Annotated in this window: 57 protein-coding genes; 33 read left to right on the top strand and 24 right to left on the bottom strand. The window is 62.1% G+C overall.

The genetic code is table 11. The annotated features are described in order from the left end of the window. Positions 1-41 precede the first annotated feature (41 nt). Positions 42-1,292 carry a Zn-dependent hydrolase gene (locus tag QN224_RS26375; RefSeq protein ID WP_283979030.1) on the bottom strand — a complete coding sequence of 417 codons (1,251 nt, stop codon included), beginning with the start codon at positions 1,290-1,292 and terminating at the stop codon, positions 42-44. 370 nt (positions 1,293-1,662) lie between these two features. On the opposite strand from QN224_RS26375, the gene rutR reads away from it, so the two are divergent. Continuing rightward, positions 1,663-2,334, top strand: coding sequence for an HTH-type transcriptional regulator RutR (rutR, locus tag QN224_RS26370; RefSeq protein ID WP_283979029.1), 672 nt, complete (start codon positions 1,663-1,665; stop codon positions 2,332-2,334). Between the two features lie 117 nt (positions 2,335-2,451). Here rutR and QN224_RS26365 read toward each other — a convergent pair whose 3' ends face one another. The 3 genes from QN224_RS26365 to QN224_RS26355 all read right to left on the bottom strand — a co-directional run bounded on the left by QN224_RS26365 (position 2,452) and on the right by QN224_RS26355 (position 7,213). Beyond that, positions 2,452-4,128, bottom strand: a complete 1,677-nt coding sequence (locus tag QN224_RS26365; protein WP_283979028.1) for an adenylate/guanylate cyclase domain-containing protein — start codon at positions 4,126-4,128, stop codon at positions 2,452-2,454. Between the two features lie 379 nt (positions 4,129-4,507). Then, positions 4,508-5,821, bottom strand: coding sequence for an NAD-dependent dihydropyrimidine dehydrogenase subunit PreA (gene preA / locus QN224_RS26360; protein ID WP_283979027.1), 1,314 nt, complete (start codon positions 5,819-5,821; stop codon positions 4,508-4,510). 30 nt (positions 5,822-5,851) lie between these two features. Next, positions 5,852-7,213, bottom strand: a complete 1,362-nt coding sequence (locus tag QN224_RS26355; protein WP_283979026.1) for an NAD(P)-dependent oxidoreductase — start codon at positions 7,211-7,213, stop codon at positions 5,852-5,854. A 300-nt stretch (positions 7,214-7,513) separates the two neighbouring features. Here QN224_RS26355 and QN224_RS26350 point away from each other — a divergent pair, with 300 nt between their 5' ends. From QN224_RS26350 to QN224_RS26310, 9 genes are all read left to right on the top strand, one after another. Next, positions 7,514-8,467, top strand: a complete 954-nt coding sequence (locus QN224_RS26350) for a sugar-binding transcriptional regulator (RefSeq protein ID WP_283979025.1) — start codon at positions 7,514-7,516, stop codon at positions 8,465-8,467. A 239-nt stretch (positions 8,468-8,706) separates the two neighbouring features. Beyond that, complete coding sequence (locus QN224_RS26345) at positions 8,707-10,017, top strand: sugar ABC transporter substrate-binding protein (RefSeq protein ID WP_283979024.1); 1,311 nt, start codon at positions 8,707-8,709, stop codon at positions 10,015-10,017. Positions 10,018-10,214: 197 nt separating this feature from the next. After that, positions 10,215-11,087 carry a carbohydrate ABC transporter permease gene (locus QN224_RS26340; protein WP_173509434.1) on the top strand — a complete coding sequence of 291 codons (873 nt, stop codon included), beginning with the start codon at positions 10,215-10,217 and terminating at the stop codon, positions 11,085-11,087. Between the two features lie 2 nt (positions 11,088-11,089). Next, positions 11,090-11,920 (top strand): carbohydrate ABC transporter permease, encoded by an 831-nt coding sequence (locus tag QN224_RS26335; RefSeq protein WP_173509435.1) that lies wholly within the window; start codon positions 11,090-11,092, stop codon positions 11,918-11,920. 10 nt (positions 11,921-11,930) lie between these two features. Next, entirely contained in the window at positions 11,931-12,932 is a 1,002-nt protein-coding gene (locus tag QN224_RS26330) for an ABC transporter ATP-binding protein (RefSeq protein ID WP_283979023.1), read from the top strand. Further along, the gene (locus tag QN224_RS26325; protein ID WP_283979022.1) at positions 12,929-13,702 is read left to right on the top strand and encodes an L-iditol 2-dehydrogenase; all 774 of its coding nucleotides are present in this window, start codon (positions 12,929-12,931) and stop codon (positions 13,700-13,702) included. Before QN224_RS26330 ends, QN224_RS26325 begins: the two co-directional genes overlap by 4 nt. Before the next feature lie 39 nt (positions 13,703-13,741). Continuing rightward, the gene (locus QN224_RS26320; RefSeq protein ID WP_283979021.1) at positions 13,742-15,226 is read left to right on the top strand and encodes a mannitol dehydrogenase family protein; all 1,485 of its coding nucleotides are present in this window, start codon (positions 13,742-13,744) and stop codon (positions 15,224-15,226) included. 5 nt (positions 15,227-15,231) lie between these two features. Further along, positions 15,232-15,897, top strand: a complete 666-nt coding sequence (locus QN224_RS26315; RefSeq protein WP_283979020.1) for an HAD family hydrolase — start codon at positions 15,232-15,234, stop codon at positions 15,895-15,897. Positions 15,898-15,986: 89 nt separating this feature from the next. After that, entirely contained in the window at positions 15,987-17,570 is a 1,584-nt protein-coding gene (locus QN224_RS26310; protein ID WP_283979019.1) for an FGGY-family carbohydrate kinase, read from the top strand. Positions 17,571-17,815: 245 nt separating this feature from the next. Here the strand turns inward: QN224_RS26310 and QN224_RS26305 are convergent, their stop codons facing one another. Continuing rightward, positions 17,816-18,610, bottom strand: coding sequence for a response regulator (locus tag QN224_RS26305; RefSeq protein WP_173509441.1), 795 nt, complete (start codon positions 18,608-18,610; stop codon positions 17,816-17,818). Between the two features lie 137 nt (positions 18,611-18,747). Here QN224_RS26305 and QN224_RS26300 point away from each other — a divergent pair, with 137 nt between their 5' ends. The 3 genes from QN224_RS26300 to QN224_RS26290 all read left to right on the top strand — a co-directional run bounded on the left by QN224_RS26300 (position 18,748) and on the right by QN224_RS26290 (position 21,172). Then, a complete protein-coding gene (locus tag QN224_RS26300; protein WP_283979018.1) occupies positions 18,748-18,960 on the top strand; it encodes a NepR family anti-sigma factor in 213 nt (70 codons plus the stop codon). Positions 18,961-18,968: 8 nt separating this feature from the next. After that, complete coding sequence (locus QN224_RS26295; RefSeq protein WP_269281966.1) at positions 18,969-19,523, top strand: RNA polymerase sigma factor; 555 nt, start codon at positions 18,969-18,971, stop codon at positions 19,521-19,523. Positions 19,524-19,669: 146 nt separating this feature from the next. Next, a complete protein-coding gene (locus tag QN224_RS26290) occupies positions 19,670-21,172 on the top strand; it encodes a sensor histidine kinase (RefSeq protein WP_283979017.1) in 1,503 nt (500 codons plus the stop codon). A 133-nt stretch (positions 21,173-21,305) separates the two neighbouring features. Here QN224_RS26290 and QN224_RS26285 read toward each other — a convergent pair whose 3' ends face one another. The 7 genes from QN224_RS26285 to hemP all read right to left on the bottom strand — a co-directional run bounded on the left by QN224_RS26285 (position 21,306) and on the right by hemP (position 26,555). Continuing rightward, positions 21,306-21,737: a hypothetical protein gene (locus QN224_RS26285; RefSeq protein WP_283979016.1), complete on the bottom strand. Its 432-nt coding sequence runs from the start codon at positions 21,735-21,737 to the stop codon at positions 21,306-21,308. A gap of 79 nt (positions 21,738-21,816) precedes the next feature. Beyond that, the gene (locus QN224_RS26280) at positions 21,817-22,179 is read right to left on the bottom strand and encodes a hypothetical protein (RefSeq protein ID WP_283979015.1); all 363 of its coding nucleotides are present in this window, start codon (positions 22,177-22,179) and stop codon (positions 21,817-21,819) included. Positions 22,180-22,371: 192 nt separating this feature from the next. After that, positions 22,372-23,163 carry a heme ABC transporter ATP-binding protein gene (locus tag QN224_RS26275; RefSeq protein WP_283979014.1) on the bottom strand — a complete coding sequence of 264 codons (792 nt, stop codon included), beginning with the start codon at positions 23,161-23,163 and terminating at the stop codon, positions 22,372-22,374. 9 nt (positions 23,164-23,172) lie between these two features. Then, the gene (locus QN224_RS26270) at positions 23,173-24,297 is read right to left on the bottom strand and encodes an iron ABC transporter permease (protein WP_283979013.1); all 1,125 of its coding nucleotides are present in this window, start codon (positions 24,295-24,297) and stop codon (positions 23,173-23,175) included. Continuing rightward, entirely contained in the window at positions 24,284-25,234 is a 951-nt protein-coding gene (locus tag QN224_RS26265) for a hemin ABC transporter substrate-binding protein (RefSeq protein WP_283979012.1), read from the bottom strand. Before QN224_RS26265 ends, QN224_RS26270 begins: the two co-directional genes overlap by 14 nt. A gap of 9 nt (positions 25,235-25,243) precedes the next feature. Next, positions 25,244-26,302 carry a hemin-degrading factor gene (locus QN224_RS26260; RefSeq protein ID WP_283979011.1) on the bottom strand — a complete coding sequence of 353 codons (1,059 nt, stop codon included), beginning with the start codon at positions 26,300-26,302 and terminating at the stop codon, positions 25,244-25,246. Between the two features lie 10 nt (positions 26,303-26,312). After that, positions 26,313-26,555 carry a hemin uptake protein HemP gene (gene hemP, locus QN224_RS26255; protein WP_283979099.1) on the bottom strand — a complete coding sequence of 81 codons (243 nt, stop codon included), beginning with the start codon at positions 26,553-26,555 and terminating at the stop codon, positions 26,313-26,315. A gap of 124 nt (positions 26,556-26,679) precedes the next feature. Here hemP and QN224_RS26250 point away from each other — a divergent pair, with 124 nt between their 5' ends. The 5 genes from QN224_RS26250 (at position 26,680) to QN224_RS26230 (ending at position 29,422) form a co-directional block, all read left to right on the top strand. Continuing rightward, complete coding sequence (locus QN224_RS26250) at positions 26,680-27,117, top strand: hypothetical protein (protein ID WP_173510158.1); 438 nt, start codon at positions 26,680-26,682, stop codon at positions 27,115-27,117. A gap of 36 nt (positions 27,118-27,153) precedes the next feature. Beyond that, on the top strand, positions 27,154-28,077 hold the full coding sequence (locus QN224_RS26245; protein ID WP_283979010.1) for an energy transducer TonB: 924 nt from the start codon (positions 27,154-27,156) through the stop codon (positions 28,075-28,077). Positions 28,078-28,357: 280 nt separating this feature from the next. Then, positions 28,358-28,768 carry a DUF2325 domain-containing protein gene (locus tag QN224_RS26240; protein WP_283979009.1) on the top strand — a complete coding sequence of 137 codons (411 nt, stop codon included), beginning with the start codon at positions 28,358-28,360 and terminating at the stop codon, positions 28,766-28,768. 58 nt (positions 28,769-28,826) lie between these two features. Continuing rightward, positions 28,827-29,096, top strand: a complete 270-nt coding sequence (locus QN224_RS26235) for a hypothetical protein (RefSeq protein WP_173509454.1) — start codon at positions 28,827-28,829, stop codon at positions 29,094-29,096. A gap of 11 nt (positions 29,097-29,107) precedes the next feature. Then, positions 29,108-29,422 (top strand): antibiotic biosynthesis monooxygenase, encoded by a 315-nt coding sequence (locus QN224_RS26230; protein WP_283979008.1) that lies wholly within the window; start codon positions 29,108-29,110, stop codon positions 29,420-29,422. A gap of 114 nt (positions 29,423-29,536) precedes the next feature. Here the strand turns inward: QN224_RS26230 and QN224_RS26225 are convergent, their stop codons facing one another. Continuing rightward, complete coding sequence (locus QN224_RS26225; RefSeq protein WP_283979007.1) at positions 29,537-29,905, bottom strand: DUF423 domain-containing protein; 369 nt, start codon at positions 29,903-29,905, stop codon at positions 29,537-29,539. Between the two features lie 6 nt (positions 29,906-29,911). Next, entirely contained in the window at positions 29,912-30,304 is a 393-nt protein-coding gene (locus QN224_RS26220) for a globin (protein ID WP_283979006.1), read from the bottom strand. A 141-nt stretch (positions 30,305-30,445) separates the two neighbouring features. Between QN224_RS26220 and QN224_RS26215 the strand changes: the two genes are divergently transcribed. Together QN224_RS26215 and QN224_RS26210 are read left to right on the top strand one after the other, a co-directional pair. Next, positions 30,446-31,006, top strand: a complete 561-nt coding sequence (locus QN224_RS26215; protein ID WP_283979005.1) for a TetR/AcrR family transcriptional regulator — start codon at positions 30,446-30,448, stop codon at positions 31,004-31,006. 52 nt (positions 31,007-31,058) lie between these two features. Beyond that, positions 31,059-31,400, top strand: a complete 342-nt coding sequence (locus QN224_RS26210; RefSeq protein WP_269281981.1) for an SMR family transporter — start codon at positions 31,059-31,061, stop codon at positions 31,398-31,400. A gap of 53 nt (positions 31,401-31,453) precedes the next feature. On the opposite strand, the gene QN224_RS26205 is transcribed toward QN224_RS26210, so the two are convergent. Beyond that, the gene (locus QN224_RS26205) at positions 31,454-32,647 is read right to left on the bottom strand and encodes an alpha/beta hydrolase (protein ID WP_283979098.1); all 1,194 of its coding nucleotides are present in this window, start codon (positions 32,645-32,647) and stop codon (positions 31,454-31,456) included. A gap of 383 nt (positions 32,648-33,030) precedes the next feature. On the opposite strand from QN224_RS26205, the gene QN224_RS26200 reads away from it, so the two are divergent. The 6 genes from QN224_RS26200 to QN224_RS26175 are packed head-to-tail and all read left to right on the top strand — an operon-like array spanning position 33,031 to position 39,365. Next, positions 33,031-34,086, top strand: coding sequence for a dipeptidase (locus QN224_RS26200; RefSeq protein ID WP_283979004.1), 1,056 nt, complete (start codon positions 33,031-33,033; stop codon positions 34,084-34,086). Between the two features lie 47 nt (positions 34,087-34,133). Further along, positions 34,134-35,774: an ABC transporter substrate-binding protein gene (locus tag QN224_RS26195; RefSeq protein ID WP_283979003.1), complete on the top strand. Its 1,641-nt coding sequence runs from the start codon at positions 34,134-34,136 to the stop codon at positions 35,772-35,774. 24 nt (positions 35,775-35,798) lie between these two features. Further along, positions 35,799-36,860, top strand: coding sequence for an ABC transporter permease (locus QN224_RS26190; RefSeq protein ID WP_283979002.1), 1,062 nt, complete (start codon positions 35,799-35,801; stop codon positions 36,858-36,860). Continuing rightward, positions 36,857-37,789 carry an ABC transporter permease gene (locus QN224_RS26185; protein WP_269281985.1) on the top strand — a complete coding sequence of 311 codons (933 nt, stop codon included), beginning with the start codon at positions 36,857-36,859 and terminating at the stop codon, positions 37,787-37,789. Before QN224_RS26190 ends, QN224_RS26185 begins: the two co-directional genes overlap by 4 nt. Next, entirely contained in the window at positions 37,786-38,619 is an 834-nt protein-coding gene (locus QN224_RS26180) for an ABC transporter ATP-binding protein (RefSeq protein ID WP_283979001.1), read from the top strand. Before QN224_RS26185 ends, QN224_RS26180 begins: the two co-directional genes overlap by 4 nt. Next, a complete protein-coding gene (locus QN224_RS26175) occupies positions 38,616-39,365 on the top strand; it encodes an ABC transporter ATP-binding protein (protein ID WP_283979000.1) in 750 nt (249 codons plus the stop codon). The genes QN224_RS26180 and QN224_RS26175 overlap by 4 nt, the downstream gene beginning before the upstream one ends. 114 nt (positions 39,366-39,479) lie before the next feature. On the opposite strand, the gene QN224_RS26170 is transcribed toward QN224_RS26175, so the two are convergent. From QN224_RS26170 to QN224_RS26160, 3 genes are read right to left on the bottom strand one after another with little or no spacing between them, the layout of a single operon-like run. Continuing rightward, positions 39,480-40,247, bottom strand: a complete 768-nt coding sequence (locus QN224_RS26170) for a cephalosporin hydroxylase family protein (protein WP_283978999.1) — start codon at positions 40,245-40,247, stop codon at positions 39,480-39,482. Further along, a complete protein-coding gene (locus QN224_RS26165; RefSeq protein WP_283978998.1) occupies positions 40,240-41,307 on the bottom strand; it encodes a class I SAM-dependent methyltransferase in 1,068 nt (355 codons plus the stop codon). The genes QN224_RS26170 and QN224_RS26165 overlap by 8 nt, the downstream gene beginning before the upstream one ends. Positions 41,308-41,330: 23 nt before the next feature. Further along, a complete protein-coding gene (locus QN224_RS26160; protein WP_283978997.1) occupies positions 41,331-42,158 on the bottom strand; it encodes an NAD(P)-dependent oxidoreductase in 828 nt (275 codons plus the stop codon). 164 nt (positions 42,159-42,322) lie between these two features. On the opposite strand from QN224_RS26160, the gene rfbC reads away from it, so the two are divergent. Beyond that, positions 42,323-42,856 carry a dTDP-4-dehydrorhamnose 3,5-epimerase gene (rfbC, locus tag QN224_RS26155; RefSeq protein WP_283978996.1) on the top strand — a complete coding sequence of 178 codons (534 nt, stop codon included), beginning with the start codon at positions 42,323-42,325 and terminating at the stop codon, positions 42,854-42,856. 29 nt (positions 42,857-42,885) lie between these two features. Here the strand turns inward: rfbC and QN224_RS26150 are convergent, their stop codons facing one another. The 3 genes from QN224_RS26150 to rfbF are packed head-to-tail and all read right to left on the bottom strand — an operon-like array spanning position 42,886 to position 45,958. Then, positions 42,886-44,118 carry a class I SAM-dependent methyltransferase gene (locus tag QN224_RS26150; RefSeq protein ID WP_283979097.1) on the bottom strand — a complete coding sequence of 411 codons (1,233 nt, stop codon included), beginning with the start codon at positions 44,116-44,118 and terminating at the stop codon, positions 42,886-42,888. A gap of 2 nt (positions 44,119-44,120) precedes the next feature. Continuing rightward, entirely contained in the window at positions 44,121-45,194 is a 1,074-nt protein-coding gene (rfbG, locus tag QN224_RS26145; RefSeq protein ID WP_283978995.1) for a CDP-glucose 4,6-dehydratase, read from the bottom strand. Further along, positions 45,191-45,958 carry a glucose-1-phosphate cytidylyltransferase gene (gene rfbF / locus QN224_RS26140; protein WP_283978994.1) on the bottom strand — a complete coding sequence of 256 codons (768 nt, stop codon included), beginning with the start codon at positions 45,956-45,958 and terminating at the stop codon, positions 45,191-45,193. Before rfbF ends, rfbG begins: the two co-directional genes overlap by 4 nt. Before the next feature lie 273 nt (positions 45,959-46,231). Here rfbF and QN224_RS26135 point away from each other — a divergent pair, with 273 nt between their 5' ends. From QN224_RS26135 to QN224_RS26125, 3 genes are all read left to right on the top strand, one after another. After that, positions 46,232-47,671 (top strand): FAD-binding oxidoreductase, encoded by a 1,440-nt coding sequence (locus QN224_RS26135; RefSeq protein WP_283978993.1) that lies wholly within the window; start codon positions 46,232-46,234, stop codon positions 47,669-47,671. 145 nt (positions 47,672-47,816) lie between these two features. After that, the gene (locus tag QN224_RS26130; protein ID WP_283978992.1) at positions 47,817-49,247 is read left to right on the top strand and encodes an aspartate aminotransferase family protein; all 1,431 of its coding nucleotides are present in this window, start codon (positions 47,817-47,819) and stop codon (positions 49,245-49,247) included. Positions 49,248-49,299: 52 nt separating this feature from the next. After that, on the top strand, positions 49,300-49,680 hold the full coding sequence (locus QN224_RS26125) for a DUF488 domain-containing protein (protein WP_283978991.1): 381 nt from the start codon (positions 49,300-49,302) through the stop codon (positions 49,678-49,680). Positions 49,681-49,711: 31 nt separating this feature from the next. On the opposite strand, the gene QN224_RS26120 is transcribed toward QN224_RS26125, so the two are convergent. Continuing rightward, positions 49,712-50,596 carry a LysR family transcriptional regulator gene (locus QN224_RS26120; RefSeq protein ID WP_283978990.1) on the bottom strand — a complete coding sequence of 295 codons (885 nt, stop codon included), beginning with the start codon at positions 50,594-50,596 and terminating at the stop codon, positions 49,712-49,714. Between the two features lie 143 nt (positions 50,597-50,739). On the opposite strand from QN224_RS26120, the gene QN224_RS26115 reads away from it, so the two are divergent. From QN224_RS26115 to QN224_RS26105, 3 genes are all read left to right on the top strand, one after another. Continuing rightward, positions 50,740-51,585 (top strand): oxidoreductase, encoded by an 846-nt coding sequence (locus QN224_RS26115; protein WP_283978989.1) that lies wholly within the window; start codon positions 50,740-50,742, stop codon positions 51,583-51,585. A gap of 54 nt (positions 51,586-51,639) precedes the next feature. Next, positions 51,640-52,485, top strand: coding sequence for an oxidoreductase (locus tag QN224_RS26110; protein WP_283978988.1), 846 nt, complete (start codon positions 51,640-51,642; stop codon positions 52,483-52,485). A gap of 189 nt (positions 52,486-52,674) precedes the next feature. Continuing rightward, positions 52,675-53,145 carry an aminoacyl-tRNA deacylase gene (locus tag QN224_RS26105; protein WP_173509478.1) on the top strand — a complete coding sequence of 157 codons (471 nt, stop codon included), beginning with the start codon at positions 52,675-52,677 and terminating at the stop codon, positions 53,143-53,145. Between the two features lie 165 nt (positions 53,146-53,310). On the opposite strand, the gene QN224_RS26100 is transcribed toward QN224_RS26105, so the two are convergent. Further along, entirely contained in the window at positions 53,311-54,246 is a 936-nt protein-coding gene (locus QN224_RS26100) for a helix-turn-helix domain-containing GNAT family N-acetyltransferase (RefSeq protein WP_283978987.1), read from the bottom strand. 625 nt (positions 54,247-54,871) lie between these two features. Further along, the coding region (locus QN224_RS26095) for a hypothetical protein (RefSeq protein ID WP_283978986.1) at positions 54,872-55,448 on the bottom strand (577 nt) is incomplete at its 5' end.

Raw genomic sequence — 55,448 nt, 5'->3', positions numbered from 1 at the left:
GGGCCAAGAAAAAGGGCGGAACTGTCGTCCCGCCCATGATGTCACTTCACGATTTCGGCCGTTTCGACGACGGCGTGGAAGAGGACATCGGCCCCCGCGGAGGCCCACTCCTTGGAGATGTCTTCCGCCTCGTTGTGGCTGAGCCCGCCGACGCAAGGGCACATGATCATCGTCGTCGGGGCGACCTTCGCCGCCCAGCAGGCGTCGTGGCCGGCGCCCGAGATGAGATTCATGTGGCTGTAGCCAAGCTTCTCGGCGGCGCCGCGAACGGTTGCGACCAGTTTCGGATCAAAGGTCACGGGATCGAAATGGCCGACCGCCTCGATCGAACAGCCGACGCCCAGCGCCTCGGCGATCTTCGGCGCCTCGGCCTCGATGCGCGCGCGCATGCCGTCGAGCTTGGCCTGGTCGGGCGAGCGAATGTCGATGGTGAAGACGACCTTGCCGGGCAGCACGTTGCGCGAATTGGGTGAAAAGAACACCTGGCCGACACCGCCGACAGCGCCCGGCTGGTTCTCCATGGCGACCTTCTGCACCATTTCGAAGATGCGTGACATGGCGAGACCGGCATTGAGGCGCATGTCCATCGGCGTCGAGCCGGTGTGGGCTTCGCGGCCGGTGAGTGTGACTTCCAGCCACCACAGGCCCTGACAGTGCGTGACGACGCCGATCTGCTTGTTCTCGGCCTCAAGGATCGGTCCCTGTTCGATGTGGTACTCGAAATAGGCGTGCATCTTGCGCGCGCCCACTTCCTCGTCACCAAGCCAGCCGATGCGCTTTAGTTCGTCGCCGAAGGCCTTTCCGTCCGGATCCTTGCGAGCGTAGGCGTAGTCGAGCGTATGAACACCCGCAAAGACGCCCGAGGCGAGCATTGCGGGCGCAAAACGCGCGCCCTCCTCGTTGGTCCAGTTCGTCACAACGATCGGGTGCTTGGTCCGGATGCCGAGATCGTTCATCGTGCGGACGACCTCAAGGCCGCTTAAGACCCCGAGCACGCCGTCGAACTTGCCGCCGGTCGGTTGTGTGTCGAGATGGGAGCCGATGTGCACGGGCAGTGCGTCGGGATCGGTGCCGGGGCGAGTAAAGAACATGGTGCCCATCTTGTCGACACCCATGCTGAGCCCGGCCGCTTCGCACCAGGACTGGAAAAGCCGGCGACCCTCGCCGTCCTCGTCCGTCAATGTCTGGCGGTTGTTGCCGCCGGCGACACCGGGGCCGATCTTCGCCATATCCATCAACGAATCCCACAGGCGGTCAGCGTTGACGCGCATGTTCTCGCCAGGTGCTGCCATGGCGTTCTCCTCATTTTTCGGTGTGCCCCTTGCGGTGCAGCCCTCATGTTCCCGCCGGTCAAATCCAGGCTTTGTTGTTGGTGCCTTTCGATCAGTCGTTGCCTTTGTCGACAAACTGGCTGATAATTTGACCGGTTGGTAAACATTACAACTTCCGTGGCGGCACTCAAGCCGGAAAAACAAAAAATCGGAGTTGCTGCCCAAAAAGATGGCGCGTCCGAATTTTGGGCAAGTCAGGCTGCTGCATGTTCATTGGATCATATTCGATTCAAGGACAAAAACATGCAGCAATTCAAGATGCTACAGGTTTGTGCGTCCGCAGAAGACGCACGGCGCCATTGTTGTGGGCAAGCAGCGGGCAGGGGGCAAGATGGTACTTCCGAGAGCGGCCAGAACCCAGAGGCGTACACGCATACAGGAGGAGAAGGAGGAGCAGATCCTCGAGGCGGCGTTGGAGGTTTTTTCAGCCCACGGCTTTCGCGGCTCGACCATTGACCAGATCGCGGAAGTGGCGGGCATGTCGAAGCCGAACCTGCTTTATTATTTCCGCACCAAGGAGGCGATGCACCGTGCGCTGATCGACCGCGTGCTCGATACCTGGCTGGATCCGCTGCGCGAGTTTAATGCCGACGGAAACCCGGTTGCCGAGATCCGTAGCTACATCCGTCGAAAACTGGAGATGGCGCGCGATTTCCCGCGCGAAAGCCGGCTGTTTGCCAACGAAGTGCTGCAGGGGGCGCCTCGTATTGAGGACGAGCTGAAGGGCCCGTTGAAAGCGCTCGTCGACGAGAAGGCCGAGGTGATCCGCGCATGGGCAAAGGCCGGCAAGATCGCCAAATGCGATCCCTATCACCTGATCTTCGCAATATGGTCGACGACGCAGCACTATGCCGACTTCGATGTGCAGGTTCGCGCCGTGCTCGGCCAGGAGAACGCCGGCGACGGGCGCTTCGAGGATGCCGCACGATTCCTCGAGCGGCTGTTCGTCGACGGCCTGCAGGTAAGCGAGCAACCCTCGTCGGAGCACGACGAAGGAGGATAGGGTCGCTGGATGGCCTCTTCCGCTTGCCGCACCTTCTCCGCTGGAGAAGGGACTGTCAGCGTACCCTTACCCCGCGCGTGGGGAGCGGGTCATTCAGATGCGGTCGCTCCTCGCGGCTCAACCCTGCGCCGGCAGTACTTCGGAAATCTGCGCCGCATCGCCAATGATCCAGGTCTCGAGCTTCGCCTGACGGCCGCGTAGGCCGATATCGAGCCGCATGTTGCCCTCGAGATCGAGGCCGGCGCGACGGACGAGTTCCACCGAAACCGCGAGTTCGGCATCATGCTCCTTCGCCAGGCCCTCGAGCCGGCTTGCGGTGTTGATCGTATCGCCGACCGCGGTCAGCGAGGTCGCCCGGCCATAACCCATCTCACCGATGATTGCCGGACCCGCGTGCAGTCCGATCGCCAGTCGCAGCGGTTGCTCGAGCTCGCCTTGGAATGTCTGATTGAGCGCCCGAACCCCCTTGGACAATCGCACTGCGGCCGCGAGTGATTGAAGGCATGCTTCCTGGAATGGGCTCTTCAACCCGAAGATCGCGAATGCGCCGTCGCCAATGAACTTGTCGATCACGCCGCCGGAGCTTTCGACGGCCTCGCCGACCATTTCGAAGTAGCGGTTGAGCAGGAACACCGTATCGAAAGGCAGCCTGTGCTCGGCGATGCGGGTAAAGTCACGCAGATCGCAGAAGAGCACGGCGATCCGGCGCTCGCGGCCCTCGCCGTTCTGCTGGGCGAGCTGCTTCTTTATGCCCAGGCTGTCGGTGTCGAGAATGGGGACGACGGTCACGCTGTGAACCGGTCGGAACTGGCAAGCGAGCCGCACATTGTCCGGCGCGCCGATCCGGGTCAATGTCGCCAGTTCCGCGGCCTCCGGTGCCGGCTGGCCATCGAGGCCCTGGATGACGCGAACCCGGCACGTCGAGCAGCGGCCACGTCCGCCGCAGACGGAGACATGGGGAATTCCCGCGGCGCGGCTCGCCTCGAGAACGCTGAAACCAAGACTGACTGCCGCGACACGGCCGTCGGGATAGCGGACGCGAATGCGACCGCGCGCGGGCAGGGCGCGAAGGGCGAACGTGCCGGCGATCAAACCACCGAAACCGGCGTAGAGCCCGAGGCGGATGTTTTCCATCAGGGCCTGACCGACCCGCAGTTTCGCCTCGCTCACATAAGCCTTGTCGCCATAACCGCCATGTTCGGCATAGTCGCGCTCAAGCGACCGCGCACCGTTGATGAAGCCGAGCAGCGCAAAGATCGGGACGAGCAGGGCAATCGTATAGAGCGGGATCTCATAACGCGGAAACCAGGGGCGGCCGCGCATCCAGAACCAGGCGCCGAGACATCCGTGGCCCCAGGCAAGAAGGAGCGCCGCCGTTTGCCGGGTGGTGTTGATGGAACTCGACCAAAGCGATCGAAGGATTTCGGGATAAGTGGCTTCCATCCCTGAGAAGATCGGTTCCACCCGGGCGGCGACCACATGCGCCATCAGCACAAAGGGCAGGCTGAGACCGAAGACGATCTTCAACGCTTCACGGGCGGGCATTCTGAGCGTCTGCCGCCGGTAAAGGCTGTCGAGCGCCATCATGAAATGCAGGAGCAGCGCGCCGTAGAGCAGTATCGTCCCGGGCACGCTGTGCCAGAGGAGGGTGAACGTCCGCCTTCCGGCTTCCATGGCGTCGATGGAGATGAGGCCGAGCGAATGATTGAAGAAATGGCAGAGGATGAATGTGCCGAGCACGGCCCCGGAGATCAGGTGTGTCTTCTTGCGTGCATTGGTGGAAAAGATCGTCAAGCACTCTGCCCGGTGTCTGCCGGCTGCGGCCGGCTATTGCTGATTCCGTCCCTTATCAACCAGATCGCCGGTACCGACAACTTACGTTTTCGATACAAACTGTTTCGTTTTCGTGACTTGTACGAGTCGTTGGCGGCGTTACTCGAACGCGTCCGGAGCCCTTCCATGATGCGCGGCAACCGCTCGGCGCGTTTGTCGATCACCACCCTGAGCTTTGGCAGGGTATGCGCCATAGACGCGGCGCCATGCGGCCCGGATCGCTGTCCCCTGAACCGTTGCGGACGGCGAGGTGACAACAGTAGGGATCGAGTTCCAGCGCACCCAAACGGGAAGGCCGCCGGGGTCTCTCCCGGCGGCCTTCCCGTTTATCGGCGCTCCGTCATTCGGCGGCCTGGCGGGCCATCGGATTGTTCGGATGCGTCGTCCAGTTGGCGTAGTTCGGATCGACCGGCTTGCCGGTGCGCCTGTCAACGGTGCCGGCGGCAAGCGGCTCCATGGTAATGCAGTTGTCGACCGGACAGACGTTGACGCAGAGATTGCAGCCGACGCATTCTTCTTCGATCACCTCGAAATGGCGCACGCCGTTGACGAACTGAGTGATCGCCTGATGCGAGGTGTCCTCGCAGGCGATGTGACAGCGGCCGCATTTGATGCAGGCATCCTGATCGATCTTCGCCTTGGCGATATAGTTGAGGTTGAGGTATTGCCAGTCGGTGACGTTGGGCACGGCGCGGCCGCAGATATCGTCGAGCGTGCGGTGGCCTTTGGCGTCCATCCAGTCGGAAAGGCCGGAGATCATTTCCTGGACGATCTTGAAGCCGTAGGTCATCGCCGCCGTGCAGACCTGCACGTTGCCGGCGCCAAGCGCCAGGAATTCTGCCGCATCGCGCCAGGTGGTGATGCCGCCGATGCCGGAGATTGGCAGCCCACGGGTTTCGGGATCGCGGGCGATCTCGGCCACCATGTTGAGCGCAATCGGTTTGACCGCCGGGCCGCAATAGCCGCCGTGACTGCCCCGGCCGTCGATCGACGGCTCGGGCGAGAAGGTGTCGAGATTGACCGAGGTGATCGAGTTGATCGTGTTGATCAGCGACACCGCGTCGGTGCCACCGGCGTTGGCGGCGCGTGCAGGCTTGCGGATGTCGGTGATGTTCGGCGTCAGCTTGGTGATCACCGGCATGCGCGTGTACTGCTTGCACCAGCGCACCACCATCTCGATATATTCCGGCACCTGGCCGACTGCAGATCCCATGCCGCGCTCGGACATGCCGTGCGGACAGCCGAAGTTGAGTTCGATGCCGTCGGCGCCGGTTTCCTCGACGAGCGGCAGGATCGCCTTCCAGGCATTTTCCTCGCACGGCACCATGATCGAGGCGATGAGCGCCCGATCCGGCCAGTTCATCTTCACCTGCTTCATCTCGCGCAGGTTCACATAAAGGTCGCGGTCGGTGATGAGCTCGATATTGTTCAAGCCGAGCAGGCGCCGGTCCGCGCCCCAGATCGCGCCGTAGCGCGGCCCGTTGACGTTGACGACCGGAGGCCCTTCCTCGCCAAGCGTCTTCCAGACGACGCCGCCCCAGCCGGCCTTGAAGGCGCGTTCGACGTTATAGGCCTTATCCGTCGGCGGCGCTGAAGCGAGCCAGAACGGGTTCGGGGATTTGATGCCGACAAAATTGTTGCGAAGATCAGCCATTGTTTCGTCCTCTCGATCCTGTTCCGCTCTTCACGCGACGGCACTCGCCAGCGGCTGAGCCGCGGCGAAAGCCTTGTCGATCGATTCGGCGGCATCGCGCCCCATGGCGACGGCGGAAACGGTGAGGTCCTCCCCGCCAAGCACGCAGTCGCCGCCCGCCCAGACACTGGCGAGCGACGTGCGGCCTTCCGCATCGATGACGATGCGTCCGCCCTCCATCTGAAGCGCGCCGAGGCCAGAGGCTTCGAAGGTCTGGCCGATGGCCTTGAAAATCTGGTCGGCTGCGATGATACCCGTTTCCCCTGTTGTCGCCAGCTTGCCGTTGTCGAGCGTGGTGTACTCGAGTTCGATGCCCGCGACCTTGCCCTCCTTCAGCGCGATGCGCTTCGGCTGCAGCCAGTGGCGGATGGTGACGCCCTTGGACGCCGCGAGATCCTGCTCGAACTCGGAAGCATTCATCTGCTCCTTTCCGCGGCGGTAGCAGATCGTCACTTCTTCCGCCCCGAGCAGCTTTGCCTGGACGGCCGCATCGATGGCGGTCATGCCGCCGCCGAGCACTACGACCCGGCGGCCGACCGGGATATCGGCCTTGGTCTTCGACTGGCGCAAGGCTGCGATGAAGTCGACCGCGTCTTCGACGCCCTCGGCATTTTCGCCTTCAATCCTGAGCGCGTTGACACCGGTAAGCCCGAGGCCGAGGAAGACGGCATCATATTGCTCCGTCAGGTCGGCCAGCGAGAAGTCGCGGCCGAGCGCCTGTCCGTGGCGCACCTCGATGCCGCCGATCGAAAGGACGTAATCGACCTCCTTCTGGGCGAAATCGTCCACCGACTTATAGGCGGCGATACCATATTCATTGAGGCCGCCGGATTTCTCGCGGGCATCATAGATGACGACGTCATGGCCTTTGACCGCAAGCCGATGTGCGCAGGCAAGCCCCGCGGGGCCGGCACCGACCACGGCGACCTTGCGACCGGTCGAGGCGGACCGGGCATAGAATTGCTTGTTCTCCTTCATCGCGATGTCGGTCGCGTAACGCTGCAGCCTGCCGATCTCGACCGGCCGCTCCTCGGCCGTGTTGCGCACGCAGGCCTGCTCGCAGAGCGTTTCGGTGGGACAGACGCGGGCGCACATGCCGCCGAGAATGTTCTGGTCGAAAATCGTTTTCGCCGAGCCGATCGGATTGCCTGTTGCAATCTGCCGGATGAACATCGGGATGTCGATCGAGGTAGGACAGGCCGTCATGCACGGCGCATCATGACAGAAGTAACAGCGGTCGGAAGCGACCAGAGCCTCGTGTTTGTCGAGCGGTGGATGAAGGTCGGAGAAATTAGCTTCGTATTCCTTGAGCGGCAGGCGGCCGCCAAGGATCCCAGATTGCGTCGTTCCCATTTTTTGCTCCCAATGTTTTCTCAGGATGAGAGAACGGTAACACGCTTTATTTTTTTATCAAACGGTAAAAGTTTACTTCGGGAATTCGCGAACGCCTTGAGAATTGAGGCTTTGTCTTCGCGCATCCTACTGCATGTTGACTTAAATCGGAGTCGATCGGCGAAATACGCAGCAATTCAAAGCGCTACAGCAACCTTTGTGCGTCTGAAGAGATGCACGGCGCTGCAGTCGACCTCCACGTTTGTTTGACAGGATAGGGCAAATAGTGGCAGCAAATCGAAGGGGGAAGGAGTTAATCGCATGGCGCGCAGGCCGGAGACCAACAACAGGCTGGACGATGCCGCCCGGGCTGGCTGGCTATACTATGTCGCCGGTCGGACGCAGGACGAGATCGCGTCGATCATGGGCATTTCGCGGCAATCGGCGCAGCGCCTCGTCTCCCTCGCCATGGCCGAGCGGCTAATCAAGGTGCGGCTCGATCATCCGATTGCCGCCTGTCTCGAAGCGGCCGCCCGGCTTAAGGAAAAATACGAGCTGAAGCACGTCGATGTGGTACCGAGCGATCCGGGCTCGAACTCGATGACCGTCGGCATCGCCGAGGCCGGTGCGGTGGAGATCGAGCGCTGGCTGAAATCAACGGATCCGGTGGTTCTGGCGATCGGGACGGGGCGGACGCTGAAGGCAACCATCGACCAGCTGCCCTCGATGGAGTGCCCGCAGCATCGCATCGTTTCGCTGACCGGCAATATCAGGCTCGATGGCTCGGCCGCCTATTACAACGTCATCTTCAGCATGGCGGATACCATCAAGGCGCGCCATTTTCCCATGCCCCTGCCTGTTCTCGTCTCATCGCCCGAAGAGCGCGAGGTTCTTCACAAGCAGAGCCTGGTGAAACTCGCGCTCAAGCTCGGCGCGGAGGCCAATGCCGCTTTCGTCGGCGTAGGCGAACTCGGGCCGGACGCACCGCTCTGCGAGGACGGCTTTCTGGCGCGCGAGGAAATGGCGCGCCTGATGGCAGCCGGTGCCGCAGGCGAGATCTGCGGCTGGATGTTCGACCACGAGGGCGAACTGCTCGCCGGCAGCATCAATGAGCGCGTCGCCTCCATTCCGCTGCCGCCGCGCGACCGCGCGTCGGTCATCGGTATTGCCAAAGGCAAGCGCAAATACCAGGCGCTCCGCGCGGCGCTCAAGGGCCGCATCATCAACGGCCTTATCACCGACGAAACCACCGCCGACTTTCTGCTCGGCGCTTGAATCGGTCGAAATCGACTCGTTCGAAATTTGCCCCGGCGCGCTCAACGTTTTTAGAACGGCGCGGCGGCGCCGTCGCGGCTGGCGTTCGTACACCCGCTCGATAAAAAATCCATAGCTAAAACAGTTCGTTAGAATTTCGCGTGCGTCGCAGCAACGAATGCGCATTGACATTTTGCGTCAACGGGTGAGTAATTGCTCATGAGCAAGGCAAATGCTCAATTTCTTCTGGGAGGAAGTCGATGAACTTGAGAACTTTCCTGCTGGGCACATGCTCGGCAGTCGCTTTGGCGGGTCTGGCCCAAGCAGAAACCCTGACCATCGCGACCGTGAACAACGGCGACATGATCCGGATGCAGAAGCTGACGGATGATTTCACCTCTAAAAATCCGGACATTCAGCTCGAGTGGGTAACGCTCGAGGAAAACGTGCTGCGCCAGCGCGTGACGACGGACATCGCGACGAAGGGCGGCCAGTACGACATCATGACGATCGGCACGTATGAAGTGCCGATCTGGGCCAAGCAGGGCTGGCTCCTGCCGCTCGACAATCTTGGCGCCGACTACGACGTCGATGACCTGCTGCCGGCGATCCGCAGCGGACTGACGATCGATGGCAAGCTTTATGCCGCGCCCTTTTATGGCGAAAGCTCGATGGTGATGTATCGCAAGGACCTGTTCGAAAAGGCCGGCCTCACCATGCCCGATGCCCCGACCTGGGACTTCATCGCGGAAGCTGCCCGTAAGATCACAGACAAGGACAATGAGATTTACGGCATCTGCCTACGTGGCAAGGCCGGCTGGGGCGAGAACATGGCCTTCCTGACGGCGACCGCGAATGCCTTCGGTGCGCGCTGGTTCGACGAGAAATGGACGCCGCAGTTCGACCAGCCGGAATGGAAGAATACGCTCGACTTCTACGTCAAGCTGATGAATGACGCGGGCCCGCCCGGTGCCTCCTCGAACGGCTTCAACGAAAACCTGTCGCTCTTTCAGACCGGCAAGTGCGGCATGTGGATCGACGCGACGGTTGCCGCTTCCTTCGTGACCAACCCGAAGGAATCGACGGTCGCCGACAAGGTCGGCTTCGCGCTTGCGCCCGATACCGGCCTTGGCAAACGCGGCAACTGGCTCTGGGCTTGGAACCTGGCGATTCCCGCGGGCTCGCAGAAGACGGAAGCGGCAGAAAAGTTCATCGCCTGGGCAACCGGCAAGGACTATCTGAAGCTGGTCGCCGAGAAGGAAGGCTGGGCAAACGTACCGCCCGGTACCCGTACCTCGCTCTACGAGAATCCGGAATACCAGAAGGCGGCGCCGTTCGCGAAGATGACGCTCGACTCGATCAACGCGGCTGACCCGAAGAATCCGGCGGTCAAGCCGGTACCTTATGTCGGCGTGCAGTTCGTGGCGATTCCGGAATTCCAGGGACTGGGTACGGCTGTCGGCCAGCAGTTCTCGGCCGCACTTGCCGGTCAGATGAGCGTCGATCAGGCGCTTGCGAGCGCGCAGCAACTGACGACCCGCGAAATGACCAAGGCAGGCTACATCAAGTAGGGCTCCCAAGGGCCGGGGCGCTGGCCGGAAACGGCTGGTGTCCCGGCAACTCCCAGGGCGGGAGGGGAAAAGCGTCAGGCGGTTCTTCCGCCGGCTTCCCGCTCTGTCTTTTTGGATCGACAGCGGCGCGTCCGGCATGCGCGGCAAACCGCGCAAGCCCTTTCATGGAACAGCGTTGACAATCACAGGGGAACGCCATGGCGACCTTGCACACCCGCTCCGCCGCGCGGCTGATGATCGCGCCTTCGGTGCTTTTGCTATTGGCCTGGATGATCGTTCCGTTGGCCATGACCATCTATTTCTCGCTTCTGCGCTACAATCTGCTGATGCCGGGAATGGAGGAGTTCGCCGGCCTCTCCAACTACACTTATTTCCTGAGCGATCCGGCCTTCTTCCAGGCGATCTTCAATACGCTCGCCATCGTCCTCGGCGTGTTGTTCATCACGGTGGTAGGCGGCATCGCCCTCGCGCTTCTTCTCGACCAGCCGATGTTCGGGCAGGGGATCGTGCGTATCCTGGTGATCGCGCCCTTCCTCATCATGCCGACCGTCGCGGCGCTGGTCTGGAAGAACATGTTCATGAATCCGGTGAACGGGCTATTTGCCTGGGTCGCCAAGCTCGTCGGCCTTCAGCCCTATGACTTCCTCGCAAATGCGCCGCTTGTCTCGGTCATCATCATCGTCGCCTGGCAGTGGCTGCCATTCGCGACTCTCATTCTTCTGACGGCGTTGCAGTCGCTCGACGAGGAGCAGAAGGAGGCCGCGCAGATGGATGGCGCCGGCGCCTGGAGCCGCTTCTTCTATCTGGTGCTGCCGCATCTTTCTCGTGCGATCACCGTTGTGATCCTGATCCAGACGATCTTCCTGCTCTCGGTCTTCGCCGAGATCCTCGTCACCACCAACGGCGGTCCCGGTACGCAAAGCACGAATCTCACCTTCCTCGTCTATGCGCAGGCTCTCCTGCAGTTCGACGTGGGCGGCGCTTCCGCCGGCGGCATCATCGCGGTCATCCTCGCCAATATCGTCGCATTCTTCCTGATGCGCATGATCGGCAAGACATTGGAGGCTTGAGCATGGCACGCAATGTTTCGACCCGACGCAAGCTGGTTGTCACGGTCGTCGCCTGGACGATCGGCATCCTGATCTTCTTCCCGATCCTCTGGACGTTCCTGACGAGCTTCAAGACCGAAGCGCAGGCGATCGCCTCGCCTCCGTCGCTCCTCTTCTTCGATTGGACGACCGAAAACTACCATGAGGTGCAAAGCCGCTCGGACTATTTCAAGCACTTCATGAATTCGGTCGTCGTGTCTTTCGGCTCGACGCTGCTCGGCCTCGTCATCGCCATTCCGTCGGCCTGGGCCATGGCCTTCGCGCCGACGAAGCGGACCAAGGACGTGCTGATGTGGATGCTTTCCACCAAGATGATGCCGCCCGTCGGCGTTCTGGTGCCGATGTATCTGATGTTCCGCAACACAGGGCTTCTCGACACGCGCACCGGCCTGGTGATCGTCCTGACGCTGATCAACCTGCCGATCATCATCTGGATGCTCTACACCTACTTCAAGGAAATCCCCGGCGAGATTCTCGAAGCGGCACGCATGGATGGCGCCTCGCTCTCCAAGGAGATCATCTACGTGCTGACGCCGATGGCGATCCCCGGCATTGCCTCGACGCTGCTCCTCAACATCATTCTCGCCTGGAACGAGGCGTTCTGGACCCTGAACCTGAGCGCGGCGAAAGCGGCACCGCTGACGGCCTTCATCGCCTCCTATTCGAGCCCGGAAGGCCTTTTCTACGCGAAGCTCTCGGCCGCCTCGACGATGGCGATCGCCCCCATCCTCATTCTCGGCTGGTTCTCGCAGAAACAGCTTGTACGCGGCCTGACCTTCGGCGCGGTCAAATAAGGATACGACCATGGGAAACATCACACTCAAGAACGTATCGAAAGTCTTCGGCGCCCACGCCGTCATCCCTTCGATCGACCTCGACATCAATGACGGCGAATTCGTCGTCTTCGTCGGGCCGTCCGGCTGCGGCAAGTCCACGCTGCTGCGATTGATCGCGGGGCTGGAAGATGTCAGCGACGGCGAGATCGTCATCGACGGCAAGAAGGCGACCGACCTGCCGCCGGCAAAGCGCGGCCTCTCGATGGTGTTCCAGTCCTATGCGCTCTATCCGCATATGAGCGTGCGCTCCAACATCGCCTTTCCCTTGAAGATGGCGGGCGAGGACAAGACCGTCATCGACAAGAAGGTGGCGGACGCCGCCCGGGTGCTGAACCTCACCGACTATCTCGACCGCAAACCCCGCCAGCTTTCCGGCGGGCAGCGCCAGCGCGTCGCGATCGGCCGCGCCATCGTCCGCCAGCCGGAAGCCTTCCTGTTCGACGAGCCGCTTTCGAACCTCGATGCGGCGCTGCGCGTCAACATGCGGCTCGAGATCAGCCAGCTTCACCAGCAGTTGAAGACGACGATGGTCTATGTCACCCACGACCAGGTGGAAGCCATGACAATGGCCGACAAGATCGTCGTGCTCAACCGCGGACGGATCGAGCAGGTCGGCTCACCGCTCGATCTTTATCACAAGCCGGACAATCTCTTCGTCGCGGGCTTTATCGGCTCGCCGAAGATGAATTTTATTTCTGGGGCGCCGGCGGCTACCTATCACGCCCATACGATCGGCATCCGCCCGGAACATCTGGTGCTTTCGAAGGACCAGGGAACGTGGAGGGGAACGGTTGGTGTGGCCGAACATCTCGGTTCCGACACCTTCCTGCACGTGAACGCCGACAGCATCGGCACATTGACGGCGCGTGTCAGCGGCGATTTCGCCGTGACACATGGCGATCAGGTCTTCCTGACGCCGGACGTCCAGCGCCTGCACAAGTTTGACGAAAAGGGATTGGCAATTCGATGAAACGCCTTGAAGGGAAAAGCGCGCTGATCACCGGATCCGCGCGGGGAATCGGCCGCGCCTTCGCAGAAGCCTATGTGCGTGAGGGCGCGACGGTCGCGATTGCCGACATCAATATCGATCGGGCGAAGCAGACAGCCACGGAAATCGGACCTGCAGCCTACGCCGTCGAAATGGATGTGACCCGACAGGACTCGATCGATGCAGCGATCGCCGCGGTTGTCGAGCGCGCCGGCGGTCTCGATATCCTGATCAACAATGCCGCTCTCTTCGATCTGGCGCCGATCGTCGAGATCACCAGAGAAAGTTACGAAAAGCTATTCTCCATCAATGTTGCCGGCACGCTCTTCACGCTGCAGGCGGCCGCCAGGCAGATGATTGCGCAGGGGCGCGGCGGCAAGATCATCAACATGGCGAGCCAGGCGGGCCGCCGCGGAGAGGCGCTGGTGGCGGTCTATTGCGCGACCAAGGCTGCCGTCATCAGTCTCACGCAATCGGCCGGACTCGATCTCATCAAGCACCGCATCAATGTGAACGCCATTGCCCCGGGCGTCGTCGACGGCGAGCACTGGGAGGGCGTCGATGCGCTCTTTGCCAAGTACGAGAACCGTCCGCTCGGCGAAAAGAAGCGGCTGGTCGGCGAGGAGGTCCCTTACGGACGGATGGGCACTGCCGAAGATCTCACCGGCATGGCGATCTTCCTCGCCTCGCCGGAAGCCGACTACATCGTCGCACAGACCTACAATGTCGATGGCGGCAACTGGATGAGCTGAGGCTTCGTCGCAGGACGGGTTCTCGAAAGGAACGATAGGATGACGACCAAACTCTCCCTCGCCACACTCGACGCCGTCAAGGCCAAGGCTGGCGTTCCGAAGTATGATCGGCACGATCTCCGGGCCGGCATCGTCCATTTCGGTGTCGGCAACTTTCACCGCGCGCACCAGGCCGTCTATCTCGACGATCTCTTCAACCTGGGGCTCGACCACGACTGGGCGATCATCGGGGCAGGGGTGTTGCCGTCGGACGAGGTCATGCGGGCCAAGCTCGAAGCGCAGGATTTCCTGACGACGGTGGTGGAACAGGACAACAACCGCACCGGCGCGCATGTCACCGGCGCGATGATCGCCTATCTGAAGCCCGGCGATACGCCGGCCATCGTGGCGCAACTTGCAAGCCCGTTCATTCGCATCGTGTCGCTGACGATCACCGAAGGCGGCTATTTCATCGATCCGGCGTCGGGCGTTTTCAATCCGGCCCACCCGGCCATTGTCGAGGACGCGCGCAATCCGACCTCGCCGAAGACGGTCTTCGGTTTCATTGTGGCTGGCCTCGCCGAGCGCAGAGCCAGGGGCATACCGCCCTTCACCGTCATGTCCTGCGACAATATCCCGGGCAACGGCGAGGTGACGCATGCGGCCGTTTCCAGCCTCGCGCGCCTCTCGGATCCGGCATTCGCGGATTGGATCGACTCCAATGTCGCCTTTCCGAATGGCATGGTCGACCGCATCACGCCGGCGACCGGTTCCCGGGAAATCGGCATCGTCGCTTCGGACTACGGCATCGACGATGCCTGGCCGGTCTTTTGCGAAGAGTTCAAGCAATGGGTGCTGGAGGACCATTTCCCGCAAGGCCGCCCCGCATTGGAAAAGGTGGGCGTGCAATTCGTGCCGGACGTCGCGCCTTATGAGCATATGAAGATCCGCATTCTGAACGGCGGCCATGCGGCGATCGCCTATCCGGCCGCGCTGCTCGACATCCATTTCGTCCACGAGGCGATGGAGGAGCCGCTGATCCGCGCCTTTCTCTCAAAACTCGAGCACGACGAGATCATCCCGGTCATTCCGCCGGTTCCGGACACGGATCTCAAGGATTACTACAAGCTGATCGAAACCCGCTTCGCCAATCCGAAGATCGGCGACACCATCCCGCGACTGGCTCAGGACGGTTCGAACCGCCAGCCGAAATTCATTCTGCCTTCGACGGCTGATCGGCTCCGCCGCGGCGAGGACGTCGTGGGTCTTTCGCTCGTGTCCGCCCTCTGGTGCCGCTACTTCGCCGGCAAATCGGACAGCGGCAAGGATATCGTCTTCAACGATTCGAGCGCCGACCGGCTGCAGGCCGCCGCCCTTGGGGCCAAGGACGATCCGATGGCCTTTCTTGCGCTCTCCGACATTTTCGGCGATGTCGCCCGATCCGACCTTTTCCGGCGGCGCTTCGGACATGCATTGAAAACACTCTGGGAAAAGGGCACACGCGCAACGCTCCAGCTCTATCTGGACGGCAAACTCGGGGAATAGAGCCGATGGCGGACGGCCCTAGGCTGGTCATTTTCGACTGTGACGGTGTCCTAGTCGACAGCGAGCCGATCTCGCTTGCCGTTCTGGTCGAGGCGCTGGATGCGGCTGGCGTATCGATGACGACGGCGGAGGCGAGCGAACGCTTTCTGGGCCGCAGTCTGAAGACCATGTCCGCCATCCTTCGCGACGAACACGGCCTTGCGACCGACGACGCCTTTCTGGAAGGGATGCGCACGCGTCTCTATGCACGCTTCCGCGAGGAACTGAGGCCCGTTGACGGCATTCGCCGGGCGGTCGAGCAGCTCGACGGTGCCTGTTGCGTCGCTTCGTCGAGCCAGCCCGAGCGCATTCGTCTTTCCCTGACAGTGACCGGACTGATCGACCTCTTCGATCCGCACATCTTCAGCGCAAGCATGGTGACGCACGGGAAACCGGCACCCGATCTCTTCCTCCATGCGAGCGCGCAAATGGGTTACGTCCCCGCCGACTGCATCGTCGTGGAGGACAGCCCGGCCGGCATCGAAGCGGCTAAAGCGGCCGGCATGCGCGTCTTCGCCTTCGCCGGTGCAAGCCACGCGCGAAACGACCTGCACCGGCAGGCGCTGGCCAGACTGGATCCCGATGTGCTGTTTGACGACATGGGCGAATTGATACAGTTTGTCCGGCAGTAATTCAGAACAGGATCGCGGATCGTGCAGCGGTTTTCCGTCCGTATCCCGCTCTGAGCTCTCTAAAATCATCGGGACGGGGACTTCCATTGATGCGCGAATTGGTCGTTGCGGTCGATATCGGAACCGGTAGCGCCCGTGCCGGCTTTTTCGACCGGAAAGGCAAGCTTCTCGCGCGGGCCGACAGACCGATTGCCATGAACCGGCCGGAAGAAAACCACGCCGAGCATGACTCCGAGGATATCTGGGCGGCCGTATGCGGGGCGGTCAAGGCGGCACGAGACAACGCCGGGGTCCGGCCCGAAAGCGTGGCGGCCATCGGTTTCGACGCGACCTGCTCGCTTGTCGTGCGCGACCGCGATGGCGCACCGCTTTCGGTCAATCGCGCCGGTGAAGCGCGCTGGGACACGATCGTCTGGCTCGATCACCGGGCGCTGGCGGAGGCCGATTTCTGTACGTCGACGGAGCATCCCGTTCTTCATCATTCCGGCCGCGTGATGTCGCCGGAGATGGAGATGCCGAAGCTGATGTGGCTGAAGCGGAACCTGCCGCGGCAGTGGGAGAGGGCGGGCTATTTCTTCGATCTTGCGGATTACATGTCGTGGCGCGCGACAGGCAGCGCGGCTCGCTCGCGCTGCACCCTGACGGCAAAATGGAATTATCTCGCGCACAAGGAGAGTGGTTGGCAGCAGGACTATCTCGAACAGATCGGTCTTGGGGACCTTCTCGACCGGGGAAGATTGCCTGAGGAAACCCTGCCCGTCGGAAGTGCCGTCGGGCGCTTGAGCGCGGCGGCGGCGGAGGAACTTGGGCTCGATACGGAATGCCGCGTTGCACCGGGGCTGATCGACGCCTATGCCGGCGCGCTCGGCGTGCTCGGTGGATTTGCCGCCGAGCCCGCAAATCTCGAACGGCAGCTGGCCCTCATCGGCGGCACGTCAAGCTGCATCGTCGCCTTTTCGCGCGATATGAAGCCTGGCTTCGGCATGTGGGGGCCGTATTTCGAAGCGGTGTTTCCGGACTGTTGGTTGGTCGAGGGCGGGCAATCGGCGACGGGCGCGCTTCTCGACCATATCGTCCGCGTGCATGGTGCCGGGCGGGAGCCGACCGCAGAGACGCACATGAAGATCATCGAGCGCGTGCAGGAATTGCGTGCGCTGCATGGCCCGAGCTTCGCCGATCGACTGCACGTCCTACCTGATTTTCACGGCAACCGGTCGCCGCTGGCCGATCCGCATGCGCTCGGCGTCATCAGCGGCCTCGCGCTCGATTCATCCTTTGATGCGCTTTGCCGTCTCTACTGGCGCACCTGTGTTGCGATTGCGCTCGGAATTCGGCACATCCTCGAGATGATGAAAGAGGCGGGATACAACCTCGATACGCTGCACGTGACCGGCGGCCATGTGCGCAATCCGTTGCTGATGGAGCTCTATTGCGACGCTACCGGCTGCCGCGTCGTTGCGCCCGAGACGCCCGATGCAGTGCTGCTCGGCACCGCGATGGCGGCGGCTGTGGCCGGCGGTCTTTATTCCGGTCTCGCACAGGCCGGATCGGGGATGGCGTCCGGCGGCGAGGTCCGTCTTCCCGATGCTGCCTCGCGCGACCTCTACGACCGCGACTATCGGCGGTTTCTCACGCTTTACCGGCATCGCGCCGAGCTGGAGGCGACGCGATAGCGATGCCGCGTCGATGTAATTTTTATTGGAACCTTTTTTTCCTTCGCGCGTTTTTGCGTACAACCGGACGGTGGCGCACATCGCCCCCAATGTGACGCCGGAGGCATGCCGCCGGTTGCCAACTCACATCCCCTCTGTGAGTTGATTCAGCTCAGCCAGTGCCCTTCCCTCGGCACTGGCTGTTTTGCGTTTGGCACTGTGGGCTTTTCAGAAAGATCTCAGGAAGATCGCCGTTCGTTCGCGGCTCAGGCGGCCGCTTTCGTCGACTCGTTGAAGAAGAGTGCCTGGCTGATAAGCGCCTTGACCATATCAGGGTTGAAGGGCTTCGTAACAAGGAATGTCGGTTCGGGCCTTTCCCCGGTTAGCAGCCTTTCGGGGAATGCAGTGATGAAAATCACCGGGATGGCACTGGTCTTCAGAATCTCGTTGACGGCATCTATGCCGGAACTGCCGTCGGCCAACTGAATGTCGGCGAGCACCATGCCCGGCTTGGTTTCCTTGTAAAGGGCGATTGCCTCGTCCCGGGTGCGTGCAATACCGGTGACGCGATGGCCGAGGCTCTTGACCATCTGTTCGATGTCGATCGCGATCAGCGGTTCGTCCTCGATAATCATGATATCGGTGGCAACCTGGCGGGAGATTTCCTGCGAGGCCCGCTCGAGAAGATCGCTCAATCTGGTTGAATCGACGTTAAGCACTTCTGCAGCCTCGGATGGGCTGAAGCCCTCGACCGACACGAGCAGGAAGGCCTGGCGTGCAAGCGGTGATACGGCCGCTAGATTGACCGACGCCCGCTGTTCCCAGGCAAAGGGCGAAACCGGTTCCGGGATCAGGACCGAGGATGAACCAAACAATGAAGTGTAGAGGCGAAACAAGGCGACCCTGTCGTTGCTTGCTTCTGGAAAGATCGTGGTATCGGCGATAAGAGCTTCAAGAACCGCGGCTACATAAGCATCACCCGACGTTTGCGAGCCGGTCAGCGCGCGCGAGTAACGGCGCAGATAAGGCAGCAGTGGAGCGATCCGGTTCGACAGTGTCATGCAGGACTCCCTCGGTCATTCTTTTATTTCTGTCACCACGCGGAAACGCCCCGCCGAAAAAAAGGTTCCGCGCCGGAACATTTCATTTTTCCTCTGCGTTATGGTGCAGGCGAACTCTCGAAGGTGACGATTGTAAAATGAAGTATAATTCAGGGGCAGGGCGGCCGATTGGCACAAGCTCGTCGACCGACGATCCGAATGCACAGATCGCGGCGAAGCTGAAAGCGCTCTATCAATCAGTACAGGAGGAGGCGATTCCAACCCGCTTTCTCGATCTGCTGGAAAAGCTGGACGCAGCGGAACAGCACTCGACTCTGCATGGCCGATCGGTTCTGCAAGGCAGGGAGTAACCGCCGGAATGTCGTCCGAAAACCAAGAATTCAAGCGTGAGATGCTTGCTGCACTGCCAAGCCTGCGCGCTTTTGCCATGTCGCTCATCGGTCGCCACGACCGCGCGGACGATCTCGTGCAAGATACGATCATGAAGGCCTGGGCCAAGCAGGACCATTTCGAGATCGGTACCAACATGAAGGCCTGGCTCTTTACGATCCTGCGCAACGAGCTCTACAGCCAGATGCGCAAGCGCGGCCGAGAGATCCAGGACAGCGACGGCCATTTCACCGAAACCCTTGCCCACCACCCCGAGCAATATGGTTCGCTTGATCTTCAGGATTTCCGGCGGGCTCTGGATCAGCTGCCACCGGACCAGCGCGAAGCCATCATTCTGGTCGGCGCATCCGGCTTTTCCTACGAAGAAGCCGCCACGATCTGCGGCTGCGCACTGGGCACCATCAAGAGCCGTGTCAATCGCGCCCGCCAGCGCCTGCAGGAAATTCTCCAGGTGCAGGGCGAGAACGATTACGGCCCTGATGAGACCTCGGCGCCCATCACTTCGCGCGCCTTCGTTTCATGATATTCTCGCGCGCTCTTGACGTCAGACTGTTGCAAGTCGAAGGTCCTGCTTTTTTGCCGCGAGCACCGGTCGTCACTGCGGTGATGGCGGGAACCTTCTAAACCCTGATTGGTTCTGCTGCGGTGCGCGAGTTGGAGTTGGACCGGATGCGCGAGAAGACCGAGGCGATGCTTCCAGCGGTAGCGCAGGTGCTCGACACCCCCGAAAGACTTGGCGTGCTGCATGCGGTCGTACCCGACATGGCGGTGCCGGACGGCGACTTCGACGGTCTTGCGAAGCTCGCGGCAAGCCTGTTCGGCGCGCCGATCGCGCTCATCAGTCTTGTTGACAGTGAATGGCAATGGTTCAAGGCGGCCGTTGGAACAACGGAAACGCGACAACGTTGCGACGAATCCTTCTGCCTCCACACAATCGCGGACCCCGACAGCGTCCTCGTGGTGCTCGATGCTTCCCGGCATCCGTTATTTCGTCATCGGCCAAGGGTAACCGACGCGCCGTTCCTGCGGTTCTACGCAGGCGTCTGCATTCTTTTGGACGGCCAGGCAGTCGGTACCGTCTGTGTCTTCGATGTGGCACCGCGCCAGGAGATCGCGCCGAAACTGGTCGATGACCTTCGCCGGGTCGCCGATATTGCGGCCTCGCTGCTCAAGCTGAAGGACGAGGCGCGCCGACGTGCACTCAAGGAAGCGGCACTTTCGCGCGAGGAGCAGCGCCTCGCCATGGCGCTTGACGCGGCAAATGTCGGCAGTTGGCTCTGGGACATCCGTGCCGGCGTGGTTGCGGGCAACAGCGCGATGATGCGCATGTTCGGGCTCCGGGCCGACCGTTCCGTCGGTGCCAAGACGATTTTCGCCGCCATTCATCCCGACGATCGCGTCGCGACATTCTCCAAGCTCAGGGAGGCCATGGCGGCGAACGAGGAATATGACGGCATGTTTCGCATCCGCGACAGCGGGCGCTGGCTGCTTGGCCGCGGCAGGGTGCTCGACCGCGACGGCAAGGGTGCTCCGCTGACCTTCCTCGGCATGACCATCGACGTCACAGATCAGCAGGAGTCGGTGCAGCGGACGCGACTTCTGCTCAAGGAACTGAATCACCGGGTCAAGAATACCTTGGCAATGCTGCAGTCGCTGGCGCGTCAGACGCTTCGACAGACGAGCGATCCGGTGGAATTCATGGCGGCATTTGCGGGCCGGCTCCAGGCCATCTCGGACGCACACGGGCTGTTGTCCGACTACGAATGGGGCACGATCCACCTTTCCGAGCTGATATCGAAGCAGTTGCGCCCCTATGTCAGCGACTACGCCGAACAGGTCGAGATCCACAAGGACGAAATCCTGCTGGGGCCGGACCAGGCGGTTGGCCTTGGGCTGGTGCTGCACGAGCTGGCGACGAATGCCGTGAAGTACGGCTCGCTTTCGGTGCCGAAGGGTAAGGTCGTGCTGACGGCGCGCGGCGTCGTCGAAGACGGCGGTGCCGTCTTGCACCTGACCTGGACGGAGGTGGGCGGTCCCCCGGTTCGCGAACCGAGACGACGGGGCTTCGGCTCGATCCTGATCGAACGCAGCCTCGACAAGGTCATCGGCAGTTCCGTCAAGGTGGAATACCTGCCAGCCGGCGTGACCGCGCTGATCCGGCTGCCACTATAGTCATGATTGCCCTAACCTTCCCTTAGCAGGCGGGAGCGAGGAGTTGAGAGACTGTCGTTTGCCGGGAGAAAGTGGCCGGCAGGCCGGTTGAGGTGGCGTTTACCGCGCGAGATCGTGCCGCCTCGGCGCGAAATCAGCGCTCTTCGCTGCGACGGCGGCCCCTGCCGACACCAAGCAGGGCTCCGACCGCAATGGCTGTCGCGGCAGCGAGCAGCGGCTGCTTTCGCACAATGCTTCCGGCGGCAACAAGTGCCAGATTCGCCTGGAGCGCCGCGCGGCGCCTGCGCGCTTCGGCGACCCGTCGATCGCGGGCACGAAGCCCTGCCAGGATGCCGATAAGGATCAATGCCGTCACGAACAGAACGACGGCTATCGTCGTAGCGGCTGCCAGGGGCGAATAGCGTGCCGCGAGAAACAACGCGACCGCTGCCAGCGCGAAGACGTAAGCGGTGCCGAGCAAGATCGCGATGATCGCCCATAAAAAAACGTTGCGCCTGTAGCGTGAGGCGGTGGCGGTCACGTCAACTGCGAGCAAGGCGGACAAGGCGGCCCCGAGGGTTCCCATGCAAGCTACTCCGATCACCCGTCAAGCGGTGCAGGAAGCGCGGGCTTCCTACGGCTGGTCGTTCACCCCTATGGAAATGTTATCGGCGTAGAAGCGCAGCCGCGATAAGGCCTATCGCCGCCGCAGCGCCGAGCGTTGCGATCGGATGCTCGCGCACCGCCCTGCGGATCTCCCTTTCCGTTCCGGAATAGCGGTCGCGCAAATCCGAGAGCAGTTGCTCGCCGCTGGCCAGAAGATTTTCAAGATCGGCTTCGGCCCGATCGCGCGCGCCCATCGCCTTGGCTTTCGCGTCGTGGGAAACGGCCGCCCCGCGCTCGCTGAGAAGTCCGACGAGCGCCGCTATGTCCCCGCGAATTTCGTGGAGTTGATCTTCGATGGGGGATTCGCCATGTCCGCCGTTGCGTTTCCTGGTGCTCGAACTCGAGAAGAGGCCCGTTGCCATGATATGAAGCTCCCTTTCGCTGCAACGCCGGCCAAGACAGCCGGCGCGTGTTCAACCCCCATCGGCGAGGCACGCCTCGGCCGACATTCAGCGGAACAACGCACGAAGACGAGTTTTGTTTCGATAAATCCTGCGCTTGTCGCAAACAGCTACCGGCAGCAGTAAAAACGGCGCGCAGGCGACCGATCGGGATCAGATCGCCACCGATTGCGGCAATACAAAGGGAATATCTCTTGCCGGGGTGACATTGACCTGCATCCGGCATCCGAACACGGCTTCCATGGTTTCGTCGGTCAAGACCTTCTTTGGCGGCCCGCTTGCGCGGACACGGCCGGCCCTCATCATGACCATCTGATCCGCGAACATGGCGGTCAGATTGAGATCGTGCATGACCGCGACCACGCCGCCTCCGCGTTCGCAGAATTGGCGTGCGAGCTGCATGATCGTCAGCTGGTGGCGGATGTCGAGGCTCGATACGGGCTCGTCGAGCAGGAGATAGCGGGGCTCGCCATCGCTGACCGGCGCCGAGATCTGGCAAAGGACACGCGCAAGCTGGACGCGCTGCTGCTCGCCACCCGAGAGCTCTTGATAGAAGCGTCCGGCAAAGCCCGCCAGGTCCACGGCTTCGAGCGCATCATCGGCGATGCGGTCGTTGGCGGCATGGTTGCCCGTGCCGCCGGCAGAGAGGCCGAGACGGACGATTTCGCGTACCGTGAAGGGGAAGGAAATAACCGTCGATTGCGGCAGGACGCCGCGTTTCAGCGCAAGCTCCCATGGCCTGAGGCCGGCGAGATCATGCCCGTTGATGGTGACCCTGCCGGAGACGGGCGACAGTTCGCCCGAAACCGCCTTCAAGGTGGTTGTCTTGCCCGATCCGTTCGGTCCGACGATCGCGGTCATCGTACCGGCAGCGGCAGCGAACGAGACGCCGTGGAGGACCTGCCTGCCCCCAAGGCGAACGGAGATATCGGAAACGGTGATCATGACGCGCTCTCAAAGTCCCATGTTCGATCGGCCGCGCAGCAGGATCCAGAGAAAGAAGGGCGCGCCGACGAAGGCGGTGATGATGCCGATCGGCAGTTCGGCTGGGGCGACGATCGTCCGGGCCAGCATGTCGGCAAAGATCAGCATCGTCCCGCCGAGGAGGGCCGAGGCGGGCAGCAGGTAGCGGTGGTCCGGACCGATGACGAGGCGCAGAAGATGCGGCACGACGATGCCGACGAAACCAATGCCGCCGCTGACCGCAACGGACGCACCGGTCGCGGCCGCAACGCTCAGGATCGCGACGTTCTTCAGGCGCTGGACGGGAACGCCCATGTGGAATGCCGCCGCTTCGCCGAGCGTGATCGCGTTCAAGCCGCGTGCCAGAAAGGGGACCACGGCAAGCGACACGAGGATGATTGGGGCGGCGGCGAGAATTTTCGTCCAGTTGGCGCCGGCAAGCGAACCGAGCCCCCAGAAGGTCAGGTCTCGCAGTTGCTTGTCGTCGGCAATAAAGACGAGGACGCCCGTGACCGCACCGGTGAGCGCGCCGAGCGCAATGCCCGCAAGCAGCATTGTCGCCACCGACGTCTGGCCACCGCGCGTCGCAATGCGGTAGAGGAGGAGGGTCGTGACGAGGCCGCCGAAGAAAGCAGCGATTGGAAGCGCGTAGAAACCGACGAGTGCAAAGAGCGGGCCGAACAGGCTGGCGCCGAGCACGATCAGCAGAACGGCGCCAAGACTCGCGCCGGACGAAACGCCGACGAGACCGGGATCGGCGAGCGGATTGCGGAACAGGCCCTGCATGACCACGCCGGAGACGGCGAGGGACGCGCCGACCAGCAGGCCAAGCACGGCCCGCGGCAGGCGGATATCGAGGATGATGATGCGGTCGCGCGCACTCAGCGCCTGGTCGGCGCCCTCTGCACCGGAAAGCCAATCGAAGACATTGGAGAGCGAGGCGTCGGCGGCGCCGGTCATGATCGACGTGACGAATGTTGCCGCCGCAAGGACCGCGAGCACAACAATCAGCAGGCGCGCAAGCCCCGAACGGTTCCCCGCCCGCCATTCGCTGACGATATTGGCGGCGAAGGCAGGCGCGCGCATGCTGCCTTCCATCGCCTCACTGCGGCGCATTGGTCTTCTTTCCGTAGATTGCGGCATTCAGTTCACGGATAGCGCCGGCGGTGCGGGGGCCGAAGCCAAGCAAGTGCAGCCCGTCCATGCGGATCAGCGTCTTGTTCTTCGCGGCCGGCGTCAAGCTCAGGGCCGGCATGGCGAACAGCTCGTCGACGCCGGTCGAATGATCGCCGCCGCGGGTCATCATCAGGATCACATCCGGCTTGGCCTCGATGATCGCCTCGTCGGTCAGTGCCTTGTAGCCCGGAAATGCGCCAGCGGCATTGACCGCGCCAGAAAGCTCGATAATCCCGTTTGCGGCCGTGCCCGTGCCGGAAGCCAGGATCTTGCCGCCCTGGGTGCTGAGAATGAAGAGGACGCGTTTGCGTTCGCTCTCGGGGCGCTTTGACGCCTCCGCGAGCGCGACCTCGAGGTCCTGCTCCACGGATTTTGCAAGCGCCTCCGCCTTTTCCTCAACGCCGAGAAAGGCCCCAACCGCGCGGATCTTCGCGACGATACCGTTCCTGTCGAATGTCTCGGGAACGCTGGTGAAGGGAATGTTTGCCTCCTTCAGCACCGCGAGCGCCTCCGGCGGTCCGCTGCCGTCGACTGCCACGATCGCCGTCGGGTTGACGGCGATGATGCCTTCCGGCGCCAATTGCCGCATATAGCCGACATCGGGAAGCTTCGCTGCCGGTTCCGGGTAGGTGCTGGTGGAATCGCGACCGACGAGGCGGTTTTCCTCGCCGAGCGCGTAGATGATCTCGGTAACCGCACCGCCGACCGACACGACGCGGGAAACGTCCGGTCGCTGCATGTCCTCGGCCATTGCCGGGCGCAGGAAGGAGGGGCCTCCGGGGGCCAGCGTCGGCAGCAGCGGCGGCGCGGAGAGCGCGAAGGCGACAAGCGCCAGCTCCCAACGGCGAAGGCGGCGGAAATCGAGACCGGTGATCATGATCGCTCCTCAGGCTGCGACAGTCGTGTTCAGCCGGGGCAGGCCTTCTACGAGGCTGCGCCACTCGGGCCGTTCGGCCAGACCTTCCTTGCGCTTGCCGAAGAACTGAATGACCATCTCGCCCTTGGCGTCGAGCGCCTCAAGCGAGGTCACATGCCCGTCCGTCGTCGGTTTGCGCACGGCCCACAATTCGGCGATATGATCCGTGCGCAGATGGAGATGGAACGTCGGATCCATGACGTTGAGCCACGGGCCCATCACCCCGATGCGGGCAACCGGACCGGAATGGATCTGGATGACGCCCCGGTTGCCGACGAAGCACATGATCGGCAGTTCGATTTCGGCGCCGCCGCGCATCATCGCCTGGACGCCGGTCGGATCGAGGCGCCACGCCAGGTCCTCGCCGACGGTATGCAAGGCTTGGCGCCGGCCGATCTTCAGGTTGCGCAACATTCCGTGGAACTGGTGGGTATCGGTCAGCTTCGTCCAGCGCTCCCTGAGTTCCGCGGCGTCGACCGCGACGTCGTGCCCGTCGCTCGTCGGTGCGCTCGAGTCGGCAACGAAATCCTGCGACTGATCAGGGAGACGGAAGTCCTCGACGATCCTTTCGTAGGCGGCGAGGTTTGAGGCGGGGCGCAGGTGAACCTTGTGGACGGCATTGCCCCACTTGTCGAAGAATTGCAGGCTGCGGCGGATTTCACCGTTGGAGTCTGTCTTGCTGACGGCAAAGCCGTGAGCCCAAGCGCTGGGAAAGATGCGAAGGTCGATTTCGGACCCAAGCACCAGGGCAGCGGCCTTTCCTGCCTTGATGTTTTCGTAGACGCCGATCTTCTCGTGAACTGCACTTTCGTTTCGGGTGAGCGCCAGCACTTCGCCCAGCTCCTCGACGCGCGCGAGGAAGCGGTTGGCGTCGCTATCGATGCGGACCGTGGTGAGGCCGCATTCTGCCGCCACGAGCGCGGCCTCCGATACGCCGAGCTGCGCTGCGATATCGCGCTCGCGCAGCGTCGGGTTTGCTGCGCGGTAGGCGCGGATTTCGGAAGGGGTTGGGCGAATGCTGTCGATCATTGTCGTCTGCCTATTTATTCAGGATCAATTTGCCCTGACGGGTGATCTTCATCCGGTAGATCGTGCCGTCGTGCGAAATGAGGATCTCGCTTTCGCCGTGGAAAAGGTCGCGGCTTTCCACGATTCGCTGCGTTCGACCGGCAAGCGTCGGCTGCGAGGGGCGCGCGTTATCTGTATCGTTAGGTGTCACGGTCTCGGCCAGTTCGCGAGGGACGAACCGGCTGTTTCCCGAATTCCTCCCGCGTATTCCTATTAGTATCTTGACTTCATTACTCATATTTATTTAAGGACGCAATACCGGATTATTACAGTCAAGTTATGAGCGCGAAGCCTTCGGGAATGCCGGGCAAGACGCGCAGATGTCGAGTGGTGTTATGATGACGCGTCTTTTCCGTTTCGCATTTTCGGCCGCATTCTTGCTCCTTCCCGCTGCCGCGCCAGCCATCGCGCAGGAGGCTGCGGCTTCGGGTGGGCTCGCCATCGAGCTGAACGACGTCGCTCCATCGGAGAAGGGCTGCAAACTGACGTTCGTTGCAGGCAACGCGCTGCCGCAGTCGCTCTCGAAAGTCTCCTTTGAATTCGTCCTCTTCGATCAGCAGGGACTGGTGGAGCGCATGGCCGTGCTCGACTTCCGTGATCTGCCTGCCGGCAAGACGAAGGTGCGCCAATTCGACCTGCCGGGCACGAAATGCGAGTCGGTGAAAAGTCTCCTGATCAATGATGCACCGGCATGTGTCGGCGATGGCGTCGACAAGAACGCCTGCATGACGGGTCTCAAGACCGGTTCCAAGTCGGCTGTCGAGCTCAAGGGCTGAGCGGTGTCGGCCGATCGGCGGTGAAGGTACGCATTGATGAAGCAGACGGTGAAATGGACGGGGGCGATCGCGCTGTCACTTCTTGCGCACGCAAGCGGCGCGATGCTGTTCAGCCCAGATAAAGAGGTCGTCCAGACTGCCGGCGGCGCTGCCATGGAAGTGACGCTGCTTGGCGACGCTTTCGAGCAGACGCTCCAGGCGGGTGATCCCTCTGACATCGTCGAGCCGACCGAAGACATGCCGGAAGAACTGAAACCGGACGAGATTCAGCCGACTGAGGAGCTCAGCGAGGAAGTGCCGCCGAGCACGCCGGAGGTGGCTTCGCAGCAGCCGTCCGATATCACCCCGACGGAGGCGGACGTCATTCTGCCGGCGGAGGAGATCCCCACGCCTCAGGCGCCCGAGGCGGCGGTCACAGCCAGCGTGGCGCCCGTCGAGACCGTCGTTCCGGAAGAAAAGCCGGAGCCGGAAAAGGTCGAGAAGCCAAAGGCGGAAAAACCGGAGCCGAAGAAGGAACCGGTGAAGAAAAAGAAAGTCACGCGGAAGAAAGCCGGTGACGGCGGCGAGCAAGCGAAATCGCAGATCCGGGGCAAGGCCGACGGCGTCGAAAATGCCGCGGCAAGCGCCGCCGCGGGCAACAAGGGGAGCATTGCTCAGCAATCGGGCAATGCCGCAGCGTCGAACTATCCCGGCAAGGTGCGCAGCAAGCTCAATCGCGCCTTCCGCTATCCCTCCGAGGCAAAGCGCCAGCGGTTGCGCGGCGTCGCCCACGTTCGCTTCACCGTAACCTCCGGTGGTGGCGTGGCGGGCGTCAGCCTGGCAAAGAGCGCAGGCTCACCGATCCTCGATGAAGCGGCACTCGACACTGTACGTCGCGCGGCTCCCTTCCCGGCGATTCCTGCCGGTGCAGGTCGCGACAGCTGGGTTTTCACCATCCCGCTGACGTTTACCACCCGTTAAATGCCGTTCGAACGCCTGCGGAAAAGGCGAATCCCACCGTTTTTCACTTTCGCCATGCGCCCGCAATTGGTCGGCAAACGGTGGATGAGTGGTGGCAGCGGAGGCGCGGGAATGGTCCAAAAAAATATGAACTTAAAACTCATGTTTATACTTTACTCAGATTATCAAGTTTAATAAGTTGCCGCCATCACGCAACCGTCCGGTGTGTGCTCTGAATCAATCCCGAGGGTCATCGATGGCGAAGTGCCGCGTGCCACGGAAGCAAGATGGAGAGGAATGCATGCGCGGCAAGCGGCAGAACGCAGGCAAGGGCAGCAAGGGCAAATCGGCGAACGCAGCGCCCGAACCGAGGCCCGATGCCGGCAAGGCGACGCTCGAGGGTCGCAGCTTCCTCTATGTCGGTGGCCGGGACTGCCAAGTTGCCCATCTGCGTGAGATCGCCAGTTCCTTTGGTGCAGAGTTGATCCATCACGATGGGGGCCTGCGCGAAGCGGTATCGCGCATCGACCGCGTCCTTCCCTCGGTCGATTGCGTCTTCTGCCCCATAGATTGCATCAGCCACGATGCGTGTCTTCGCGTGAAAACGGGCTGCAAGAAGTGGGGCAAGGCCTTCGTGCCGCTGCGGAATGGCTCGAAATCCAGCCTTGAGCGGGCGCTGCAGGATCTCACCACCAGCAGCCGAGACGGCTGACCTTATCCGAAGAACATGCCACGCGCGCGCATGGCGCGCCGTGCCCGGAGAATTGACGATGAATGATGAGCGCCCGGATCAGATGATGATGATCGGCCTTCACAAGCTGGCCTCGCAGTTCGGCGACGGCCTGGTGCCTGAACTTTACGAACTCATGACCCGCCGCGCCCGGTTGCTGGAGGAAAATGCGAATGTTGCCGAGTTTCCCACTTGGCAGGCGCGGCAGCCGGGCAGAGATCCTTTCGGGCTTGTGTCACCGCTTGAGGGGGTTATCCTGCCTTTCCCGAGTGCCGGGATCGATGCCACGTTGAAAAAAGATCGTGCATAGGGAGCGATGAGATGTACTTCGCGATGAACCGTTTCCGTATTGCGATCGGCCAGGAAGAGGCTTTCGAAGCCGTCTGGAAAGGCCGGGACTCGAGTCTCGCCGAAATGCCCGGTTTCATTGCTTTCCATCTGCTTCGCGGAGAAAGCGTGCCGGAAGAGGGCTACACACCTTTCATTTCGAAATCGACCTGGGAAAGCAAGGACGCCTTCATCGCCTGGACGAAGTCGGAAAATTTCCGAGCGGCGCACAGGAGCGCCGGCGACAACAAAGCGATGTATCTCGGTCCGCCGAAATTCGAGGGTTACTCGGTGGTCGAGGGCGCCTAGATCATTCATTGAACAATGAGATGATCCGACTCTTCGAAACTACACAATTCCGGGCGGAAAGCCGTTACACACCTTCCCTGGAGTTGCTCTGAGCGGCGCCCATTCCGGCAGCTCTCAGCTTGCCTTCGACGGCAGAAATGTCCCGAGCGCCACGGCGAGCCAGCCGGCCATCATTGCCAGTCCGCCAAGCGGCGCCGACATCGGGAAAAGACCGTGGCCGAGAGCATGGCGGGCGGTGAGATCACCCGCGAAAAGCGCGGTGCCCGCGGCCAGCAACAATGCCGCGATCGCAGCCGTACGGAAATGCGTCCACCCCGCATGGAGCGCGACAAGCGCCGGCGTGTGGGCGAGGCACATGGCGGAAGCGCCGCCGAGAAGCCGCGGATCGGCGCCATGCGACGCCGCTGCTGCGGCGGCGACACCGGCAACCCCCATCAGCCCGGCGACGAAAAGCACCGTCCCCCGCGTTCCGCTGTTCGGCATCGAAGACTATTCCTTGTTCTGCATGTGATGGGCGAGCCGCGTGATCGGTTCGAGAATGATTGCCTGCAACTTCGGATGGGCAACCGTCTCCTCGAGCGCGCGCGTGAAGCAAAGAAGCCATTCGTCGCGCTCGGCCGGACCGATTTGCGCGATGAAATGCCGACGGCGCAGCATCGGATGACCGCGCTTTTCCATGTAGATTGGCGGTCCGCCGAGCCAGCCGGTCAGATATTCGTAAAACTTTTCCTCGCTGCCTGAGAGGTCCGGCGGATGGACGGCCCGGCACCGGGCGGCCTCCGGGAGGCTGTCCATGAGCGCATAGAAGCGTCGTGTGAGCGCGCGAACCGTGGCGTCGCCGCCGATCGCTTCATAGAGTGTCGTCGTCTCGGTTTCCGGCATATCGTCGTCCTTCATCGATCGGTTATAACGCGATCCGCCTTCCGACAATCTCTTTCACCATTTCCGTTTGCGGCCTTTCATCGCGCCGCGCACCATGACATGCGCACTTGACAAACCGTCCAGACGGTATCTTTATGAGGCATGTCAAGCGCCTATCACAGGAAGAAACAGCCCGAGCGGGTCCGTCAGCAACTGCTGGAGGTCGCCGCGCGCCTGTCGCTGGAGCAGGGCATCGGTGCCGTGACGCTGGACGCCGTGTCGCAGGCGGCAGGCGTCAGCAAAGGCGGGCTCCTGCACCATTTTCCGAACAAGCTCGCCCTGCTCGACGGCCTGTTCGACGAGCTCGTCGCGCGCTTCGATCGGGCGATCGAGGAGGCGATGGCGGGCGACGATGTCGAGCGGGGGCGGTTCACGCGCGCCTATCTGACCATCTGCCTTGCACTGGAGGCGGAAGCGGACGGGAAGGGATGGCAGGTGCTGACGATTGCATTGCTCGCCGAACCGCATCTCAAGTCGCGTTGGCGCGATTGGGTGGCACAGCGCGCGGCCGAGTTCGCCGAGACCGATTCCTCGCCGAACTGCCTCCTCGCCCGTTTTGCCGCCGACGGCATTTGGCTCGCGGACCTGCTTGGGAGCCATGAACTCGATGCACAGACGCGGTCATTTCTGCTCCAGAGGCTCAAGGCGCTCTCACTGCAATAGTACAGCAAAGAAGTCGGAGCAGATCGCTCTCACCTATCACCGGAGACATCCCATGAACCCCGCCATGCTCTATACGGTCCTGGTGATCGCAATCGTCTTCGAGGTTCTTGGCACCTCCGCGATGCAGGCGGCGCAGCATTTCTCGCGACTGGCGCCCACGGTGGTCATGGTGCTGTGCTATGCCGTCGCGTTCTTTTTCCTGTCCTATACGCTGCGCTATATTCCGGTCGGCATCGCCTATGCGCTGTGGAGCGGTCTCGGCATCGTGCTGATCTCGCTCGCCGGCTACCTCGTCTTCGGCCAGAAGCTCGATTTGCCGGCGATCCTCGGGCTAGCGCTCATTATCGCCGGCGTGCTGGTCCTCAATCTCTTTTCCAAGTCGACATTTCACTGAGCGCTTGAAGGCCCGCGTGAAGGGCCGCGCTCAAGACGGTGCTCACGCTGCCCTCAGGGCGTAACGGCTGAGCCGACTGTATTTTCCATGGATTGGCCGAAGCGGCGAACCTGGTCATCGTAGTTCTCGCGTGTGCGCGGATCAAAGATCATGATCGGCGTCGAGACGGCGATACTGGCGGCGCTGCCGACGGTCTGCGCGGTGCCGAGCGCCACGGCTCCAACACGTTCGCCGAGCCCGACATCGGAATCTGTTACCGTCTGGCCGGCGATGAGGCGATTGCCGAGGAGCTGCACGACCTCCGGGCTCTCGGCGAACTTGCCATGGTTGAGCCTGTCCCCGCCTTTAAGCGCGGTCAGATCGAGCACAGTTATGCCTGCCTTCTCGAGCTGGCTCCTGTAGGGCTCGACCGACGGGTCGATCTGCCCGAGCCTGTCGATATTGCCTGAGATCCGCCGGGAGATGGTCAGTGCGCGGTCATCGCGCGAAACGAAGAGCGTGAACTTCGGCCTCGATTTGCCCATGGCCTCCAACTGCTTGGCGAAGACGTCGACGTCGAGGTCGGGCGAGGCGAGGATGACATCGGTGATCTTGGAGGCGATGCGGCCGTCGCGGATCGCCATCTGCCGCAGGGCCTCGACCGTCAGCCAGGATCCCATCGAATGCGCCATCAGCGTAATTTGGCCGACCGACGGGTCCTTGGATGCGCGGTGCAGGAGCTCCTCGAGGGCGTCGCGGGAATAGTTGGTGCTTTCCTTGTCGTAGTTGTAGTCGAAGATGCTGGCCCGCGACGGCCAGGTGAAGATGATCGGAGCGACATCGGCGCCCGAATCGTGGACGATCTGGACATAACGGTAGACCGCATCCTCGAACCGGTTGTTGAAGCCGTGAACGAAGATCAGGACGCGGCGGTTCTCCGGCATTTGCGCCTTGAGCCAGCCTTGCGCTTCCGGGCCGGGCTTCAGCGGCTTGACACTAACCGTCGAGAATTCACGCGTCGGATCGGCCGGCAGCTTCTTTGGCCACTGGACCTGACCGACCTTCCGGTTGCTGGCCGGAGGAATCGAGACGACGATTTCGGTCAGCGACAGTTGAGGCGCGCGCTCGCCGGTGTAGAGAATGCCGGGATCGGCCGACGGAGCGCGCGTCGTTGCCACCAGCAGGTCGACTTCCGATGCGCCGGCCGCCGTACCCGAGGGAACCAGAACCCCGACGGGGCGACCGCCGCAGCCGGCGACCGACAGCATTAATCCCAGGCAAAGCAGCGTGCGGCGCGACTGCTTTCTCAAACTCACAAACCGGATTGGCGGCAACCTCGACACTCCCCGCACAGCGTTCGACGGTCGTCGTGACCGAAGATGATCGTACGCAAGCTCGCGTTCGGCGAAAGCCATGGCAGATTTTCTGCCTGTGGACACCTTTCGAATGGCGTTTTTCTATGGCGCTCCGGTCTCGCCGGCCCTTCCGCGGTGCATTCATGCAACATTTCGCTACAGGCCGCGCTGGGAAAAACCCCTGAAATTCATTGAAATGGTCGATGGGTTTCAATAGCATCGCCGCGTCCCTTCTTTGGATGCGGCATGGAAACACTCCATCCGATCTCCCTGATAATGCGAAGGAATTCTAAGGAATGCAGGCGGTTTTCGACGGCCATAACGACGTGCTTCTGCGCCTTTGGCAGCACAGCCGCAGCGGAGGCGATCCGATAGCCGAATTCGTCGAGGGAACCGACAAGGGCCACATCGATGCGCCGCGTGCCCGCATTGGCGGCCTCGCGGGTGGTCTCTCTGCGATTTATATTCCGTCGGGCGATCTGGTGCTGAAGACGCCGGACGAAAACGGCCACTATGCTACCCCTTTGTCCGCGCCGCTTGATCGTCTGCCGTCGCTCGCTACGGCTATGGAGCTTGCAGACATCGCGATCAGGCTCGATCGCGCCGGAGCCTGGAGGCTCTGTCGTTCGACTGCGGAAATCCGCTCGGCGATCTCCGACGGTGTCTTCGCCTCCGTCCTGCATATGGAGGGGTGCGAGGCGATCGGGCCCGATCTCTCGGCGCTTGAAACCTTCTACGCCGCCGGGCTTCGGTCGCTGGGGCCGGTTTGGAGCCGGCACAACGTCTTCGGCCACGGCGTGCCGTTCGCCTACCCGATGTCGCCGGATACAGGCCCTGGCCTCACCGAGGCGGGGTTCGAGCTGGTGCGCGCCTGCAACCGGCTCGGCATCCTGATCGATCTGGCGCACAGCACCGAGCAGGGCTTCTGGGATGTGGCCAAGACCACCGACCAGCCGCTTGTCGCCAGCCATTCCAATGCCCATGCGCTGACGCCGGTCGCGCGCAATCTCACCGACAGGCAGCTCGATGCCGTGCGCGAAGGCCGTGGGCTCGTCGGTCTCAATTATGCGACGACGATGCTGCGCCCCGACGGGCAGGAGAACGCGACAACGCCTCTTTCCGATATGGTGCGCCACGTCGACTACATGGTCGAGCGCATCGGAATCGATTGCGTCGCGCTCGGATCGGATTTCGACGGTGCGACCATACCGGAGGAAATAGGCGACGCGGCGGGTAACCAGAAGCTCGTTGCCGCACTGAAAGACGCCGGATATGGTGATGCCGAACTGGCAAAGATATGCCGGGAGAACTGGCTGAGAGTTCTGGGACAGGCATGGCACGAAGCTGCCTGACCTATGAAGAAAGCCCGGAAAGGGCATAAAACGAGGGAACTGCAAAAATGATGCACAAGCTCAATGGACGTTTTCGACTGCTTGCCGCTTCGGCAGCACTTGCAATGGTTATGGGAGCCGCACAGCCTGCATTCGCAGAGACGCCGAAGGACACGCTGGTCGAAGCCTTCGCTATCGACGACATCATCACCATGGATCCGGGCGAAGCCTTCGAGCTTTCGACCGCCGAGATGACCAGCAACACCTACAGCCTGCTTGTCCGCCTCGACCTCAACGACACGACCAGGGTCGTCGGCGACCTCGCGGACAGCTGGACGGTCTCCGATGACGGCCTGACCTATACGTTCAAGCTGAAGTCCGGCCTGAAATTCGCTTCCGGCAATCCGATCACGGCAGAGGACGTCGCCTATTCGTTCGAGCGCGCTGTGAAGCTCGACAAGAGCCCGGCCTTCATTCTTACCCAGTTCGGCCTCAACGGCGACAACGTCACCGAAAAGGCGAAGGCAGCCGACGAAACGACCTTCGTCTTCACCGTCGACCAGCCCTATGCGCCGAGCTTCGTCCTGAACTGCCTGACCGCGACGGTTGCTTCGGTCGTCGACAAGAAGCTGGTGCTCGAGCACGTCAAGCCGGTGACGCCGACCGAGGATTACAAGTACGACAATGACTTCGGCAACGAATGGCTGAAGACCGGTTACGCCGGTTCCGGCGCGTTCAAGCTGCGCGAATGGCGGGCGAACGAAGTCGTCGTGCTGGAGCGTAACGACAACTATTACGGCGAACCGGCGAAGCTCGCCCGCGTCATCTACCGGCACATGAAGGAAAGCTCCGGCCAGCGGCTGGCACTCGAAGCCGGAGACATCGACGTCGCCCGCAATCTGGAACCGGGCGACTACGAGGCCGTGGCGAAGAACGATGACCTCGCGACGACCAGCGCGGCGAAGGGCACGGTCTACTATATCAGCCTCAACCAGAAGAACGAGGCGCTGGCGAAGCCCGAGGTGCGCGAAGCCTTCAAGTATCTCGTCGACTACGACGCGATCGGCTCGACCCTGATCAAGGGCATCGGCGAAATTCACCAGAGCTTCCTGCCGAAGGGCGTTCTCGGCGCGCTTGACGACAATCCCTACAAGTTCGACGTTGCCAAGGCCAAGGAATTGCTGACGAAAGCCGGCTATCCGGACGGCTTCTCCGTCACCATGGATGTTCGCAATGGCCAGCCGGTCACCGGCATTGCCGAATCCTTCCAGCAGACGCTGGGACAGGCGGGCGTGAAGCTCGAGATCATCCCCGGCGATGGCAAGCAGACGCTGACGAAATACCGCGCCCGCAACCACGACATGTATATCGGCCAGTGGGGCATGGACTATTTCGACCCGAACTCGAACGCCGAAACCTTCACCAGCAACCCGGACAATTCCGACGAAGGCAAGAACAAGACGCTTGCCTGGCGTAATGCCTGGGACGTTCCGGAGCTGACGAAGAAGACCAAGGAAGCGCTCCTCGAGCGTGATAGCGCCAAGCGCGCCGAGACCTACAAGGAACTCCAGAAGACCGTTCTCGCGGAGAGCCCGTTCGTCATCATATTCCAGCAGACGGAAGTTGCGGGCCACCGCGGCAATCTGAAGGGCCTCAAGCTCGGTCCGAGCTTCGACACCAACTACGTTTGGAACGTCTCCAAGGAATAAGCCGAAAGGAACGTTCCCTTGAGCATGAGCGGAATAGAACGACCGAGCGGGCGCAGACGCGCCCGCTCCCGAAAGGCTGTGGTCTCGGCGCTGCAATTCCTTGTCGTTGTGGCAACCACCTATCTCGGCCTCCTCGCCGTCACATTCTTCATCGGTCGGGTGATTCCGATTGATCCGGTGCTCGCCGTCCTCGGCGACCGGGCGCCTTCGCATGTCGTTGAGAGAACCCGTGAGGCGATGGGGCTCAACCTGCCTCTCTACCAGCAATTCTTCATCTATGTCCGACAGGCGCTTTCCGGCGATTTCGGCGTTTCGGTGCTCACGACCAACCCGGTCATGACGGACATCCGCCGCGTTTTCCCGGCGACGATCGAGCTTGCGAGCCTCGGGACGCTGATCGGCGCCTTCATCGGCGTGCCGCTCGGCGTGCTTGCAGCGGTCAAGCGCGGCAGCATCGCCGACCAGATCGTTCGTGTCATCGGCCTTGTCGGCTACTCGGTTCCGATATTCTGGCTGGCCCTGCTGGCCCTGCTCGTCTTTTACGCGCGGTTGCAATGGGTCGCCTATCCCGGCCGTATCGATGTCGTCTACGAATATACGTTTTCGCCGATCACAGGCTTTTATCTCGTCGACGCGCTCTGGCAGGGGCAGTGGGATGTTTTCCGCGATGTCTTCCGCCACATCATTCTGCCGGCATCGCTGCTCGGCTATTTCTCGCTCGCCTATATCAGCCGCATGACCCGCAGCTTCATGCTGAACGAGCTGCAGCAGGAATATATCGTCGCCGCGCGCGCCAAGGGCCTTTCAGAAGCACGGATCATCTGGGGCCACGCACTGCGCAATGCAGCCGTGCCACTCGTGACGGTGATCGCGCTTTCCTATGCGGGCCTGCTTGAAGGCTCGGTACTCACCGAGACCGTGTTCGCTTGGCCGGGGCTCGGTCTCTACATCACCAATTCGCTGCAGAATGCCGACATGAACGCCGTGCTTGGCGGAACGATCGTTATCGGGTCGGTCTTCATCGGCATCAATCTCCTGTCCGATCTCCTCTACCGGACGCTCGATCCGAGGACGCGCGCACGATGAGCCTTGCCACCGAAACACGACCGATGACGCGCCGCGAATGGCTGCTGTCCGACCGGCCACAGTCGCGCACCCAGGCGCGTCTCGGCCGCGCCTACATGACCTGGCGCCGTTTTTCGGCCAACCGCCTGGCGGTTCTCGGGCTAATCATTCTGCTCGGGCTGATCTTCGTGGCGGCATTTGCCGATGTGCTGGCGCCGCATTCGCCAGTGATCGGCAATCTCGCGGGGGCGCGGCTGTTGCCGCCCGGCAGCGAGGGATATCTGCTTGGCACGGATGACCAGGGCCGCGATATCCTGTCGCGACTGATCCACGGGTCGCGGCTGACGCTTGCGGTGGTCGTGCTCGTCGCGGTCATCGCCGCTCCGGTCGGCCTCATCGTCGGCGCTGTCGCCGGCTACTCCGGCGGCTGGATCGACGCCGTGCTGATGCGCATTACCGACATCTTTCTCGCTTTTCCAAAGCTTGTGCTGGCGCTCGCCTTCGTTGCGGCGCTTGGACCCGGCATCGAGAATGCCGTCATCGCCATCGCGATCACCTCCTGGCCGCCCTATGCGCGCATCGCCCGGGCCGAGACGCTGACGGTGCGGAACTCGGACTATATCGCCGCCGTGCAGCTTATGGGGGCATCGCCAGCGCGCATCATCTTCCGCCATGTCATGCCGATGTGCCTGTCGTCGCTCATCGTGCGCGTCACGCTCGACATGGCCGGCATTATCCTGACGGCGGCGGGTCTCGGGTTTCTCGGCCTGGGGGCGCAGCCGCCGCTGCCGGAATGGGGCGCGATGATCGCCTCCGGCCGCCGCTTCATTCTCGATCAATGGTGGGTCGCCACGATGCCCGGCATCGCCATCCTGATCGTCAGCCTCGGCTTCAACCTGCTCGGCGACGGCCTGCGTGACGCGCTTGATCCACGGGAGAGCGGCCAATGACAGCGCTCTTGACCGTTGACGACCTCAGGGTTCGCTTCCCGACGCGCACCGGTGTCATCGAGGCGGTCCGCGGCTTCTCCTTCACGCTCGGGCGCGAACGCCTCGGCATCGTCGGCGAGAGCGGGTCCGGCAAATCGCAGACGGGGAGGGCGATCATGGGGCTCACGCCCTCGCATGCCGAGGTTACTGCAAGGACGCTTTCGTTCGGCGGTATCGATTTGCTTTCCGCGCCCCCCAAAAAGCGCCGGGATCTCCGCGGCAAGCGCATCGCGATGATCCTGCAGGATCCGAAATATTCGCTGAATCCGGTGATGAGTATCGGCCGGCAGATCGTCGAGACGCTGAGGCGTCACGAGAAGATCGGCCGCGCGGAGGCCCGGGAGAGGGCGCTGGATATGCTCGCGGCCGTGCAGATTCGCGACCCGGCCCGCGTCTTCGACCTCTACCCGCACGAGGTCTCGGGTGGCATGGGTCAGCGGGCGATGATCGCCATGATGCTCGTCGCCGGGCCGGAGCTTCTGATCGCCGACGAGCCGACGTCCGCTCTTGATGTCACGGTGCAGCTGGAAGTGCTGTCGATCCTCGACAAGCTGGTTGCGGATCGCGGCATGGGATTGATCTTCGTCTCGCACGATCTCAGGCTCGTCTCGTCCTTCTGCGATCGGGTGCTGGTCATGTATGCCGGCAAGATCGTCGAGGAAATCGCCGCATCGGATCTTGGCAACGCCAAGCATCCCTATACGCAGGGCCTCCTGAACTGCATGCCCGTCATCGGGGCGGATCGCCATCCCTTGCCCGTACTCGACCGCAAGCCGGAGTGGGCGCTATGACGGCTGCCGTTTCCGTTCGAAACCTCACGGTCAGCTTTGACGAGTTCAAGGCGCTGGACGCCGTCGACGTGGATGTGGCTCCTGGTGAGTCCTTCGGTCTCGTCGGCGAGTCCGGCTCGGGCAAATCGACTCTGCTGAGGGCGGTCGCCGGACTTGCGCCGGTAACCGGGGGTACGATCCGCGTCGAGGACCGGCAGCTTCTGGGCGCACGCCGCGACAAGGCCTTCTACCGCTCGGTGCAGATGGTGTTCCAGGATCCCTACGGCTCGCTGCATCCGCGCCAGACGGTCGACCGGCAATTGCTGGAGCCGCTGGCGATCCACGGCGTCGGCGACGGCGAACGCCGCATCCTGAAGGCGCTGGACGAGGTGGGGCTCGGTTCGGGCTTCCGCTTCCGCTATCCGCACCAGCTTTCCGGCGGCCAGCGCCAGCGCATCGCCATCGCGCGGGCGCTCATTCTCGAACCCTCGATCCTTCTGCTCGACGAGCCGACGTCGGCGCTCGATGCATCTGTCCAGGCGGAAGTGCTCAACCTTCTCGAAAAGGTGCGTCGCGACCGCAAGCTGACCTTCATCATGGTCAGCCACGATCTCGGGGTCGTCACCCATATGTGCGACCGGCTGGCGGTCATGCAGAACGGACGCGTCGTCGAACGACTGTCGTCGGCTGATCTCGTCGCGGGACGGATCGGCGAGGACTATACGCGCAACCTGATGGTGGCGAGCAAAGGCTTTCGGCGAGGGTGAAGCTCGAGGCGGTTCAGCCTCTGTTGCCGTCGCCGCCCTCAATCTCCCTGTGAAACGCAAAAACGCACCGAGACAATGTCTCGGTGCGTTTGCAGAAAAGCGTCTTTCTGGTCTTCACTTGCGCCGCAGGAAGCCGTCCGGAGCAACCGTGATCATCAGTTTCTGGTCGATGGAGCGGTCGACCTCGAATTCCGGGTGCGACTCGAGATATTTCCACACGGCCGTCTTGGGGTTGTTTCCCTTGCCCCAGGGACGATCGGGATAGGCTTCTTCCGGCAGATCTTCGATGACGGTATCGAACACGACGCAATAGCTGTCCTTCGTGGTCAACGGCGCGTAGGCCTCCAGTTCCGCCAATACGTGATCATGGGTGTGATTGCTGTCGAGGCAGACGAGAACGCGCGAAAACGGCTTTGCAAAGTCGTAAACCCGCTCGACGACGTTCCGCTCGATGCTCGACCCCTGGATCATGTGGATCCTGGACGACATCGGGTGAGCCTCGATGGCCTCGCGGTTGTGGGCACGGATGTCGATGTCGACGCCCAGAACCTTCCTGTGCGGAGAGCGGGGATCGAATGTCGTGCCGGCTTCGATCGCATCGCTCATGTCGAGAAGCGCCAGGATCGATGCGCTCATGATGAGTGAACCGCCGTGGGCGATGCCGGTTTCGATGATGAGATCCGGCCGGGTCTGCCAGATGATCTCCTGCATCGCGACGATGTCTTGCGGATACTGGATGATGGGCCGGCCCATCCAGAAGTAGTTGTAGGAGTATTTCGGACCGATCGACTGACGCAGGAAATCGGCGGCACTCTTCCGGAATTCGCTGTTTGCCTCGATTTCGGAGATGCGCGCAGCAACCTCCTCTCGGAAATCAGTCATGATCGACCTCGATATAGGTGTATGCATTGTTGGACATTCGCTTGATCTCTTCGAGATAGTTGCGGTTCATCACGTAGATGCTTGAACCAGGGGGCAAATCCGCCAGGACATCCTCAGGCGCGCGGACCGGTAGTCCGGTAATCGGCAGGTATTTGCCCTGCTTGGCCGGGTTGATGTCGATGACCGCCTTTACCGGCAATCCCGCACGCGTGCGGAGCAGCGAGAAGATTACGCCCTTCGACGCTCCGCCCCAGATCACAGCCGGCTCCTGGTCCGCCGTATCCAGCGCCTCGAGCTTGCGGGTGAAATCCGTGGGAAGGCCCGCCCGGTCGTTCTCATCGATGGCGGGTCTGCGCAACGAATTCAGTTCCGCGACGACGAACAGATACTGGCCGCCGAAGACCCGGCCGCTCGAGATGACGTTGCCGAAGATCCGGTGAAAGTCGGAAAGTCTGAAATAATTGACGTGCTCGTAGAAGATATCGAACCAGGCCCGGCGCTCGCAGATCCAGTCGAAGCAGGGAACTTCGATATAGATCTTTCCTTGGCCGCCATTCGCCTGTTTCAATTGCTCGAGAAAGGCGACGGGATCCGGAATATGCTCGAGCACATGGCGCAGGATGAGGCCCTTGGCCTCGATGCCGGACCCGGGCTGGAAATATTCCCTGCGGACGCGCGGGTTGTCGCCCTCATAGGCCGGATCGAAACCGGTGATATCGACGCCCTGGCCGAGAAGTTTCTCAAGGAAGAAAGCCTTCCCGCATCCAACTTCAACGAGCTCCTGGCGGCCCATCGTATCGAGAATGATCCTGGTGACATCATCCAGATGACGCTGGAACGAAGGGCTGACGGCCTGCTCGTTCTGATAGCTCGTATCGTAGATCATCAGTTCCGGCCTGAAGGCCGCATTGCGCACCAGGCCCGTGCCAAGATCCTCCACCAGGCGCATCTCGCCGCGCGGAGAGGATATTGCCTCGTCGGCGCTGTCGTACATCTTGTTCTGAAAAATCGGCAACTCGCGTTGCTCGTAAAGCACCCGCGTGGCGTTTCCTGATGCCATAAGTGGTTCCTCAGCCTGTCGGTTCACCTGACGCCCACGACATGAGGTGGGTCGACGAGGTTTTCAGCTCGACCTCCGAAATTGAGCAGGTCCCGCCTACCATGTTCGTCGGCGATTCTCTCAGCAAATTCTCGGATCGTTACCGGTACGCCTGAACAGATATTGACCGCTCCTTGCGCGGTGCTGACCGAAGCGGCCACGATCATCCTGGCTGCCTCGCGAACGTCAAGAAAATCGCGGACCTGGTGACCTTGGGTCAAATCCGCCCTCTGCCCGGAGGCAAGGGATTTTCTGAGATAGGGAACGAAGCGCCGCTCGTCTTCTCCTTCGCCATAGAGATAGAACAGCCGGCACCAGGCAAATTCGACGCCTGCCTGCGGCAGCCATTGCGAAAGCGCCATGAAGGCCGCCGCCTTGGCGCCCGCATAGGGCGTCAGGGGCTTGAGCGGCGTATCGGTCGTCAGGGGCCGGCCGGTGAGTTCGTATTCGAAGCATGTGCCTATGCCGACAAAGCGCCTGACGCCCGCGGCGGCAGCGCCTTTGGCGATCGCCAGAGTGCCGGTGAGACAATCGAGATTGATGGGTGACGTGAGGTATTTGCCGGGTTCGGCGTACCAGGCCAGATGGATGATAGTATCGATGCCGGCGAGTGCTTGCGCCCACCACTCCGCCGATTCGGAAAAAAGCGCGTTGGTTGAAAGAATGCGCCCGATTCCGGACATGCCGAGAAATCTGTCCTCGCTTGCCGGGCGGACGACCGGACACGCGACAATGCCGCGTTCGGTCAATTCGCGTAAAACATGGCGGCCGACGAAACCGGTGGCGCCGGTGAGAAGGACTTGTTTGGTCAAGCGTTTTCCAGTCGCGGGCGAGGGCGATTTTCGCATGGCATGGCGTTCATGGGACTGATATCAGGTTTCCGCACGCCAGCGTCTTTCGATCGCACGGAAATGATGGTACCGCCCTCCAAGGTCGTCGCCCTGATGAACCCTTCGGCCAATTGAGAGGACATGCCATGCAGCGCTTCAGGCGCATCCATACGGAACTTCCCGGCCTGACGGTGGTCGAGCGCATGCAGTTCGGTGACGAGCGTGGTTTCTTCTCGCGTTTCTTCTGCCAGGAGGAGCTTTTCGGGTTCGGTTCGACCGGCGCGATTGCGCAGATCAATCACACGATGACCCGCTCCAAGGGCGCTGTTCGCGGGCTGCATTTCCAACGGTCTCCCCATGAAGAGGCGAAGTTCGTGTCGTGCCTGGCCGGCGCGATTTTCGATGTCGCCGTCGACATGCGTCCGGACTCGCCGACCTATTTGCGTTGGCACGGCGAGGTTTTGAGCGCCGAGAACGCGCGGTCGATGATGATTCCGGGCGGCTTTGCCCATGGGTTCCAGACCCTCACCGAGAACTGCGAGCTGATCTATCTCCACGACAAACCCTTTGCGCCGGAGGCGGAAGGCGGATTGAACGCGCTCGATCCGCGCATGAATATCGCATGGCCCATTGAAATCACCCAGATGTCCGAGCGCGACCGAAGCTTCGCCTTCATCTGACCGCCGGCATGAGGCGGCGCGCGACCGCCTCAGATCACCCGCACTTCCGGAATGGCAACCACAAAACGGCCGCCCCAGGAGCGGACATGATCGTTCGCGGCAACGATTTCGTCCGTTAGGTTCCAGGGAAGGATCGCGACATAGTCGGGCTTGGCGGCCGCCAGTTCGTCTGGTGCGTGGATCGGGATATGGCTGCCGGGCGACAGCTTGCCCTGTTTCAGGTCGTTGCGGTCGACGATAAAGGCTATGTCGTCCGCGGTAAGGCCGCAAACATTTAGGAACGTGTTGCCCTTGGCCGCCGCACCGTAAGCCGCCACGGTCTTGCCCTCGGCCTTTGCGTCCGCAAGGAAGGCCCGGAACTCTTCGCAGACCGCTGCGATCCGCTTCCCGAACGCCAGGTAGGTCTCCATGCGCATCAGTCCGGCCGCCGCTTCGTCGGCGCGCACCTTCGCGAGACCGGTGGTCTCCGGCCTTTTGCCGCCCGCCAGTTGCGCATAGACGCGAAGCGAGCCGCCATGGGTCGGCAGTTCCTCGACGTCGAAGACGTGCAAGCCGCAGGTCTTGAAAATACGCTCGACGGCGACGAGCGAGAGATAGGAATAGTGCTCGTGGTAGATCGTGTCGAACTGGATGCCTTCGATCGTGTGCAGCAGATGCGGGAATTCGAAGGTCGCCACGCCGTCCGGCTTGAGCAGGATCGGAAAGCCGCTGACGAAGTCGGCGATATCCGGCACGTGCGCCAGAACATTGTTCGCGGCCGTCAGGTCGGCGCGGATGCCGCGGGCGACCAGTTCACTCGCGGTGATCTGCCCGAAGAAGGCGACGTGGGTCGGAACGTTGCGCCCCTCGGCGATCTTGGCAGCGTTGGCTGCCGGTTCGACGCCAAGCACGGGAATATTCTTCTCGGCAAAATATTGCAGCAGATAGCCATCGTTGGAGGCAACCTCCACCACCTGTGACGTGCCGTCGAGATTGAAACGACCGATCATCTTTTCGGCATAGCGGCGGGAATGGTCCAGCCAACTCGTCGAGAACGAAGACAGGTAGTGATATTCGGCGTTGAAGATCTCGTCGGCGGGTACCGTTTCGGTGGTCTGGACGAGCAGGCATTCCGAGCAGACCATCACCTGCAAGGGAAAGGCCTGCTCCCGCGCGATCGCTTCTTCGGTCGGCTCGAGAAACGAGTTGGACCAGGGCGTCGCACCCAGATCGGCAACGAGAGTTGCGAGCGGAGTCGAGCAGAATCGGCAGTGATGGGGCATTATCATGGGCGACCTTTCGTAAATGCGGCGATCTGGCCGAGCGTGAGCTGGCGAGCGGTCTCGCCCCGGCGCCAGCCGTTGTACCAGTGTGCGGTCCACTCGATCGCCTGTCGCTGCGTTAGTCGCGCGTGCCAGGCGAGGGTCTCGGCTGCGAGTGCCGGATCAAGACCGAGTGTCTGCATTTCGCGCGGTTGCGCGAGCGAGGAAACATCGTCCCATTGCGGGGAGAGGCCCATTGCCGCCTGGATGGCGTTCGCCACGTCGCGCACGGCAATGGGCTGCTCGGTGGGCGAAGGGCCGAAGTTCAGTGCATCGACGCTGGCTTCGCCCTTGTAGAGCGATTCGGCGAACAGGAAATAGCCGTTGAGACAGTCAAGCACATGCTGCCACGGGCGCGTCGCCAGCGGACTGCGGATATGGAGTCTTTCACCTGAAAGCGCTGCCCGCACAATATCGGGCACCAGCCGGTCGGTCGAAAAGTCGCCGCCGCCGATCACGTTACCGCCGCGCGCCGTGGCAATGCGGATGCCGCGCCCGTTGAAATAGGAACTGCGCCAGGTCGCGACCGCGACCTCGCATGCGGCCTTCGAGCCCGAATAGGGATCATGGCCGCCGAGCGTGTCGGTTTCCCGAAAGTGGCGGCCGCTCTCGTCGTTGCGGTAGACCTTGTCCGTCGTCACCACGAGAATGGCCTCGACCGACGGAGCGGCGCGGGCGGCCTCCAGGAGCCGTACCGTGCCCATGACGTTCACGTCGAAGGTCTCAGCCGGCGCCGCATAGCTCTCCCGCACGAGCGGCTGTGCCGCCATATGCAGAACGATTTCCGGCTCGCTCGTCCGCAGGGTCTCGGCAAGTGCTTCGCGATCGCGAATGTCTCCGAATTGCCCCTCCGGCAATTCGTCCTCATGCAGCAGGGCGTAGAGCGATGGCTGCGAGGCCGGCGCCAGGGCGTAGCCGGTCACATGCGCCCCCATCTCTCGCAGCCACAGTCCGGCCCAACTGCCCTTGAAGCCCGTATGGCCCGTGAGAAGGACGCGTTTTCCCGCCCAGAACTCTGGATCAGGCAGACGGGTCATGACCAGACCTTCCAGGGCGCGCGGTTCTGCTGCCAGAGCTCTTCGAGCTGGTTTTTGTCGCGCAGCGTGTCCATCGGACGCCAGAAACCGTCATGCTGGAAAGCCATCAACTGGCCGTCGCGCGCCAAGCCTTCGAGCGGCCCGTCTTCAAACGGGGTGTGGTCGCCTTCGATCCGGTCGAGCACCGAGCGGTTGAGGACGAAGAAGCCGCCATTGATGCGGCCGTTGTCTCCCGCAGGCTTTTCCGTAAAGCTGTAGACTTGGCCGGAGTCGATTGCGAGCGCACCGTATCGTCCCGGCGGCACGACGCTCGTCACGGTCGCGTCCCGTCCATGCCGGCGGTGGAAATCGGCCAATGCGCGGATGTCGATGTCAGCGACGCCATCGCCATAGGTGAGGCAGAAGGTATCGCCGAGATAGTCGGCGACGCGCTTCAGGCGCCCGCCGGTCATCGACTCCGCGCCGGTTTCCACCAGCGTTACCCGCCAGGGTTCTGCTTTGCTTGTGTGAAAAATGGTCTCGCCCGTCGCCATGTTGAAGCTGACGTCCGAGGAGTGCAGGATGTAGTTGGAGAAATACTCCTTGATCATGTAGCCGCGATAGCCAAGGCAGATCACGAAATCCGAAAAGCCGAAATGGCTGTAGATCTTCATGATGTGCCAGAGGATCGGACGGCCGCCGATCTCGATCATGGGCTTGGGTCGCAGGTGGCTCTCCTCGGAGATGCGTGTGCCGTATCCACCGGCGAGAATGACGACTTTCATGCCCGATCTGCCTCCCACGTGCGCGTTGCGCTCCGTTTTTTCGTATTCCAGCCTTGCCCGGGGCTTGATTGGCGACGTTCAACCTGGGGAATCGGCACAACCCGTGGATGAGCCCGCGCGTCGCCGGCGCTCCTTGGAGTATTTTAGGGACAATTGCAACTATAAGGCGTCCTGAGGCTGGCCGATGCAGCCGGGCCGGCTGCTTGCGCGGGTTTGGGGAAAGGCGCAAAATGCCGCTCGCTGGGGCATGGTTCACCGCGGGAGGAGCGAATCATGGATGAAATGAGCCTCACTAATCTGCAAGCGGGAAAGACGACGATTAAGGCCGAGGCGATCGAGGCGCTGGCGGGGCAATTGCGCGGCCGCGTGCTCACTGAGAACGACGCGGCCTACGACGAGGTGCGCGCGATCTGGAATGGGATGATCGACCGCAAGCCCGCGCTGATTGTGCAATGCGCCGGGGCCGCAGATGTCATCAACGCGGTTCGTTTCGTGGCCGAAAACGGCCTGCTCGTCGCAGTGCGTGGAGGTGGACATAACATTGCAGGCAACGCTGTCTGCGACGGCGGCCTGATGATCGATCTGTCACCGATGAAATCGGTGCGGGTGGACGCTACGGCGAAGAAGGCTTGGATCGAGCCGGGTGCGACGCTCGCCGACGTCGACAAGGAGACCCAGGCTTTCCGACTGGTGCTGCCGACCGGGATCAATTCGACGACCGGTATTGCCGGATTGACGCTTGGCGGCGGTTTCGGATGGACCACGCGCAAGTTCGGTTTGACGCTTGACAGCCTGCTTTCGGTCGATGTCGTGACGGCGGATGGCGAACTGGTGCGCGCAAGCCCGACGGAGCATCGCGATCTGTTCTGGGCGTTGCGCGGCGGCGGCGGAAATTTCGGCATCGTCACGGCTTTCGAATTCCAGCTTCACGACCTTGAACCGCAGGTCCTGGCGGGGCTCGTCGTTCACCCCTTTGCGGACGCGCAAGCCGTCCTTCAGCAATACCGCCAGGCGCTCGAGACGGCGCCCGACGAGCTCACCTGCTGGGCGGTAATGCGGCAGGCGCCGCCGCTGCCATTCCTTCCCGAGGAGTGGCACGGCAAGGAAATCCTCGTTCTGGCCATGTGCTACTCAGGCGATATCGCGGCCGGGGGGCAGGCGACCGCTGCCCTGCGTTCGATCGGCAATCCGATCGCCGACGTCGTCGGTCCCAGTCCCTTTGTCGGCTGGCAGCAGGCGTTCGATCCCTTGCTCACGCCCGGCGCTCGCAACTACTGGAAGAGCCACGATTTCATGGAACTGTCCGATACGACGATCGGCATCCTGCTGGAAGCCATTCGTCAATTGCCGGGACCGGAATGCGAGATCTTCATCGGCCACGTCGGCGGTGCCGCCGGTCGTGTTGCAGCCGAGGAAACGGCTTTCCCGCAGCGCAGCTCGCATTTCGTCATGAACGTTCATGCCCGGTGGCGCGAACCGGAAATGGACCAGGTCTGCATCGACTGGGCGCGCCGTCTTTTCGAGGCGGCCAAGCCTTATGCGGCCGGAACGGCTTATATCAATTTCATGCCGGCCGACGAGGTCGACCGCGTCGAGACTGCCTATGGCAGCAATTATGGACGGCTTGTCGAGGTCAAGCGGCGATACGATCCGCAAAACCTGTTCCGCATGAACCAGAACGTGAGGCCGATAGAGGAACGGGGGGCGGCATAATCTCCGCCTCGGTAGAAGGCAGGCTCCGGCCATGCGCGAACAAGCGCGTGGCCGGTCGAATGCCGCAAACGGCAGAACGGGTGACCAGGGAGTTGCCATTGCGAATGGCTGAGGGCGATGTGGCGCCTTGGCAGAGAGGGGTTACATGGGGGAACGGTCGGTCGATGGCCTGTTTCGGCGCGCGGCAGAACATGCCGTGCGCTTCCGGGACGGAATATCCGGGATTCCGCAAAAGCCGCAGGTTTCCTATCTCGCATCGCTCAAGGGATTTCGCGAGCCGCTGCCGATCGAGGGGTGCGCCGGTCCTGGTGTGATCGACGAGCTTGTGGCGAAGGCGGAGCCGGGACTTCACACGATGACGGGCCCGCGCTTTTTCGGCTGGGTCATTGGCGGGTCGCATCCGGTGGGCGTCGCCGCTGACTGGCTGACGAGTGCCTGGGGCCAGAACACGGGCAACCATCATGCAACGCCGGCAGCGGCCGCCGCAGAGGCGGTTGCCGGCGGCTGGCTGCTCGATCTTCTCGATCTGCCGAGAGAAAGTTCCATCGGTTTCGTTACCGGCGCGACGGTCGCCAATTTCGTCTGCCTATCTGCAGCACGCGGCGCCGTCCTGCGAAGGGTCGGCTGGGACGTCGAGGGGCAGGGCCTGTTTGGTGCCCCGCCGATTGCGGTCCTCATAGGCGATGACGCGCACGCGACGGTCTTCTCTGCGTTGCAGTTTCTCGGCCTCGGGCATGACCGGGTCGTTCGCGTGAAGACCGATGGTGCGGGACGAATCCTCACCTCCGATTTCGCCGAGGCGGCCGGCAAGGTCTCCGGGCCGTGCATTGCCATCCTTCAGGCGGGGCAGATCAATACCGGCGCGTTCGACGATTTCGAAGGCATCATCCCCATCGCCAAAGATATCGGCGCCTGGGTTCATGTCGACGGCGCGTTCGGCCTTTGGGCGCGCGCCTGCCCCCAGAGGAGCGGACTTGCCAAGGGTGTCGACGGGGCCGATTCCTGGGCGACCGACGGACACAAATGGCTGCAAACACCCTATGACTGCGGCTATGCCATCGTTCGCAACGAAGAGGCGCATCGTCGTGCGATGACGACTGCGGCAAGCTACCTCCCGCCGAGCTTTGAGGGCGAGCGCGATCCTAGCCATTTCGTTCCGGAACTGTCGCGTCGTGCCCGTGGCTTTGCCACCTGGGGGATGATCAAGCATCTTGGGCGCGACGGGATCGCCGCCATGGTCGAGCGTCACTGCCGGGTCGCTCATGCAATGGCCGAAAGGCTGAGATCGGAAGAGGGAATAGAGGTCCTGAACGACGTCGTGCTCAATCAGTTCCTCGTGCGGTTCGGTGCGAAACACCCGGGCGATGAGGCCGACCGGCTCACGCAACGGACGATCGAGCGAATACAGACCGATGGCGTCTGCTTCTGCGGCGGCGCAACCTGGCGCGGTCGCAAGGTCATGCGCGTATCGGTGATTTCATGGCTGACCGACGATCTCGCCGGCGATGTTGCGGCAGACGCGATCATCGCGGCCTGGCGGGCGGTCCGGGCGAATGAGGCATCAGTCTCGGCTTAGGGGACGACATCCGGAGCGTTTGTGAGGCATAGCTAGGCAGATGGAAAGTCTTATGAGTTCGCTGACACTGAAGCGTGTCTATGAGGCGCCGGAGGCAAGCGACGGCGCGCGCATCCTCGTCGACAGGCTGTGGCCACGCGGGATCGCCAAGGACAAGGCGCGGATTGACCTCTGGTTGAGGGACATCGCGCCGAGCGATGCCCTGCGCAAACGCTTCCATGGAAAGCCCGAGGCATGGGACGAGTTCTGCACCGCCTACGCGGAAGAACTGAACGGGGCGGCGGCTCAGGCGGCGGTCAAGGAACTCCTCGAGCAGCAGGCGGAAGGCCCGGTGACGTTGCTTTATGCGGCGCGGGACACGGAGAGGAACAATGCCGTGGCGCTGAAGGCATGGCTGGAGCGCGGTGAGGGAGGAGACCGGTCGCCGACGTAAGAGGCAAACCGCCATGGGGTGGCTCGTCCAGTCACACCCGCATCGCTTCGATCACGGCCCGCAGCCCCGCGGATATGTTCCGGCGGCTCGGGTAGTAGAGGTAGAACCAGTCCTCCGGCGGGCACCATTCGTCAAGGCAGCGGATCAGCCTGCCGTCGATGATCTCGCGTTGTGCGCGATTTTCCCAGACATAGGCGAGCGCCACGCCGGAGAGCGCCACCTGGACCATGAGTTCTTGGTCATCGAGCGCGATCGGTCCGTTCGGGTGGAAGGCGACAGCCTCGCCGCTGTGTTCGAATTCCCAGGGGTAGCGCACGCCGCTCGGATACGTGTTCTGGACGCAGACATGGTCCTTCAGCTCATGCGGCGTCTGCGGGATGCTCCGTTCGCGGAAGTAGTCCGGTGCGCCCACGACCGCGAAGCGAAGCCGAGGCCCGATCTTCACCGCCACCATGCCTTCCCGAAGGCTCTCGCCGAGGCGGATGCCGGCGTCGAAACCTTCCTCGACGATATCCACCAGCCGGTCGGTCGCCGAGATCTCGAGTTGCAGATTGGGATTGTCCCGGATGAGCGGCCCCATCACCCGCCCCAGAATGAAAGGGGCAACCGAATTCGGGACATTGATGCGCACCTTGCCGAACGGCGTATCGCGAAACCTGTTGAGCGCGTCGAGCGCCGATCCGATTTCACCGAAGGCGGGGGTAAGATGCGCTTGAAGCATGGTGCCGGCATCGGTCAGCGAGACGCTGCGGGTCGTGCGATTGAGCAGCCGAAGTCCGATCCGCTCCTCCAGATTGCTGACGGCATGGCTGATCGCCGAGGCCGTGACCCCGCGTTCCTCGGCCGCTTTCCGGAAGCTCCGGTGTCGGGCGACGGCGTCGAAGGCCGCGAGCTCTGATAGGTCGGTTGCGCGCATAGATGAATCTCGCTCAGCATTATTGAGAGAATTTCCATTCTAATCACGCAAATCGAATTGCGCCATTCTGCCCTTGTCGCCACGGGCAAGTCAGCCCCGGCCTCGAGGATCTGATCCTCATCCGATCAAGGAAGGAGTTCGCAATGGCACAGACATGGTTCATCACAGGCTGCTCGACCGGCTTCGGCCGCGCGCTCGCACAGCACGTCATCGCGCTCGGCCATAACGTCGTCGTCACCGCTCGTGATGCGGCGCAGGTTGCCGATCTATCGGCCATCGCGCCGGACCGCACGCTCGCTCTCGCGCTCGACGTGACGAAGACGGACGACATTGCCGAGGCGACACGCGCCGCCGAGCAGCGCTTCGGCCACATCGACGTTCTCGTCAATAATGCCGGTGTCGGTTACTTCGGCGCCTTCGAGGAGAGCGACATGGATGCGGTCCGCGCCATGTTCGAGGTCAACGTCTGGGGCCTCGCCAACATGACGCGCGCGGTCCTCCCCGGCATGCGTCGACGCCGCTCGGGCACAATCGTCAACATCTCTTCGATCGGCGGCCTGCGGTCGGTGCCCGCGCTCAGCTTCTACGCGGCCTCGAAATTCGCTGTCGAGGCATTGTCGGAAGGGCTGTCGAAGGAGGTCGAGCCGCTCGGCATCAAGATACTCATTGTCGAGCCCGGTCCTTTCCGCACCGATTGGGCGGGACGTTCCGCCGGCGAGGCGACCGTCTCGATCAACGACTATGAGGACACGGCAGGAGCGGTGTGGCGGAGGATCAGAGGCTACAGCGGCAAGCAGCCCGGCGATCCGGAACGGGCCGCACGCGCGATTGTCATGGCGGTCAATGCCGCCGAACCGCCGCTGCGGCTGCTGCTCGGCCGCGAGGCTCTCGCCGGCGCCCGGGCGAAGCTCGATGCCTTGCGCAAGGATTTCGACGCCTGGGCCGAAGTGACCGAGGGGGCCGACTTCCCGACCACTGAATCGAACTGACTGAAACTCGAAGAAAACATCCAACTCAACTCAACTCAAGGAAAGGATACTACCATGCGCATCTGGTTCATCACGGGCGCTTCCCGCGGTTTTGGCGCGCTCATCACGAAGGAGGCACTCAGCGCCGGGGACGCGGTGGTTGCCACAGCGCGCCGCCTCGAATCCCTCGATGTCCTCGGCCGGCACGAAAATCTCCTGACGCTGGCGCTCGACGTCACCAATGAGGAACAGGCCAGGGCGGCGGCCGCGGCAGCGGTGGAGCGCTTCGGCCGGATCGACGTCCTGCTCAACAATGCCGGCTACGGCCTGCTTGGAGCCGTCGAGGAAGCAACGACAGAAGAAATCGAGAAGATCTATCGCACCAACGTGTTCGGCCTTCTTGCGGTGACCCGGGTCGTCTTGCCGCAAATGCGGCGCCAGCGGTCGGGCCATATCATCAATATCTCTTCGATCGGCGGCTATTCGGCCTTTACCGGGTGGGGCGTCTACGGGTCGACCAAATTCGCGATCGAGGGACTGACCGAGGCGCTTGCCAAAGAACTTGCGCCGCTCGGCATCAAGGCGACGGTGGTCGAGCCGGGCTTCTTCCGCACCGACTTCCTCGACGAGCAATCGCTGGCGGTCAGCCCGTTGTCGATCTCGGACTATGGCGAGACCGTCGGCGTCATGCGCGAATTTGCCAAGACGGCAAATCATGCCCAGCCGGGTGATCCGGCACGGCTCGCAAAGGCCATGGTCCAACTCGCCCATGCCGACAACCCGCCGCTGCGAATGCCGTTCGGAAGCGATACGGTCGCGGCGATCGAAGCCAAGAACGCCCATGTCGCCGGCGAACTCGCCGCCTGGCGCGAACTCGCGGTCTCGACGGACTTCCCGAAGGAAAGTGCGTCCGCCCATTGACAAGGGCTCAATTGCAGAAGGCCGGTGGCTGCGCAAAGGCGGCCGCCGGCCCTCTCTTGCGACCCGAGCAAGGCACCCGAGCGCCGCCACGGGCGCCGTTCGCATCTGCCATTCGTCGTTGACTTCGCAGGTGATGAGAGGAAAATGTCTCTCCTGATACGTCACTACGCAACATCAAGGGTGCCTACGATGACGATCGCAAGAAAACTTCAGGACTATATTGAAGGCGAGGGTGTCGCCTACGACACCGTTGCTCATCACCGCACGGCAACCACCAGCCAGTCAGCGCAGGCGGCCCATGTTCCGGGCAGCAGGTTGGCCAAATCCGTGGTCGTGCATCACGAAATGGGATACGTTCTCGCCGTGGTTCCGAGTACGCATCGGATCGAACTTTCCACATTGCAGGAAGTGATGAACAGGCGCCTTGGCCTCGCCTCGGAGGAGGAGGTCAGCACGCTTTTCGCCGATTGCGACACCGGTGCGGTGCCGCCGATCGGATCGGCCTATAATGTGCCGGTGATCCTCGACGAAAGCCTCGGCAACGTCAGCGACGTCTATTTCGAAGGCGGTGACCACCGGACATTGGTGCATGTCAGCGGCCCCAACTTCCGCAACCTGATGAAGGATGCGAAGGTCGCTCGCTTCAGCCACCCGTCGTAAAAGGTCACGGTCCCCGTCGAGCCCTCGCAACCGGACGCCGAGGTGGCGCTTTCGGAAGATTGGCTGTGCGCCCCGGCATCAAAGTCGCGTCATCCGTCGATCATGACGTCCGGAAATCAAATGGACATTTATGAGCGCGGCCTTCGAGGCAGCGCCATGTCGCCGTCACAGCAGCAGTTCCCAGTTCTGCCCGACCACGTCGCGCCCGAAGCTGTGGTGCTTCTCCTCCTGCACGAGATGAAAGCCTGTCGTTTGATAGATGTGCCGCGCCGCGGTCAGAATGTCGTTGGTCCAAAGAGTGACCTTGGAATACCCCGCCTGCCGCGCGAAGCGGATGCATTCCTCGACGAGCCGGCGACCGATCCCGAGACCTCGAGCGCTCGGCTCCGTGTAGAGAAGGCGGAGCTTGCCGACGCTCGCTGACTCTTCAACCAGGAAGATAGAACCGACGATCCCGCCTTCGCGCTCCGCAATCCAGCAGCGCTCGCGGTTCGGTTTGAAGTTTTGAATGAAGTCTGCCGTGATCTGGGCAACGAGAGCCTCAAAAGTCTCGTCCCATCCATACTCCTCGGAATAGAGCACGCCATGGCGATGGACAATCCAACCCATGTCTCCGGGCTGATGTGTGCGCAGGATGTAGGGGACGCGAGCAGGCTCGGAGGGTGCACCCCCGAGCAGACGCTCGGCGTCGGCAAGCGCCGTGGCGAGCTTGCGCCGTTCAGGCAGGGAGAGGCGATCGAGCATGGCGCCCACTTCGTCGCGCGAACGAGCGTCAATTACGGCGAAGCTGTCGCGGCCCGTCGGGGTCAGCGAGAGCAATACCTGCCGCCCGTCCTCGGGCGATGGGCTTTTCGAGACGAGGCCGCGCTCTTCCAGGCTCCGTAGGAGACGGCTGAGATAGCCGGAATCGAGTTCGAGCTCTGCCCCGAGTTCCTTGGCCGTGGATGTTCCCCGCTGCGCGAGCTCGTAGACGAGGCGACCTTCGGCGAGGGAAAGCGGACCTCCAAGCAAGCCTTCGTGTAGCAGACCGATCCGGCGTGTGTAGAAGCGGCTGAAACGCCGCACAGCGGCAACATGATCTTCCTGATCGACCTGCGGCATCGGTTCATTCCCTGGCCCTGCTAGATGGTGTCTGATTTTGTCATATAAATACATGACAATGTCAACTATTTGCGCCGATCGGCAGTCGTTGTGCAGGATCAAGTTTCTGATTTCGGAGGCGATCAGCATCGTCTCGAAGGATTCCTCGCTCGGGAAAGATCAATGCCGGTCCGTGACTGGACGGACCTCCGCAGTTTCATCAGCGGCTTATAGGACAGCTCATGAATCTTGCGCCTGACGATTTGCCAAAGGAGCTCTTCGCTTCCAGTCTCGGTAACGATCGCTATCTCCACCGAGCCTTCCGATCTCCGGCCGGGCGAGAAAGACGTCCCGCAAGAGAGATCGAACGACTCCGTCGCGCGCGGGACAGCTTAAACTGGTTCATGAGCGTCCGGTGGCGCGAGAAGTCGTATCCCAGGAGCCGCGGGCCATCGTCTGCGCTTTCCTCGCGCCGTGGAAGGCGGCCCAGCTCTTCGGAGGTTTTCACGAAGCCGAAGTAGAAGTGCATGAACTCGCGGAACTCCATGATCCTGATCATATAGGTCCGGCACGGCGCGGTGATCCTATCTGGCGGTTCTCGAAACCCTCCCCCAGGGGTCGACGGCATCTCGATCTGTCATTGCGGCTACACCAACATAAGGAGGACGTTGTTCACAAGATCTGTGACGACGTCGTCGGCCTGGGCCTGCAGAATGGCCACCTGAGAAGGATGCGCCGCCATGTTCCTCTTCTTCAGCTTTTCCCGCAGGATTTCGGCGGTGTTCTTCGAAAAGAGCGAAGCGTTCTGACAGATGTCGATCGTCTCCGATTCCTTGAGTTCCTCGAAGTGCTCTATGGCCGAAACCACAAGGCCTGCCTTCTTCGGGAAACGCCGCCCGATGGCCGTGTTGAAGTCGGCAAGACGCTGGGGGTCGGCGAGAATCCATCGAAGCATGTGGTCGAACGCCAGGTTCCACGTCATCACCACGCATGCCCGAAACGCCTCGGCTCGATAGCAGCTCAACGCCTCACGGAGAAATGTCCGTTCGGCGATATCGGGGACCTTGTCGGGAAGGTCGGATAGGAGCCTGCTGACATGGATTACGCTCTGATGGACGCCATACTGTTGATTTGCACTGAGAAGTGATCCGGCATTGCGGGATATTTTCATCGAGAATTGACCCATGTTTTGAACCTTGCTCCGCGTGTTTTCAGCGGGAGCT

The sequence above is a fragment of the Sinorhizobium sp. 7-81 genome, from assembly GCF_030124405.1.
Lineage (GTDB): Bacteria > Pseudomonadota > Alphaproteobacteria > Rhizobiales > Rhizobiaceae > Sinorhizobium > Sinorhizobium psoraleae.
The sequence above is the reverse complement of the archived record's forward strand: the minus strand, read 5'-3'. Positions and strand labels throughout refer to the sequence as shown.

Coding starts and splice junctions, on each gene's coding strand:
- QN224_RS26295 (WP_269281966.1), top strand. CDS start 18,969: ATGTCGTCCGAAAACCAAGAATTCAAGCGTGAGATGCTTGCTGCACTG.
- QN224_RS26180 (WP_283979001.1), top strand. CDS start 37,786: ATGACAGCGCTCTTGACCGTTGACGACCTCAGGGTTCGCTTCCCGACG.
- rfbG (WP_283978995.1), bottom strand. CDS start 45,194: ATGACCCGTCTGCCTGATCCAGAGTTCTGGGCGGGAAAACGCGTCCTT.
- QN224_RS26345 (WP_283979024.1), top strand. CDS start 8,707: ATGAACTTGAGAACTTTCCTGCTGGGCACATGCTCGGCAGTCGCTTTG.
- QN224_RS26275 (WP_283979014.1), bottom strand. CDS start 23,163: ATGATCACCGTTTCCGATATCTCCGTTCGCCTTGGGGGCAGGCAGGTC.
- QN224_RS26200 (WP_283979004.1), top strand. CDS start 33,031: ATGCAGGCGGTTTTCGACGGCCATAACGACGTGCTTCTGCGCCTTTGG.
- QN224_RS26250 (WP_173510158.1), top strand. CDS start 26,680: ATGACGCGTCTTTTCCGTTTCGCATTTTCGGCCGCATTCTTGCTCCTT.
- QN224_RS26120 (WP_283978990.1), bottom strand. CDS start 50,596: ATGCGCGCAACCGACCTATCAGAGCTCGCGGCCTTCGACGCCGTCGCC.
- QN224_RS26315 (WP_283979020.1), top strand. CDS start 15,232: ATGGCGGACGGCCCTAGGCTGGTCATTTTCGACTGTGACGGTGTCCTA.
- QN224_RS26290 (WP_283979017.1), top strand. CDS start 19,670: ATGCGCGAGAAGACCGAGGCGATGCTTCCAGCGGTAGCGCAGGTGCTC.
- QN224_RS26350 (WP_283979025.1), top strand. CDS start 7,514: ATGGCGCGCAGGCCGGAGACCAACAACAGGCTGGACGATGCCGCCCGG.
- QN224_RS26130 (WP_283978992.1), top strand. CDS start 47,817: ATGGGGGAACGGTCGGTCGATGGCCTGTTTCGGCGCGCGGCAGAACAT.
- QN224_RS26335 (WP_173509435.1), top strand. CDS start 11,090: ATGGCACGCAATGTTTCGACCCGACGCAAGCTGGTTGTCACGGTCGTC.
- QN224_RS26205 (WP_283979098.1), bottom strand. CDS start 32,647: ATGCTGTCGGTCGCCGGCTGCGGCGGTCGCCCCGTCGGGGTTCTGGTT.
- QN224_RS26125 (WP_283978991.1), top strand. CDS start 49,300: ATGAGTTCGCTGACACTGAAGCGTGTCTATGAGGCGCCGGAGGCAAGC.
- QN224_RS26355 (WP_283979026.1), bottom strand. CDS start 7,213: ATGGGAACGACGCAATCTGGGATCCTTGGCGGCCGCCTGCCGCTCAAG.
- QN224_RS26230 (WP_283979008.1), top strand. CDS start 29,108: ATGTACTTCGCGATGAACCGTTTCCGTATTGCGATCGGCCAGGAAGAG.
- QN224_RS26105 (WP_173509478.1), top strand. CDS start 52,675: ATGACGATCGCAAGAAAACTTCAGGACTATATTGAAGGCGAGGGTGTC.
- QN224_RS26190 (WP_283979002.1), top strand. CDS start 35,799: ATGAGCGGAATAGAACGACCGAGCGGGCGCAGACGCGCCCGCTCCCGA.
- QN224_RS26375 (WP_283979030.1), bottom strand. CDS start 1,292: ATGGCAGCACCTGGCGAGAACATGCGCGTCAACGCTGACCGCCTGTGG.
- QN224_RS26260 (WP_283979011.1), bottom strand. CDS start 26,302: ATGATCGACAGCATTCGCCCAACCCCTTCCGAAATCCGCGCCTACCGC.
- QN224_RS26280 (WP_283979015.1), bottom strand. CDS start 22,179: ATGGCAACGGGCCTCTTCTCGAGTTCGAGCACCAGGAAACGCAACGGC.
- QN224_RS26115 (WP_283978989.1), top strand. CDS start 50,740: ATGGCACAGACATGGTTCATCACAGGCTGCTCGACCGGCTTCGGCCGC.
- QN224_RS26310 (WP_283979019.1), top strand. CDS start 15,987: ATGCGCGAATTGGTCGTTGCGGTCGATATCGGAACCGGTAGCGCCCGT.
- preA (WP_283979027.1), bottom strand. CDS start 5,821: ATGGCTGATCTTCGCAACAATTTTGTCGGCATCAAATCCCCGAACCCG.
- QN224_RS26220 (WP_283979006.1), bottom strand. CDS start 30,304: ATGCCGGAAACCGAGACGACGACACTCTATGAAGCGATCGGCGGCGAC.
- QN224_RS26270 (WP_283979013.1), bottom strand. CDS start 24,297: ATGCGCCGCAGTGAGGCGATGGAAGGCAGCATGCGCGCGCCTGCCTTC.
- QN224_RS26245 (WP_283979010.1), top strand. CDS start 27,154: ATGAAGCAGACGGTGAAATGGACGGGGGCGATCGCGCTGTCACTTCTT.
- rfbF (WP_283978994.1), bottom strand. CDS start 45,958: ATGAAAGTCGTCATTCTCGCCGGTGGATACGGCACACGCATCTCCGAG.
- QN224_RS26175 (WP_283979000.1), top strand. CDS start 38,616: ATGACGGCTGCCGTTTCCGTTCGAAACCTCACGGTCAGCTTTGACGAG.
- QN224_RS26150 (WP_283979097.1), bottom strand. CDS start 44,118: ATGCCCCATCACTGCCGATTCTGCTCGACTCCGCTCGCAACTCTCGTT.
- QN224_RS26110 (WP_283978988.1), top strand. CDS start 51,640: ATGCGCATCTGGTTCATCACGGGCGCTTCCCGCGGTTTTGGCGCGCTC.
- QN224_RS26170 (WP_283978999.1), bottom strand. CDS start 40,247: ATGACTGATTTCCGAGAGGAGGTTGCTGCGCGCATCTCCGAAATCGAG.
- QN224_RS26320 (WP_283979021.1), top strand. CDS start 13,742: ATGACGACCAAACTCTCCCTCGCCACACTCGACGCCGTCAAGGCCAAG.
- QN224_RS26165 (WP_283978998.1), bottom strand. CDS start 41,307: ATGGCATCAGGAAACGCCACGCGGGTGCTTTACGAGCAACGCGAGTTG.
- QN224_RS26210 (WP_269281981.1), top strand. CDS start 31,059: ATGAACCCCGCCATGCTCTATACGGTCCTGGTGATCGCAATCGTCTTC.
- QN224_RS26185 (WP_269281985.1), top strand. CDS start 36,857: ATGAGCCTTGCCACCGAAACACGACCGATGACGCGCCGCGAATGGCTG.
- QN224_RS26195 (WP_283979003.1), top strand. CDS start 34,134: ATGATGCACAAGCTCAATGGACGTTTTCGACTGCTTGCCGCTTCGGCA.
- QN224_RS26240 (WP_283979009.1), top strand. CDS start 28,358: ATGCGCGGCAAGCGGCAGAACGCAGGCAAGGGCAGCAAGGGCAAATCG.
- QN224_RS26265 (WP_283979012.1), bottom strand. CDS start 25,234: ATGATCACCGGTCTCGATTTCCGCCGCCTTCGCCGTTGGGAGCTGGCG.
- QN224_RS26330 (WP_283979023.1), top strand. CDS start 11,931: ATGGGAAACATCACACTCAAGAACGTATCGAAAGTCTTCGGCGCCCAC.
- QN224_RS26135 (WP_283978993.1), top strand. CDS start 46,232: ATGGATGAAATGAGCCTCACTAATCTGCAAGCGGGAAAGACGACGATT.
- QN224_RS26305 (WP_173509441.1), bottom strand. CDS start 18,610: ATGACACTGTCGAACCGGATCGCTCCACTGCTGCCTTATCTGCGCCGT.
- QN224_RS26340 (WP_173509434.1), top strand. CDS start 10,215: ATGGCGACCTTGCACACCCGCTCCGCCGCGCGGCTGATGATCGCGCCT.
- rfbC (WP_283978996.1), top strand. CDS start 42,323: ATGCAGCGCTTCAGGCGCATCCATACGGAACTTCCCGGCCTGACGGTG.
- QN224_RS26100 (WP_283978987.1), bottom strand. CDS start 54,246: ATGCCGCAGGTCGATCAGGAAGATCATGTTGCCGCTGTGCGGCGTTTC.
- QN224_RS26235 (WP_173509454.1), top strand. CDS start 28,827: ATGAATGATGAGCGCCCGGATCAGATGATGATGATCGGCCTTCACAAG.
- rutR (WP_283979029.1), top strand. CDS start 1,663: ATGGTACTTCCGAGAGCGGCCAGAACCCAGAGGCGTACACGCATACAG.
- QN224_RS26215 (WP_283979005.1), top strand. CDS start 30,446: ATGTCAAGCGCCTATCACAGGAAGAAACAGCCCGAGCGGGTCCGTCAG.
- QN224_RS26325 (WP_283979022.1), top strand. CDS start 12,929: ATGAAACGCCTTGAAGGGAAAAGCGCGCTGATCACCGGATCCGCGCGG.
- QN224_RS26300 (WP_283979018.1), top strand. CDS start 18,748: ATGAAGTATAATTCAGGGGCAGGGCGGCCGATTGGCACAAGCTCGTCG.
- QN224_RS26225 (WP_283979007.1), bottom strand. CDS start 29,905: ATGCCGAACAGCGGAACGCGGGGGACGGTGCTTTTCGTCGCCGGGCTG.
- QN224_RS26285 (WP_283979016.1), bottom strand. CDS start 21,737: ATGGGAACCCTCGGGGCCGCCTTGTCCGCCTTGCTCGCAGTTGACGTG.